Source organism: Marinifilum flexuosum (genome assembly GCF_003610555.1).
Classification (GTDB): Bacteria; Bacteroidota; Bacteroidia; order Bacteroidales; family Marinifilaceae; genus Marinifilum; species Marinifilum flexuosum.
The window spans coordinates 519042-576712 of sequence record NZ_RAPQ01000010.1; the positions used below are offsets into that span (position 1 = coordinate 519042).

Genomic DNA, 57671 nt, shown 5'->3' on the forward strand with positions numbered 1-57671 from the left:
CAATGTATGCAAATGCACCAACATAAATTTTATCTCCAATGGTAGCAGATTTACTCACGAAAGAAGGCTCTTCAATACCTACCTTTTGCGGTTTGCTTTGTTCATACATTTCCAACAACTGGGCCAAAGCCTGGTAAGCATCCTCTACTCGAATTAAAGTAGCTTTCACTTCTTTAGCTGCCTTAAAATCTTTGTTTACTAAAACAATAGAAGAGTTTGTTGTATAAATATGATGTTCGTACTTTGGATTTGCCAAAAAAGAAAGAGTTCCTGGTTTGCCTTCCTCAATACGAGATACATTATTTACGGCAACTGATCCGTCACCATCAACTTCACCCTGTAGAAACTCTGCAATATCTTGCGCTGTAAAATTCATTTGTTCTGGTTTTATATCAGATAACAAGCTCCTTCCTTAATAAGGAAGCTCGTTTTTTATTGAGCACACATCGTCCAATATATCTGATTAATACGAAAAAAATTTCTGCAAATCTAACAATTATTTCATGCACATGAAATTTTTTTGCTTTTCAGACCACTTTGTAAATTCAATTTTATTTGATTATCTGGCAATTACGAATCCCAAATTAAACATTACGAAATCTTAATCTTTGGGTAACACAAATAGAACTTTTTAACCGTTTTCGAGAGTACTTCAATATTCATCATGTCCGATGCCTCTGCAATATCGCAAACCGAACCATCTTTATGAAGTATGTTGATATGATCTTCAGAAGTGTAAGCATTATTACTGATCATTCCATTAATCACAATAAAATCAAGCGCATGTTCAGAACAACCAAAATATTCTTTAATTCCTGATCTTACCATATGAATATACTCTGGAGAGAAAGGCGTTTTCTGAATTTCGATTTTAAACAATTGTCGATCACGTATACATTTACACAAATAGGCAAGAACCTTATCTGAATGATTCGACCAAACCTTTATTGATACCATGATATCATCATCATCCAGGGCTGCAAAAATATCCAAAGCATTTTTTCCTTCGAGCAAAGGGGCTTCACTTTCAAAATCATTAATTCCTATTTTATTATAGAGGAAATATCGCAATGCTGGTGTTGCAAATAATTCCTCCCCACGCTCAGCTAAATATTTTGCACGCTTTAATATATACACCAACATCTCTTCAGCAGCAATCACTGTTTTGTGCAAATAAACCTGCCAATACATCAATCTACGAGCTATTAAAAATTTCTCAATAGAATAAATTCCCTTCTCCTCTACTACCAAATTATCATTTCGAACATCTAGCATTTTAATGATTCTCGCCGATCCAACAACTCCCTCGGTAACTCCAGAGAAAAAACTATCTCTCCTCAAATAGTCCAAACGATCCATATCAAGCTGACTAGAAACCAACTGGTTTAAAAACCTTTTAGGATACTCATTTTTGAAAATTTGAATTGCCGTATCCAATTCTCCTTCGAACTGCTTATTCAAACGACTCATAAACAGTTCTGAAAGCTTTTCATGAGTTATGCCATTTACTATACTGTATTCTAATGCATGCGAAAAAGGACCATGACCTATATCGTGCAATAGAATGGCTGCATGAACGGCTTCAGCTTCCTCTTCTGTAATTTCGTTGCCCTTTGATCGCAATACCTCAATGGCCATCCCCATTAAATGGGTAGCGCCCAAAGCATGCTGAAAACGATTTTGAAAAGCTCCAGGAAAAACCAAATAAGTCAACCCCAATTGTTTAATTCTTCTAAGTCGCTGAAAATAGTGATGCTCTACCAATTCATGCGAAATCCCACTGGGTATATGAATAAAACCATGTACTGGATCGTTTACAATCTTTTTCTTGGGAGTAAATTGTTCTGACATAAACAGATGGATATTGGTTGTAAACAAATGTATAAAAACCCATTATAAAAGCCTACACATGAGAAATTCAATAATTAGTTTTCTTTTCTGATACATTACTTACAAAATCTTCACAATTTGATAATTATTTATCGGACTGTTCTTTATAGATTTTCAATCCATTGGATTTTATAATAATCAGCAATAAAATATCAAAAAAATTTTCTTTAGCAGTTAGAATACAATAATTTAGAGGAATGCCATTTGTTTTTTAAAACATTTATCTCTAATTTTGCATCGAAAAGTAAGAATAACGTGTACTTTAGGGGGCAGGAAGTCCCCTATTTTATTGACATTAACCGATATATGATTGATAAAAAAATTGTACTTGAAATTGTTGAGAAAGAAATTGCCGACACAGATTTGTTTGTTGTGGAGGTTACTGTTTCTACAAGTAACGCAATTTCAATAATGATTGATAGTATGGAAGGTGTTCCAATTAGCACCTGTATTGAGTTAAGTCGTGCAATCGAAAAGAACTTTGACCGCGATGTTGAAGACTTTGAACTTCAGGTAGCTTCAGCAGGAATTGGTCAACCCTTTCAAGTAATTCAACAATACCATAAAAACATTGGGAAAGAAGTTGAAGTACTTACCACCGAAGGTGTAAAATACAAAGGAAATTTAATCACCGTAGGTGAAAACGAGATAGAAATTGAAGTTGAAGAGAAAGTAAAAGTTGAAGGTAAAAAGAAAAAACAAATTGTTGTTAATACCTACAGTTTTGCTTTTGATCAAATTAAATCAACAAAAGATATCATTACTTTTTAACAAGTAAACAGCTGAATAACATGAATCTTATTGAGACTTTTTCAGAATTTAAAGAATTGAAAAACATCGATCGTGCTACCATGATGAGTGTTTTGGAAGATGTATTTAGAAATCTTCTTTTAAAGAACTATGGTACCGATGAAAATTTCGATATTATTATCAACCCAGACAAAGGTGACCTTGAAATCTGGAGAAACCGTGAAGTAGTTGAGGATGGAGAAGTAGAAGATTCAAATCTTCAGATTTCTCTTTCGGAAGCTAAGAAGATTGATGAAGATTATGAACTTGGCGAAGAGGTTACCGACGAGGTGAAATTCCTTGATTTTGGAAGACGTTCTATTTTAACATTGCGTCAGAACCTTTCAGCAAGAATTTTAGAATTAGAGAAAGATAATATCTTTAATAATTATAAGGACAGAATTGGTGAAATTGTAACTGGTGAGGTTTACCAAATCTGGAAAAAGGAAATTTTAATTTTGGATGACGAAGGAAATGAATTGATCCTTCCTAAAACAGAACAGATTCCTTCTGACTACTTCCGTAAGGGAGAGTCGATCAGAGCTGTTGTAATTCGTGTAGAAGTGAAAAACAACAGTCCTCTAATTATTATTTCGAGAACTTCTCCAGTATTCCTTGAAAGATTATTTGAGCTTGAGGTTCCTGAAATTTTTGATGGATTAATTACCATCAAGAAAATTGTTCGCATACCTGGTGAAAGAGCAAAAGTTGCTGTTGAATCGTATGACGAAAGAATTGATCCGGTTGGAGCATGTGTTGGTATGAAAGGTTCGAGAATTCACGGTATTGTTCGTGAGTTGAAAAACGAAAATATTGACGTGATCAACTTCACTGCCAATAAGCAATTATATATCACAAGAGCTCTTAACCCTGCAAAAATATCTTCTATCCAAATTAACGAAGAAGATGCTCGCGCAGATGTTTATCTGAATCCAGAAGAAGTATCACTGGCAATTGGTAAAGGCGGTTTAAATATTAAGCTTGCTAGTCAATTAACAGGATACGAAATTGATGTATATCGTGAGAAAACAGAGGAAGAAGCTGAGGAAGATGTAAATCTTTCAGAATTTACTGACGAAATCGAAGCTTGGGTTATCGATGAGTTAAAGAAAATTGGTTGCGATACTGCAAGAAGCGTATTGGAACTATCAGCTGAAGAACTAGAAAAAAGAACTGATCTTGAAATAGAGACTATTAACGAAATTTTAGATATTTTTAGATCCGAATTTGAATAGTCAGATTTTTAAGGACAGTTCCTCACAAATTATTGAAAACGGCACATTTTAACAGTTAACTTCAAAATATGGCAAAAGTCAATAAAAATAAAAGACTTAGTAAACTAGCAAGAGAATTCAATGTTGGTATATCTACTATTGTCGATTTTCTGAATAAAAAAGGTATTGAGATTGATTCTAATCCGAATACCAAAGTTTCAGATGACGCTTATGATATTCTGGCAAAAGAGTATAGCTCTGATCTGAACCTTAAGAAAGAATCAGAGAAAGTAAATTTGAAAAGTACCCGAGAAAAGAAAGAAACTGTTTCTATCGATCCGAAATCGGAAGAAGGTACAAAAGAAGCAACTGTTGAAAAAACTGAAGAAGAAGCTCCGGCAAAAAATCCTGTTAAAGTTGTAGGGAAAATCGATTTAGATGCATTAAAGCCTAAAGCGAAACAGGAAAAGCCAGAAAAAACAGAAGATAAAGCTCCTTCGAAACCTGAAGAGAAACCTGCCAAAGCAGAAACTCCTAAGGTTGAGGAAAAACCTCAGACCGTTAAAAAAGAAGTAACTGAAAAACCATCAGAGCCGGCTACGCCTGCTAAAGATGCTCAAACTGTTAAAATGGAAAGCCCTAAAAAAGAGGAAGCAGCTCAAACCGAAAAACAAGAAAATAAGGAAGAGCTTAAAGTAGTAGGGAAAATTGATTTAGATTCTTTAAATCAGAAAACAAGACCTGCTAAAAAGACAAAAGCGGAGAAAGAAGTGGAGAGAAGAGAAAAGCAAAAGTCAGCTCCTCAACAAAAGCAACCTGCTAAAGAACAATCTGCTGAGCTACAAGCTCAAGGAAAACCAGTAGAAAAAGAAGAAATTTTTAAATCTTCTACTCAGAAACTTTCTGGTCCTACTGTAATTGGAAAAATTGAATTGCCTGTAGAGAAAAAGTCTACCAATAAAGACAAACAAGGTAACCAACAACGTAAAAAACGCAAAAGAATTAAAAAGGATAGCGAAAAAGTTAATGTTGGTAATCAGCAAGGCGGTCAACAAGGAAGACAGCAAGGTGGTCAGCAAGGAAAACAACAAGGTGGTCAGCAAGGCCGACAACAAGGAAAACAGCAGGGAGCTCAAGCTAACAAGTTCAAAAAACTGAAGAAGAAAAAAGCAGTTAAGAAGGAAGTTAGCGAAGAAGATGTACAAAAGCAAATTAAAGATACACTTGCAAGATTAACTTCGAAAGGTGGTAAGTCGAAAGGTTCGAAGCACCGTCGTGAAAAGAGAGAACAAGCAAGTGCTAAACAAGCTGAATTAGCTGAACAGGCTGCAGCAGAAAAGAATGTGTTGAAGTTGACCGAGTTCGTTACTGTAAACGAATTGGCAACAATGATGGAGGTTCCTGTAACCAATATTATTGCAACTTGTATGGGACTTGGTTTATTCGTATCCATCAACCAGCGTCTGGATGCTGAAACCATTGCCATTGTTGCTGAAGAATTCAATTACAAAGCTGAATTTGTAAGTGTTGAACTTCAAGAATCTATTGAAGAAGAAGAAGACAAAGAGGAAGACTTGGTTGAACGCCCACCAATTGTAACGGTAATGGGTCACGTTGACCATGGTAAAACTTCTCTTTTGGACTACATTCGTCATGCAAACGTAATTGCCGGTGAGGCCGGAGGTATTACCCAGCACATTGGTGCATACAATGTAGCACTAGACGATGGAAGAAAGATTACTTTCCTTGATACACCAGGTCACGAAGCCTTTACAGCGATGCGTGCACGTGGTGCTCAGGTAACCGACATAGCAATTATTATTGTTGCTGCTGATGATAACGTGATGCCACAGACAATTGAGGCAATCAACCATGCAAGTGCAGCAGGAGTACCAATTGTATTTGCAATCAACAAAATTGATAAGCCGGGAGCTGATCCTGAAAGAATCAAAGGTGAATTGGCTAACATGAACTACTTGGTTGAAGACTGGGGTGGTAAGTACCAATGTCAGGAAATTTCGGCTAAGAATGGTATCAATATCGAAGACTTATTGGAAAAAGTATTGCTTGAGGCTGAAATGTTAGAAGCAAAAGCAAATCCAAATAAACGTGCGATTGGTTCGGTTATCGAATCATCATTAGATAAAGGTCGTGGTTACGTAACTACTCTTTTGGTACAAGCTGGTACTTTGAAAGTTGGTGATGTATTATTGGCAGGTAGTTATACAGGTCACGTAAAAGCGATGTTTAATGAACGTGGAAACAAGATTGAAGCTGTTGGACCATCAGAGCCAGCATTGATTCTTGGTTTGAATGGTGCTCCACAAGCAGGTGACAACTTTAACGTTATGGAGAGCGAAAGAGAGGCTCGTAACATTGCTAACAAGCGTGAGCAGTTACAGCGTGAGCAAGGACTTCGTACTCAGAAACACATTACTCTTGATGAGATTGGTCGTCGTATTGCGATCGGAAACTTCCAGGAATTGAACGTGATTGTGAAAGGTGATGTGGATGGATCTATCGAAGCACTATCTGACTCATTGATCAAGCTATCTACTGAAGAAATTCAGGTGAATGTAATTCACAAAGCTGTTGGTCAGATTTCCGAATCAGATGTAATGTTAGCAACAGCATCTAACGCAATTATCGTAGGTTTCCAGGTACGTCCTTCAGTTGGAGCACGTAGATTGGCTGAGAAAGAAGAAATCGATATCCGTCTGTACTCAATTATCTACGATGCAATCGAAGAATTGAAATCAGCAATGGAAGGTATGCTTTCTCCAGAAATCAAGGAAGAGATTGTGGCGACTGTTGAGGTTCTTGAGACATTCAAAATCTCTAAGGTTGGTACCATTGCCGGATGTCTTGTTCGTGAAGGTAAGATCAAGCGTAGCTCTAAGATCCGCCTGATTCGCGACGGTATTGTAATCTACACTGGAGAACTTGGTTCGTTGAAACGTTTTAAAGACGATGCGAAAGAAGTTGTGAAAGGATACGAATGTGGTCTAAATATCGAAAAGTACAACGATATCAAAGTTGGCGATATGGTAGAAGCATTCGAAGAAGTAGAGGTTAAGAAGAAATTGTAAGAAACAATTCCTATCATATAGAAAAGCAGTCCAAATTGGACTGCTTTTTTTATTTGTTATAACTCCCCAATTAATGATTTTAGGAACATCTAATTCTAAGGAAAATTGAATTTGAAATAACTCACTATAAAAATAATTAAAAATTCGTGCAGCGTTTTTAATTACTTATGTATTCTATAGGTAAATTGCATAAACTTATCATATCCTCAATATTGGTAAGATCATAAATACGCACGAATGAAGAAACTTTTTCTAAAAAATAAGAAGTCCATATTCAATAAGATCTACGAGAATCATTCTCAACAGTTGTTTTTATTGATTCTTCGCTATGTTGTATCTCAATTCGATGCTGAAGAAGTCTTGCAAAGAGGATTTATAAAGATTTACGAGGCTTTAGATGATTTTACCTATGAAAATGATAAAGCCAGTTTAGGGTGGTTAAAACGCATCATGATCAATGAAAGTCTTCTCTTTTTAAGAGAACAAAAACGTTTGACCTTATCTGATAACATTTCTTTTATTGAAAATTCATCCAATCATTCGCCTGAAGTGGAAAATAAACTTGGTATGGACGATTGCTTAAATCTCGTAAGAAATTTACCCGATGGATACCGTACCGTATTCAATCTTTATGTTATTGAAGGATATGCACACAAAGAAATTGCAGATATTCTTCACATTAGTGAAAGTGCCTCACGATCGCAACTCACCAGGGCACGAAACATTTTAAAAACACAACTAAAATCATTGAATTATGCAACCGAACTCGTTGGATAGCATTATTAAAAATAATTTGGAAAACCAGTCGGAATTGCCCTCAAATGTACATTTCGACAAGGAGAGACTACGTTCTTCAATCGATAAACGAATCAATCAGCAATCGAGAGAGCACAAGTGGCAAATTATAGCAGCACTGCTTATATTATTACTTGGATCTTCATTATTCCTGCATTACCAGCAATACAGCATTATAACAAAGCAAAAACAAAATATAGGTAATCAAGAGCAGTTAATTTCCTCGCTACACAGCGAAAATGAGAATATTAAAAGTGAAAATTATTTACTGATCGATTCCATTTCAAAATCGAATATTGCCCAAATGGAAAAGCCAAAACAGATAGCTTTACCGCAACTTCCAATGATAGTTATCAATCAGCCTATTGTATTTCAAAATAAGGTTGAAGACAAACTATACATACAAATTGTCGAACGAATAAAAATAAAGGAAACAGATAGCGAGATTCCGGAACTCGACCTGCCTGTTTACTATGAAAGTGATCGTTTGGCAAGCAATACAAATAAACAATCTAACAGCAAATCATTTGCAAGAAAGATTGTCAAACTCTTTAAAAATTAAAGTCATGAAAAAAATATTAATTCTACTTATTCTAATCGTATTAATCATTCCTTCTGCTCAATCACAAGGAAAGTGGTTTAATGCTCCAAAAAATTATCAATATGGATTTTCAAACAAAAGAGATACTCTTTACATCGATTATGGTAATGGAAAGAAAATTGAATTCAGCTATTCCTGGCACAATATTTTTGGTTCCATAGATAATGACTTTTCCTCCAAACACTTTTGGAATCCTTTAAATCTGGAATTAAAAATCCTGAAGGAGAAGATTAAAGAAATTCCTTTAAAAGAGGATAAAAAATACCATATAACACTTCACTCACAGAGACCTAATCTATATTCTGCTGAATTTTTTGAAGCGATAAAACTTAACAATCAAGAAGCAAAAGAATCAGGTCTGTCGAAAGAAAAAAGAGATAGCTTATTACATGTTACTTTTAAAAACTATTACAAAGGTAAAATCAAGAAAAAACATAAACTTACGGTTAATGAAAGAAAAACCTCGGAAGAGAATCGAGAGTATTTAATTGTGCAAAACAAACTCTACAACAAAGCACAATGGCAACATATCATAGAAATTAAAGAATTGCTTTGGAGTGTAAAGCTTTACATAACCGATCTTGACGAACTTAAAGAATTCGATATTAACGAAATTCAAACGTTTATGGCAAGTGAGAAAGACAGATTCCTAAAAAGAAGATATTACCAGTACTTTTCAAAGTTACATTATAAGAAAGAAAATGGTGAATTTAGATATGAGCGAACTCTTGGAGAAAAAAGAGAGAAAAGACCACTATTCCTAAAACTAGGTTTTGATGCAGGCTTTGGTAGTTCTGTAATTAAAAGTAAATTATCAGCAGACATAAGTGCAGGCATCAATCTCTACTTTAATGAAAATTTACAGTATGCTGCCAAACTAGGCATAAGAACTCAAGCCAAATCATTTGGAATTGATAATAAAATCCGAAACAATGTTTTTATTGATGCTTTAATGGATATTAATATTGCTGAAAGCTTTAAAAAAGCACAGTGGATCGGTGCTGGATTTGGTTACTTGGTAAAACGAGAAGGAAATATTTATGGAAAAGATACGGCCAGGGCATTTTTTAAGTATGGTTTCACAAATGGAATTGCCATCCAGCCCGAATTCAACTTCTCCTTTCATGATGAAAAATTTCTTTTAGGAATTGGTGTTTCCTTCAACTTCTAATACACAAACAAAAACCCTCACACAAGGTAGTGCGAGGGTTTCTCTATATTTTCAGAATACTATTATAGTAATTCTTTATAAGCTTCAGCAGAAAGTAATTCTTCTAACTCAGCAGTATCAGCCAATTTGATTTTGATAATCCAACCTTCACCATAAGGATCAGAATTGATCAAATCTGGAGCATCTTCCAACTTCTCGTTGAATTCTAATACTTCACCACCAACTGGCATAAACATGTCAGATACAGTTTTAACGGCTTCGATAGTTCCGAATACTTCTTCCTTATCTAATTCTTCGCCTTCAGTTTCTACTTCAACAAAAACGATGTCTCCTAGTTCTCCCTGAGCGAAATCAGTAACACCAATAAAAGCTTCTTCGCCTTCTACACGTACCCACTCGTGATCTTTAGTGTACTTCAAATTTTCTGGTACATTCATGATAGTATGTTGTTTTAAAAGAGGTTTATAAACTGCTCCAAATTTACAGTTTTTTTTCAATAATTAAATATTAGTAATTGAGTAAATCAACTATTGAATGTATGATCTTTATCACATTCTAGATCAATATCATACAATAAACCTATTGAATATTAATAGTTCATGAAAAATATTCTTGTTTCAACCTGCTCTTAAACACTTTATTAATTCGCTAATGTAAATCTTATACTTGCCCCAAACTCTGTGGTTGTAGTTGGATAAGAAAGTGATACGTAAGGTGTATTTACAATTCTATCGTAATACAAACGCAGGTTGAATCTGTTACTCAAAACATAATCTGCACTAAACTTTAAGGTAACCACCTTTTGGCCAGAAGTTAGCTGATCTACTTCATCAACAATTTTTCGAATAATGGTACTGTTCTTTCTTACTGATAAATCTGCTCTTAAATTCAAATCTGAATTGTATTTTTTCTGGCGAGAACCAGATCCAATTATCATTCCGAAATTATCAAATCGATATCCCATACCAAAAATCATTTCGTTCGAAGCTACTTCGGTTAACTGAGTATTGGACAGGCTCAATATTAGGTTACGTGTACGTTTAATTTCAAAACTTGTAGAAAAATTATTTTTCCAAATCATATCAACATTAATCAATGGATTAAACTGCTCATTAATCGAAATTGAATTCACATCGTACAAATTGTAAAAATTACCCGTAATCTTATTTATTTCAAGAAATCCATCTTCATCTACTTCGGCAGATAAATTTGTTGTGTAGGAACCAACGTCATAAGTTGAAGTATATGCGTGACTCAAGTTTATGGATTTGAAATAACGTCGAATAAATGGAATTTTTGACAAGCCTTCGAATGAAACTCTCCAATTTGGTTTCATTTTAGCAATTCCAGGGAACAATTTATTGAAGCCACTTCCTACATTACCATATGCTTTAAGAAAAGCTGGAATCAACACTTCCTGTGAAGTTGAAGTAAATCCGTTGTAATATCCTGTTCCTTTATCACCATCCATAATCTCTTCGTCCTCATATGATGCACCATAACGTTGTTGCGCTAACCTTAAAGATTCAGATTTGCGATTTTCCAGGAACTTGTTGAAATACTCCGACGAATAATCTCCAGTATTACCTATGGTAAAAAATGCCGATTTTAAACTTAAGAAACTCATGCTAAAGTTTCCTGACTTTACAAGATTTTCATTACTAAACCTATCATTATCTTTGTCATAGATGTAATACTCACTTCTATTTCTTGAATAATTTCTATTTGCAGTAAGATCAATTTTCAATCCTTTAAAAGGTTCAATTGTACTACGAATTGAAAAATTCTGAGTATGACTCATTACATATGGATCATTCATTGTAGGATCAGTTGTAATCCAACCTTTATCAGCAGCTCTACGCGCAAAGTTTTTATCTTGCTGACCAGTTAAAAAACCAAATCCAGGAGCTTTTGTTCCATTGAATGATTCCCCACCAAAATAGTTTGTCTGTGGTAAATATCCAGGTAAAGTTGTCGAGTTAATTTCAGAATAATTAACACTTATATTTCTCACGCTCATTAATGTTCTCAGAAAGTTTTCTCCAATAACCGCAAACACGTTATCTTTCTCGGTAACTTTACCGGTAACGCGTACCCTAACATCTTTAACAGTTCGAGAAGCTGTTATTTTAGCTCGATTTCCGGTAACAGGTTTAACCTTAATTTTCACCTCTTTTCCTAACTTATCGTAGGCTCTAATGGTAATATCCTCAGTCATTAATTTGTGATAAATGGAAACAGGTACTCCTGCTTTCAATTCATCAACTTTACCGTCATAATTTACCTTCTTGTATGATTTGGTTTTCTTTTTATACTTACGGTTCGAATTGTATTTGCGATTGATCTTCTTTAAAATGCCAACTTTATTATACAAACTTGTCATTTTTAATTGACCATTCAACTGAATATTATTCGAATTTCGAATGGTGTTACCCAACTCAATTGTATCGGCAGTAATTGCTCCTGCATTCCAATCATACGCACCTGAATAACGTGCATTAAGCGAAGTCCAGTTAAACAACGGAATTTTATTAATCGGAACGGTATAAGTCACATTAAACTTATGGTGGTATTTAATATTTCGTCCACCATCCATTAAATTATTCCAAATCGAATCTTTCCAAATTTCATAAGCATCACGATCTCTATGCTTATCAACAATACCATCTGGTTCATCGATACGTGAAGTATTTGTTGCAGAAAAATCGAATTTTAAGCCTTTCGTTAGGTTGTATTTCAAATCGTAATATCTGTACCAAATAAAATCTTTATCGTATGATGGGTCGATTTTTAATCCTGGTTCTTCAATATTTCGTTTTTCTATTTCATGATAGTAACGTTGAATATCCGAACGGAAAGACAATTGTGTTGGCAAATAATAGAAATTGAAATCCTTTAATAACCTAAACATAGGCTTTTGAAAAGCTTTTACCTTTTTGAATGGCTGTACAATTTTCGGGCGCTCGGTATAATTATAGCTAAGTACACCACGATAATTTTTCTCCAAATCAAGAGTCGTATTTACATCTCTCGAATAAGTTTCATTATACGAATAAGTCATTGATAAATTTGAAACATCAAGCAGTTTTGCTTTTCCTTCCTGCTTCTCGATTCGAACATTGGTAAGGTTGAAACTTTTTCGTTTGGTATATTCTTGTGCCCTATGTTTAATCTCTTCTCTTTCTTCTTTATTCTCTGCATTTTCCAAAGCTATATCCAAAGGAATATCAGGATCCAAAGGATCATACTCAGGTGTAACAGTTTCTTCTGAAATTGCATAGTACATCGGAATTCTCACTCCTGATTTTTCAGGGAAGAATTTTCCTAACTCCAAACTTGCAGAAAAATCATATTGGAAAATATCATCTTTATAGCGCTCATTAACACCATCTTCTATACCTCCAAAACCTGAAGTAATCTGACTTCCAGACCATGTTACCGTACCCAAGTCTGCCAATTTTGTTGTTACTCTTAAATTTGCAGCCCAACCTCCATCTTCATCAAAATCAGACAAACGTAATTCATTCATCCAAACTTCGACTGATTTTGGCTGATTGTCATCACTACCAGTAATATCTTCAAGTGGATTTTTAATCCCAATCATTATGGTTCTCACATTGGCAAGATTCGGATTACCTTTTATTCTAACCCTATGTCCTTCTTTTACAGGATTATTACCACTGGATAAATCATTTACAGCAGCATCATAAACAGTAAGGTAGTCAACACTTGATCCAACAGATCTCATAGCATCATTACGCAATTGTTTAATGGTTTGGAATAATCTTAGTTTAAAATCAAATCTATTCTCATCTGGCCAAACTGCTAACCTATCATTTTCATTATCTCCATTATACACACCTGGAGCGGTTAATTTCAAAGGAATTTCATATTCATAGTAGTTATCCTGATAATCTGATCCCAATCGAATAAAAGCTGTAACTTCATTATTCCTTATAGGCAAACCACTAATTTCTTCGGCATGAACATCCATTTTAAGCTTTCCATACTTACGAATGTCCATACTAAGCGTTTTGTAAGCTCCTTTTCCTTTTCCATTTTCAAGGTCAGTAACTTTTAATAAGATGGCTTGCTCATTCAATTGTATTAATTGTGGATTACTAGGATCTACAACTCTATCGATTCCTGGAGGAAGTACATAATTTACTGGCTCTTTTGAGGCATTCTCTTCAATATTAATTGCGGTAATATCAAAGTTTGCATCCGAAATGACTGCATCATCTTTATCCTCATTTAAAGCTTGCTCATACTTTCTCCAATCATCACGAACTAAATCCAAAGTAGCAAAACGCATAATTACATCCTCTTCGAATCCTTTAAGAAACATTCTCATGAATCGAATGGAAGTAAAATCCGAAATGCTTCCATACTGATCTTCAAACTCATTAACTGGAATTTTGAATTGATACCAATCAACTGTTCCTTGAGTGCCATTTGCCAAATCGACAGTACTGGTAATTTTATCGGTAATAAAATTCTTTCCAACTTCCATTCCTGTTGGTTCAAGATGTACACGATACTGATAATAAGCTTCTGTTTCACTTAAAGTTTGATCATTATTTATGTCTTCAACATTTGGTAATGTTGTTGCTGAAGTTGGATAAGGTTCAGTTGACAATTCAGAAGTTGGTGAATTTCCTTCTGGCCCATTATATCTCTTGTATCTTTCCAAGATACCAACTTCATCGGCATCATAGTCACTACCTCTAAAATAGTGGTAATCATCTCCTGAAGGGTCGTTTATAGCATTTACATAGGCACCTGACCCAACTCCTAAGTTGGCAGATAATTCAATTTGCTGAATATACTCATCAAAAAAACTAATTTCTTCTTCAGAGTTAAGCCCATCCAGGCCAACATCCTGATACTTCCTAGCATTCGTATTATTATCAAATGCAATTACTTGTGATTGAATTTTAGGAACACGTCCCCAAACTGTATTATCCACCAAAGAAAGATCTTCACTAGTAGGTAAACCATTCTCGAATGATTTTCTTGAATCTCTAAGAATATCCTCTGAAACATTACCCAAATTAAAAAATAATTCTCCTCCTTTATGATTCTTATCATATACAAATGGATCCATCATCCAGAATTCGATGTATGCAATATTTGCCGCTTCGAAATCGTTGGTTTCTATTCTTCTCATGATCCCTCCCCAACGTGTTTCCGGAGCTTCTAATGTTCCATCAGGATTCATCCCTTGTGAAACACCTGCCTGTCCATCTACATCATAATTATAGGGTCCCTTCTCGTCAGGATAATATGCAAGGTTTAAAACCGAAATATTCGTTGGAACACCTGATGCTCTTTCTTTATTAGGCCAAATTTCTTCCTCAAAAATCTCACGTACAAAGTGGTTTGACTGTTGTTCCTTATCTGCTTTAATATGCCCTGGAGTTGCCGAATTATTACGCAAGAATAATGGATCAATTACATACCATGCCAATTTTGCACGATTAAAACCATATGCCAAATCACCACTCAAGTTTCCCTCAGGAAATAGCACATCATTATTTTGAGGAGTACTTGCCAATACCCAAGAACTCAAACTCTTCATATCAATAGAAGTCTGGGTTCCTTCAAAATCATCGATATAAGCAGTACCTGAACCTCCAATTGATTTATTGTGTCCTGGTCTTAGTTGTGCAAATTCACCTTCAACCGATATTTTAGAAGGCTCTTTTGTCTCAATAAATGGCAATTTATCAACCATTCTGGTTAAGAACATCGATTCTGTCTCATAACTTCCATTTAACCCCCAAATGGTATTCGATATTGGCTCATCACCAATATTCACCTTCTGAGTTAATGGCTGTTCGGACAAGTGCATCACCGTGGCTCCAAGATTAAAATTATCATTAACCTGATAGTCCATCTGAACACCTAGAAGGGTTTTGGTTTGAATATTAAACAGTGAATTGTTTTCTGATTCTATACTAATAGGTGTGTTTGACTCCAATAAACTTTGGTTGATAATTTTTACACGACCTAAGGTATAATCAACTGTATAATCAATATTTTCGACCAGTTCTCTTCCTCCTGCCTTAACCCTTACCGATCCTGGTTGAACATTTAAAGCATTCAAAGAAATTTCTGAGCTTGAGGATGATTTGTAACTCCCTTTTAAAGAGTATTTATTCTTCTCAGCAATTTGTTGAGCTTCATTCTGTGTTTTCTCATATAGTTCCTCGAAGACATACTTATTTGCAATAGCATCATTCCCTATTTTCCCTCTTAAATAAGATCCAAATGGTTCTATAATCGGGAAGATAACTCTACCATTATTACTGTAGATAGTGATACCATTAATAAAATCAAACATCCCATCTGAACCTGGGTCTAATTGAGAATTCAACCTATCCAAATTCATAACTTTCAGTAATATCTCGTTTTTGATATCTCCTTCTGGCAGATAATTAACTTTTGTTCCTGCCTGATCGTTCTGATACATGATGTTCAAAACGAAATCTTCCTGATTTACCTGATAAGCTCCGATGTTATAAATATTCTTCATCATCAACTCCCAGGTTGGCAGTTTAGGACTAAGGCTAGTCCCTTTCAAAAGTTTCATTACCAAAGATTGTGGTGCACTAACACCATCTGAAGTAAATTCACCAACACGATAAACTTGGCCACGATTAGTATATTCATAAGCAACCGCCAATACTTCATCGGCATTCAGAGCTTGGTTTAGCGAAATGTATCCCAACTTCTCATTAACAGTATATTCAGAAGGCGAAAGTTTACGAGCATTTTCGACTTTTTCATAGTCTTTACCACTCGTAAAACCAGGTGCTAAAAGCCCAAGAGTTTCTGTTACTCTATTAACATCTCTAATATCAGAGTATACCTCAGTCATTTGCTGATAAACATCATTTAAATCATTATCTGGCAAAACCCCTGTCCCTGTCTGCGAAAAGAGTGTATTACTGATATTTGTAGCATTTTCACCAATATCTACAAAAGCGACTACATTTCTTGAATCCTGAAAATTAGAAGTTTTATTGGTAACCCAAACTTCAACTTTATTAATCGCTACTGCCGAGTTGATAACTGGCAAATTCTCTAATGCTTTATCATAGGTATCGTAAAAATACTTCGATAAGAAAAAGTGACGGTTCGCTTCGTATTGATCAACAGAGATCTCAAACTCATTTTTTTGCGCACCATTTTCCAAATTAACAACAGCGGTTTCTCCTTTTTGCTGAGAAAAAACAGATGTAACGCCTAATTTCCCAAATTGCATTTGAGTTTTTACACCAAACAGATTCTGACCTCCAGTAATCAAAGTATTAGAAATTGGCATAGAAACATTACCTGCCTCCACTTTCTTGATAATCTCATCTTCATCTCCTGTATATTCAAGACGCATCTGGTTTTCGAAATCAAAAGTAGCCTCAGTGTTGTAATTCACATCCATCTTCAACTTTTCTCCAACTGTACCTGTAACGTTCATTTGGATTTTTTCATCAAAGTCAAAACTAGTTGTCTTCCTTAAATTTTCAGGTAAAGTTGGATTTTCAACATTGGTAGTACTAATTCCAAATGTTAATTCTGCAGATCCTTGAGGTTTTATTTTTATCGTATTGCTTCCAAAAATCTTATCTATAAACTGACCCCCAAAATTCATATCAGGAACCAATTCATTATTCCCTCCAGCTCCATCGTTTCTACTTCTTTGCATCCAATAATCTCGAATGGAATTTTCCGCAACATATTGCTCATATTCCTCGGCTGTCATGGTAATTGCACGGCGATAGTTCATATCACCAATGGTTTTTACCAATATGTAATTATCAGTTGCAGGATCGTACTTAATAGAAGTTTTAATATTACTCGGATCCTTCAAATACAGCGGAGATTGCTGTTGCGAACCATATTCCAGGTTATCATTTTCATCATTAAATGGATAACGAAGAGAATCATTCTTTGCGTTTGGATTATCCTTATTAAAAGGTGATCTTGAATTTATAATCCTATTATTTTCATTTCCTGAACGAAGGATTGTGTCTTGCTGTTGAAATGCACCAAATTCCGAATCAACCTGATAAGCATATGCATTAACCGGTTGACTACTCTTTATTACAAAACAAAATATTACTAAACAGAGACTTAGAGTATATTTTAATAGTTTTTTCAATTAAGTTAGATTTCCTTAGGTTAGTAAAGCAAATACGTTTTTAGTTTACAATTGTTTCAGAGCTAATTTTATTAAATCCTCAACATTTGATGTTGGATTAGCAGTATAAATTTTATCAACTACTTTATAAGCTGCATTCTTTGCAAAACCCAACATCACTAAAGCAGATAACGCTTCTTCTTTGTTGGTATTGTCTTGCGGAAGTGAAATTTCTAATATCTCCGATTCTTTTCCTAGCTTATCCTTTAATTCAATTATAATTCGTTGTGCAGATTTTGCTCCAATACCTTTTACTCCTTGTAAAGTTTTGGCATTATTCGACAAGATTGCCGTTTGAATTTCGGCCGGGCTTAAAGAAGAAATCATTACTCTGGCAGTATTTACACCAACTCCTGACACAGAAATTAAATGACGGAAAATTTCTCTTTCTCTGGTATCTATAAAACCGTATAACATATGAGCATCTTCACGAACCACTTGATGAAGGTACAATTGAACAGTTTTTTGTCCTGATAACTGACTGTATGTGTTTAATGAAATATGAATAAAATATCCAATGCCATTATTTTCTATAATAGCTGATGTTGGTGTTAAATCGGCGAGTTCACCTTTAATGTACTCAAACATAAATTAAGAATTAGATTATTCTGGGAATTTAAGGATTTTAAAATATGCAAAATTATGCAATTTTAATAATGAAAGATAGGCTTTTAACAAAAAAAGAAAGAGCGATTAACATTTAACCGCTCTTATTATAATTTTGTTAATTCTTTTATTGCACGTTTTTCACATTCTCAGCAGGCTTAAGAGGATCTTTACTTATCTGCTTATACATGCGTCTGTTTTTATGAATATCCAACGCCAAATACAATGCTTCGCGGAAAGAAATTTCCGAAGCAACATTAGTTCCAGCAATTGAATAAGCTGTTCCGTGAGCTGGCGAAGTTCTTACTCCTGAAAGCCCCGCCGTAAAGTTAACGCCTGAATCGAAAGCTAATGCTTTAAATGGAGCTAATCCCTGATCATGATACATCGCTAAAATCGCATCAAATTTTGTATAGTCATCCGAGCCAAAAAAGCCATCAGCAGGAAATGGTCCCAAAGCCATAATTCCATTTTCTCTTGCCGAATCAAGAGCAGGAATAATAATCTCTTGCTCTTCTGTACCAATCAAACCATTATCACCTGCATGAGGATTAAGGCTTAGAACAGCAATTTTTGGTTTTTGAATTCCAAAATCTTTTAATAATGATGCATTTAAAATCTCAAGCTTTTCAACAATTGCCTCTTTGGTGATTTTTTCAGGAACTTTTGAAATTGGCACATGACCAGCAACCACACCAACTCTAAGTTTATCACTAAGTAATAACATTAATGATTTTCCAGATTCCAACTTCGCTTCCAAATATTCCGTATGACCAGGAAATTCAAAATCTTTCGACTGAATGTTCTTTTTATTTATTGGTGCAGTAATTAGAACATCAATTGCTCCTTTTTTCAAATCCGCAACAGCGGATTCTAATGCTTGAAAGGCAGAAGTACCAGCAGCATTTGTTGATTTTCCAAGCTCTACTTTAATATTCTCGTCAACACAATTAATGATATTTGCACGCTTAGGGTGTGCTTCATGTGCTTCTTTAATATTATTCAAGCTAAAATTATCGATATTTAGTGCTTTACGATGATAAGCTGCAACTTTTGGAGAGCCATAAATAATAGGAGTACAAAGTTCAAACAATCTATTATCCATTAAAGTTTTAATGATTACTTCATAACCAATTCCATTAATATCACCGTGAGTTATTCCGACCTTTATTTTGGTATTCTTCATGAGTTTAAAGTATTTGGTTTGATATGTGTTACTTGTCAAACTCAAGTTAATCACACCTCAAACAGTATTAGAACTTAATCAGTTCACAAGTGCAAGATATTGTATTCCAAATAAAAACTTAGCTTGCGACTACAAAAATAGAAAGAATCCCTTAATCCTAACTATCTTTTTAATGATTCCTTATGATTGGTAATTTTTTATAAAATCGTACAACAAACGAACACCAACACCAGTGCCGCCTTTTCCTCGGTAATTATCAGTTGCGCCAAGGAAAGCAGGTCCTGCAATATCGATATGAACCCAAGGATAGTCTGTAAAGTGTTCAAGAAATTTCCCGGCAGTTATAGCTCCTCCATCACGACCACCAATATTTTTCAAATCTGCAATATCTGATTTTATTAACTCTCCGTATTCTTCCCAAAATGGAAACTCTACCACTCTTTCATAAGTCTTGTTTCCTGAATTTTTAAGTTGTTCCATTTTATCCGCACTTTCTTCATTCCCCATGGCTACAACACCATACTTGCCAATTGCAACCGCAGCAGCTCCTGTTAAAGTTGCCAAATCTACTACAAATTCAGGCTCATATTTTTTTGCATAGCTTAATGCATCAGCAAGAATTAATCTTCCTTCGGCATCGGTATTTAATACCTCTACATTTAGTCCATTATACATTTGAATAATATCTCCCGGAGCATAGGCATTTCCTCCAGGACGATTGTCTGTAGCAGGAATTAAACCAATTACATGAACAGGAAGTTTTGCTTTTGCAATTGCATACAATGCCCCTGCAACGGATGCAGCTCCTCCCATATCAGATTTCATTAAATCCATACTGTCCTTGGTTGGCTTTAAACTCAAACCACCTGTATCGTAAACAATGCCTTTACCAACAAAGACAATGGGATTTGTATTCTTTGCATCTTCAGGCTTCCACTCTAAAATCGAAAAAGTTGGTTCATCAATACTTCCCTTATTTACAGCCAAAAGACCTCCCATTTTCAAGCTTTGAATTTTAGTCTTTTCAAAAACTTCCACACTAAAGCCTGATTCATCAGCCATTCTCTTGATCTCCTCGCTTAACTTTTGCGCAGTTAGATAACTTAATGGTTCATTTACCAGATTACGTGCATGTTTTACCGCTTCGCATACTGATTGTAACTCTTCAATGTCTTTTTCATCCAACACATCGCTCTGAACATGAACTTTACTAAGACTATGTTTTACTTTTTTAGTTTCCCTTAAATATCTTATAAACTGATAGTTGCTTAGAGACAACCCTTCAAGAATTGGTAAAGTCAATTCTTTGCTCATAGAAAAATCAACAACTGCAAGTTCTGAGATTTTACTTTCTTGAACTTTTGAATGAAGAGAATTACCAAGCTTTCTCATCTTCTCATAATCCTTGTATTCAAGTTCTTCTTTAGAGTTTACATGAACGAAAACTTTTCGGGTATATTGATTTATTTCAATAAGCGAAGATTCATTCTCTACTTGCTCAATAAGATATTGAATTTCGTTTTCGGCAAGAGGAAGATTTTTGTAGTTTTTAATGCTTGTCAAGTAAAATACATTCTTTGTTTCTACTGAAATATTCGGTGTAAGTAAATCTATATTCATGTATTAATTTTTAAGTTGAAATGGGTTTTGTGTGAAAACCAATTTTGAAGTTAAGTAAAAATACTAAAAATCTTTTCTTTGCTTCAAATCTGTCCAAAAGAAAAACCGTAGCTCTGCAGCTACGGTTTCTTTTTATAATTTATCCGGATTCTCTTTAAAGTAATTTCTTATCAGAACTTTTTTCAGTTCCCGAAGAATCACCAATTCGGCAAGAAGATCTGATTTTGGCACATCAGGATATTGCGCCTCGGCTTGCATAACTTGCTTTTCACTCAAATCAATCTGATAAAGCAATAAAACTAAGCGGTGGTAATCTCGATCCAAGAGCCAAATTAAATGTTCTTTCAATTGAGAAAACAATTCCTCATACGCATAATCCACTTCGCCCGAAAATTGCACCTCTAAACCAAATTGAGCGAAATCTTTCTCAATTTGTGCAGCAACTTGTCGAATTATTTCTTCGCGATTACGATATGGTTCGATGCTTAAATTTTTATAATCGGGCAAATTCATTTCTTACTTAGTGGTATTATCGTATGAATACATGATTGCTTCCAACTCACGCAACATTTCACGTTTATTATTATTAGGATAATAAACGTAAGAGTCCATACAGATTACTCTATTATTCTTTTCATCAAGAAAGGTCACACTTACAAATGGACCACCCATGAAGTCGTTCTCTACTTGCCAAAGTCCACGAGTTTCATAGGCATAGTTTCCTCCAAAATCAAATTGTCTGGAAAGAATCGGATACGACATTTCAGTTGCCATATAACTTCCCTTTGAAGGTCCAGGAACATATTTTTTCAATAAATTATTTCTTCTTTTAATAATCTGATCTTTTGAGAACATATCTTCTGAAAGGTAGTCATATGAGTAGATAAACATTCCCTGGCTGGTTGTTGGTGTTTCATTGCTTACCCAAAGAAAATCAGGCTCATCTTTATTGATTTTATATCCAGATGGAAACGAAAGTGTAAATTGATATTTTGATTTTACTTTCTCGAAGATTTCCTGAACTACATTTCTTCTAAATGTTTTGATTTTTCTATTTCTCTCTCCCAATAGGAAATAAGCAACAATTTTATTTCTATTCTCTTGCAATAATTCAATCATTGCTTTATTGTTTTTTGCTTCAATCTTCATGAATGACTGAGTCTTGGCATAAAGTTCATCCTTAACAGCAAGATTGCTTTTTTTCACTTTAGCAGAAACTCTAAGATCCAAGATACTACGATGAGTTTTAAACATACTGCTAAAAGCATTGTGGTTGATATGAATAACATCCAAAACAGACTCATCTTGTGGCAATCCCAACTGGGTGTCATTAAGAATTGATTTTAGTGTATCCCCCACTGCACTTTCCCACAATGCATCGTTTATCAAAACCAAAACCTCACCAGACCCTCCAGTTACAACTGGTCTTAATCCTTTTGTTGTCTTTTTACAAGACACTGCACTTACTATAATAAGCGCACAAAGAAGTGTTATATTTATTATTTTTTTCATAATTAGATGTTTATTTGGAATTCATTTATTATTCGTATTGGACTATTTTTAATACCATACCAGGTTCAACAACATTAGATTGATTTATGTTATTTACCTCAACCAGATCTTTAACAGACTCTACTTTAAACCTATTGGCAATTGATTGCAAACTATCACCTTCTTGGACCTCATAAAGTAGAAATTTGCTCTGTTTCAACAATGGATCTCTTTGGGGCTTTTGAGCAATCTCTTCCGATGGTTTTACCCAAATTTTTAATCGTTGCCCAATGTAGATATCATGATTCTTCATATTATTCCACTCCATAATATTATGCGTGGTACAAGAATAGTTCATAGCTATTTTATGAAAATACTCTCCAGCTTTAACAACATGATAAATCATATATTTCCCTTTGGTAGAAGAAAGTTCCTTTTGCAATTCAAGGTACTTCTTAGGTTGATCCTTCATTGCATAAATTTCTTCCTCATTGTCGATAAATAAGCCAATTTTTTCAACAGGTAGAACCAATTGAGCTGGCAATTCGCCTGCAGGAATTATATCTCGTTTGTAAATAGGGTTTAATTTTTTAATCTCTTCTATTGGTACATCAATTATTGCTGCAACATGTTTAAACAATACACTTTTCTTTATATTCACAGGTGATACCCTAAAGTAAGGATATTGATTTGGCGCAGCCACTATATTGTGCTCACTGCTATAATTTAAAATATAATTTGCAGCGATAAAAATTGGCACATAGTTTCTGGTTTGCTGTGGCAAATATGGTGATATTTCCCAAAAATCAGTTTTACCACCAGAACGCTGAATTGCCTCACGCACAACACCAGGTCCTCCATTATAAGCAGCTATTGCCAATTGCCAGTCCCCAAAAATACGATGCAAATACTGCAAATATCTGCAAGCTGCTTCGGTTGATTTCTCTGGATCCATTCTCTCATCAACATAGGAAGTAACCTTTAAATCAAACATTTTACATGAATTATACATAAACTGCCATAGGCCCATTGCTCCCGATCTGGATCTTGCTTTAGGATCCAAAGCAGATTCTATTACCGAAAGATACTTTAGTTCCAATGGCAAATTATATTTGTCCAAACACTCTTCGAAAATTGGAAAATACAATTCCGAACGTTCAATTATTTTTCCAGTTTTCTCACGATGACGCACTGCATATGCTTCAATAAAGCGACGAACCACTGGTTTATAATCCAACTGTATTGGTGTGAGATCATTTAAACGCTTCATTCTTTCTGCATATATCTCGTCCGAAAAAACAGGAATATAATTCGCATCTAATATTTCATTCTCTGGAAGTTCTTCTTTCAATATCTCATCAGTAAAATACATTAATCGTTGGTTAACTTCTTCTGCATTTTCTGGCTTTTCTTTTTGCAGAATGCTAAATAAAGATTGAGCAGAGACAGCAGAACTGCCTAAAAGAGAGATTAACAAAAGAAGTATGAAATTCTTCATGCAAACTAGTGGTTTAGGTTTAGGGATTTCTAAATTCGAATTGAAAATAATTAATTTACAACTAGCATCCAAATGATTTTACAAGTTTTAAACTAATTTTTTAGTTGATGTGGTTTCAAAAAATAGAGTCATCAAAAAAGGCAGGTAAAATACCTGCCTCTCATTTATTTTTCTAACGACTCTTTATCCTTGTTGTTTTTATCCTGGTCTTGATCTGTAGCCTTTTTAAACTCCTTCATTCCTTGACCTAATCCTTTCATTAATTCAGGAATTTTTTTGCCACCAAAAAGAAGTAAGATTACAAATACAATTATTACGATTTGCCAGGGACCAATCATTCCCGCTATTACAAAAAGATTCATATCAGTTGAGTTTTAGTATTTACAGTGCTAATATAGTATTTTTAATGCAATAATTACCAATTGGATACCCATTTCACCACATCATTGGCATTTGCAAAAATAAGCAAGCCAAAAAGTAAAACCATTCCTGTAACCTGTGCATACTCCATAAACTTATCGCCGGGCTTTCTTCCTGTAATTATTTCATACATCAAGAATAACACATGACCACCATCCAATGCTGGAATTGGTAGGATATTCATAATAGCCAAAATAATAGAAAGAAACGCTGTTAACTCCCAGAAAGCATGCCAATCCCAAACCGATGGGAAAATACTTCCAATGGTACCAAATCCTCCAATTGACTTGTATCCCTTGATATCTTTATCGAAGATTAAACCAAACTGTTTTAGGTAATCATTCAACTTTTTAAATCCTTTTCCAATACCAGCAGGAACAGCTTGTGCAAATGTATATTCTACAGCCTCATACCTAAATCCGCTAAGATCTAACAAAGGTTGAAAACCGATTAAGCCTTCATCGGTTGTAGTTAATTTTAAATTTAATTCCTGATTGTTTCTTGAAATTAAAAGATTAATCTCTTGTCCTGCCTGAGTAGCTAAATACTCTTTGTATTCATCAAAATAAGTAAAATTCACTCCATTCACACTTACAATCTCATCATCTTTTTGTAAGCCTACCAACTTAGCTGGTGAATCTTTAGCTACTTTACCTACTTTCATAGGGTGAAATGGATAACGAAGACTAATTGTTGGGTCGACACCAAACTTTTTACTACTTCGTTCAATTAATGCTGGAATATATGATGTTGGAATAGTAACGTCCATATTTACTCCATCTCGAATCACTTGAATTGATGAAGGTCGATTTAGAATAATCTCTGGCATGATTTGAGAAAATCTCTCTACTTTTTGATTATCCAAAGCAACAATAATATCTCCATCCTTTAAACCAATACTTTCCGACAAAGAATCACAAACAATACCATACTTTGCATTTTCAGCTGGCAAATACTGTTCTCCCCATGCAAATAAAACAGCTGTGTAGATAACAAATGCCAAGATGAAGTTTACCAATACCCCACCAATCATGATAAGCAAACGCTGCCATGCTGGCTTTGATCTAAATTCGTATGGTTTTGGAGGCATTGCCATTTGTTCCTTATCCATCGATTCATCAATCATCCCAGAAATTTTCACATATCCACCAAGAGGAATCCAGCCAATACCATATTCTGTTTCTCCTTTTTTAAATTTAAAAAGAGAAAATCCAGGATTAAAGAACATATAAAATTTCTCAACCCTTGTTTTGAACAATTTTGCAAATACAAAGTGTCCTAACTCATGTAAAACCACAAGAATAGACAAACTCAATAAAAACTGTCCTATTTTAACCAATACATCCATTCAAATATTTATTTGTAACAAGTAATAAATCAGGAGTAAATAACTCTCATTACACCATACTATTTTTCTACCTGCTAATTGTTAATTACTAATTGTTAATTGTAAAAGGCTGCCTAAGATAATTATTTTTTACAACATGGCTTCTGCCAATCTTCTCGCTTCTGAATCAGATAAAACATAGTCTTCATAGCTCGGTTTCTGAATAAAACTTACTTTATTCATAACTTCTTCAATGATATCACTCATTTGCAAGAACCCAACTTGATCTTTAAGAAAAGCGTCAACTACAATTTCGTTTGCAGCATTAATTACACATGGCAAATTACCACCTTTATTCATTGCTTCGTATGCAAGAGTCAAATTTTTAAAGTTCTCAGAATCGGCAGGAGCAAAATTCAATTCAGGATAATCTAAAAAATTAAAACGAGGAAAATCTGTTTTTAATCTCTTTGGGTAAGTAAGAGCAAACTGAATTGGCAGTTTCATATCAGGCAAACCCATTTGTGCTTTCATCGATCCATCCTGAAACTGAACAATGGAATGAACGATTGACTGATGATGTACAATCACATCAACCTGATCGGGACGTAGATCAAACAACCATTTTGCTTCAATTGCTTCAAAACCTTTATTCATCATACTTGCCGAATCAATGGTAATTTTTGCTCCCATATCCCAATTCGGATGCTTCAAGGCTTGCTTGGCGGTAACATTCTCAAGGAATTTTTTATCTTTTCCTCTAAACGGACCTCCCGAAGCTGTCAGGTATATTTTCTCAATTGGATTATCGAACTCACCCAATAAACACTGAAAAATTGCTGAGTGCTCCGAATCAACAGGGTAAATACTTACACCATACTCCAATGCTAATTTCTGTATGATATCACCAGCAACCACCAATGTTTCCTTGTTTGCCAAAGCAATATTTTTTCTGGCTTTAATGGCATTTATTGTAGGCAACAACCCCGAATATCCAACCATTGCTGTAACTACAACATCAATGGCCCCCATTTGAACAACTTGGGCAATGGCTTCGTGACCAGCATAAACCTTTATTGGCTCATCTTTTAAAGCTTCAACAAGTTGAGGATATTTCTCTTCTTTGGCTATAACAACAACATCAGGCTTAAATTTCTTTGCCTGTTCTATTAGTAATTCTACTTGATTGTTTGCAGTTAAAACATCTACAACAAATTCTTCGGGATTTGCTTCTACCACTTCCAATGTTTGGGTTCCAATGGAACCCGTCGATCCCAGAATAGCAATATGCTTACTCATTAATAATTAGAGTTTTGTTTTTAAAATTTTATATAGTCTTCGGGGTTTAAAGGCCGTCCGTTATGCCACAGTTCAAAGTGCAAATGCGGACCAGAAGTTAACTCTCCAGAATTTCCCAACAATGCTATTGCTTCTCCTGCTTTTACATGCTCTCCTGCTTTTTTCAAAAGCTCGGAATTGTGCTTATACACCGATAGTAAATTATTCGAATGTTGAATTTGAATCACGTATCCTGTATTCAAAGTCCACTCCGAAAAAATAACTGTTCCATCTAAAACAGAAGATATACGTTCATTTACACCTCCTACAATATCAGTACCATAATGTTGAGACTTACTATCAAAATGATTTGAGATCATTCCCTTTATAGGTGAAAAGAAATGTGTGTTTGACAATCCCCTTGATTTTGGAGCATCTTCAAGAGTTAAGTTGTATTTTTCATCTTCCTCATGATCCAAACGGAACAAGGAATCGGATTCTGTTCTTGTAAAACTCAAATTTTTATATTTTGGATCAACAATAGAATCGGAAGCACTTTGAACCACATTATCAAAATCATTTCCTTCCACTATATTTCGAACCCCTTGAAAAAAACGATCTCGTTTCTCCAATTCAAGAATCAATGAATCTACCAGAATGTCATTATTCTCAATATTTCTTCTCATTTCTCCATCTGGATAGCCAGGAATGTACTCTCGTAAAGGCGTAAAAGCAATCAATAAGGTTACTAAAACGATTAACAGAACCGAAAATAGTCCTGTTACGGTAAATACATTTAATCGTGATAGTCGAATAGACAATACTTCATCAAACGTGGCTTCGTTGGATATTGTTAGTCTGTATTTATTCTTTAATTTTTCAATTAAAGGCTTTTTCTCATTTAAACTACTCATACTGATAGTATCTGAAAAGATTTACGCAAAGGTAACAGAAATCAACGAAATTGTATGTTTTTTAAATCAGAAGGAATAAAAAAAGGCTTAGGAAAAATCCTAAGCCTTAAACTAAGTAGCGGGGGCCAGACTCGAACTGACGACCTTTGGGTTATGAGCCCAACGAGCTACCAACTGCTCCACCCCGCAATATATTTTTTAGAAATTATCTGTCTTAATCATTTGCCTTTCGGCGAAAAAATAAGCTTTGACTAAATCAAAGCTCAACCTTAGTAGCGGGGGCCAGACTCGAACTGACGACCTTTGGGTTATGAGCCCAACGAGCTACCAACTGCTCCACCCCGCAATATATCTTAAGACTTATCTCTTTCGTTTTGCGGTTGCAAAGATAAGAGCCTTTTATTCCAAAACAAAATTTAAGTGCTTTTTTTTTTAATAATTCCAATAAAAACAACACTTTCAGAAGCTTTTCACCCTGTTAATCAGATTCATATGCATTAAAAAAAATTAATCATTCTGAACCACTTCTTTTATATCAAGGAAAGCTTCCTCCAATAAACTCATTTTCTGAAATAAAAATTGATAATACTCCTCCCAGTTCTCCTTTTTATACACCGAAGCTCCTCCCAACTGAAAATAGACAACGCTTACCTCTTTAAAGCCTTCAATAAAATAATTCTTATCCCAAATCAGTTCATTACCGCAAGTATCTTCAACAACTGGTCGATACTTCATGAATTTATCATACACAGAATAACGCTTATCATCAAGCTTACTATCAATTTGTAGCATTACAAATGCGCCATCTTCGTTTAAATCAAATTTTAATTGTGCTTCTTTGATTTGTGTTCCTTTCAAAACCCAAGAAGTCATTTTTCGACCTTGCTTTTTCGAGTATCGTTTAAAACCATCCCAAAATTGAATCCTAAACTCTCTCTTTTCTTCTTTCGTGTACATTCAAAAATCTATTTTACTGCAAAACTAATAGTTCTTTCTCACACTATAAGAAACTATCAATTAATTTGTAGCAATTTTCAGAATAAAAAATAATCTTATCTTTAACTACTCTAAATTAGTTTGAATTTAATGAGATTATACGATATATATTTTCCCTTTATTACTCTATTTGTATTGATTTCTTGTAGCTTGCATGGATATTCCCAACAGGAAACTATGCCAGATAGTCTAATAGTTTCTTCCTATGTTGAAGGTCCTCATATCAGACAAACTTCAAGTAATCGAGTTGATGTTTTTTACATTCAACATGATAGTATTAAAAACAAAACCAAGAAAATATCACGATCTCTTCGATACAAAAACGACACCTTAACATTTAAAGGTTTTGCAGGCTCCGATACATTAACATATATCATACCTCAGAAAATCAGACCTCGATCAGGAATATTTGAGAAAGCAGATAAGATAATTGTTCTGGGTGATATTCATGGAGAATTGGAGGCGTTGACTAATATTCTTCGCTATAACAATGTAATTGATGAAAAGAATCGCTGGACATTTGGCGATGGACATATTGTTTTCACTGGCGACGTATTCGATCGAGGGAATAAGGTAACTGAATGTCTATGGCTAATATTCCAACTTGAAATACAAGCTAAAAAAGCTGGTGGACGAGTAAATTATATTATAGGCAATCACGAAATGATGGCTTTATTATTTGATGACAGATACGTAGATAAAAAGTACAAACATGCAGCGCGATATTTAAAATATCATTATTCACATTTTTTTGGTAAACACACCGTTCTTGGAAATTGGTTACGCTCTAAAAATACGCTCATGAGAATAGGTGATCAGCTTTTTGTTCACGGAGGAATATCTCCTCAATTTCTGGAGAAAAAGATGAAAATTGACGATGTGAACATGAAAATGCGATATCACTTAAACAATTATACTCAACTTAAAGATACTACATTAGTCGATTTATTCTTATATTCATATAGTCCTTTGTGGTATAGAGGATATCTGTCGAGAACTCCTAGTTACGACCGAATTTCTCTTGCCGAAGTAATTAAGACTCTAGATTTTTATGAATCAATGGTAATAATTTTTGGTCATACTCCTGTGGCACGAGTTTATCCTTTTTATTCTTTTAAACTCATTGCTATGGATGTTCCTATTGGAGATCCAAACTTCATTGACCAAGCCTTACTAATTGAGAATCAAAAATATTATCGGATATTTGCACACAAAGAAAAAGAACGATTACGTTAAAGCAGACAAACAATGGAACTACTCACTAGTCTAATAAATACTGTAGATGTACCAAGCACTGTTATCCTTTCCAATAACATGGTTGAACTTTTGCTTAGGTTTGTATTAAACATGGTTGTAACCATTTTTGTTGTCAACTATGTATATTTTAGGGCAACAGGAAAAAGAACTTACGTTTTTACTTATATCATGATAAGTACAACGGTATTTTTCCTTTGTTTCTTACTAGGAAATATTGACTTACAACTTGGTTTTGCTCTCGGTCTTTTTGCAATTTTTGGTATTATTCGTTACCGTACCGATACTATTCCGATACGGGAAATGACTTACCTATTTTTGGTAATTACAATCTCCATTATCAATGCTTTAGCCAGAAGAGATGTTAGTTTGGGAGAAATAATTATTACCAATGTAGCATTCATGTTTACTACCTATATCATGGAAAGAGTTTGGATGCGCAGACACATGGCACGTAGAACCATAATTTATGATCGAATGGATTTGATCCATCCCGACAAACATGATTTATTAAGACAAGATATAAAAGAGAGAACCGGACTGGTAATCAATAGATTTAAAATTGGCCAGATAGACTTAGCTAAAAACAGCATCAGATTAACTATTTTTTATAAAGATGTGGTAGGTAACAACATCTTAACCGACGCAGAATTAAGCGATAAAGGCATGGAATAAATAGAAACACCAACCAACAAACCCACTATATATATGAATTCGAAAATCCGATATATCGTGTTTTCATTTCTACTAATACTCCTTAGTAGTATAAACTCACTTGGCCTATCCCAAAATATACAGGATAGTGTTAGCTTATTCAAAGCGCCTAATCTTTTTGAATCCGACACCTTAATAAAATTATCCATTACCACCAATTTAAGAACCTTGGTAAGAGATATAGGTGAGAAAAATAAATATCACAAAGCAAGGTTATCTTACCATCTAGGAGATTCAATTGTTACCATGAGTGTACAATTAAAAACCAGAGGTAATTTCAGAAAAGATAGAAGCATTTGCCCTTTTCCTCCAATTCGAATTAAATTTAATAAAGCTGAATCAAGTTACTCCCTTTTCCACAGACAAGGAAAACTTAAAATGGTTACTCATTGTCAAAACAAAAACGAAAGGTATCAGCAAATGCTCCTTCAGGAATACCTGATATATAAAGCATACAATCTGTTTTCTCCAGAAAGTTTCAATGTGCGCCTTGCCGAGATAACATACAAAGACAGCAAAAATCAAATGGGTCCATTGAAAAAATATGCCTTTTTCATCGAAGATTTTGAAGATATGGCTGGCAGAAATGGTAAGATACCAAGGTATGAGAAAAAAATTCATCAGGACCACACTCTTATTGGTAAAGTAACCAAGTTGGCCGTATTTCAATACTTGGTTGGCAATACCGACTGGGGAGTTCCAACCCTTCACAATATTAAATTGATTGCCAAAACACCAACTTCCAGACCTGTACCGGTTCCTTATGATTTTGATTGGGCAAGTTTGGTAAATGCTCCTTATGCTGTGCCAAACCCGAAGTTAAATATTAAGTCCATCCATGATCGATTATATCGTGGATACAAAAGAACAGCCAAAGATTTGGAGTATATTTTTAGGGAGTTCAGAATGAAAAAAGCAGCTCTTTATGAAATATATACGAGTTGCCCTTACCTGAATGACAAAGAGAAAGAGCGTGTATTAAATTATTTCGATGAATTTTATGAAATTATCGATAATCCTAAAGCAGTTAAAAGGGAGTTCATTGATAATGCACGTACCATTAAATACAAGAAATAATTTAACTGACTTATTAAATCGTATTTGAACTATATTTGTCGAAATTTTAATTTTCAACAAGTATGCTTGCCTCATTTTTACATGATAAAACAATTGAAGCCGGATGCGACGAAGCTGGCCGTGGTTGTCTTGCGGGTCCTGTTTTTGCAGCCGCTGTAATTCTTCCTACTAATTTCAGTAATGAAATATTGAATGATTCGAAGAAATTATCAGAAAAGAAACGATATCTTTTGAGAGAAACCATTGAAAAGGAAGCTATTGCATGGGCAGTTGGAATTGTTGATCATGAAGAAATTGACCAAATCAACATTCTTAATGCTTCTTTTCTTGCAATGCACCGAGCTGTTGATCAATTAAAAACCAAACCGGAACACCTTCTGATTGATGGGAACCGATTTAATCCATACAAGGATATCAAACATACTTGTGTAATAAAAGGAGATGGAAAATACGCATCAATCGCTGCAGCTTCAATACTTGCAAAAACTTACCGTGACGATTTCATGATGAAAATTCACAACCAATTCCCGAATTACGATTGGAACAGCAACAAGGGATATCCTACAAAAAAACACAGAATTGCAATTCGCGAACACGGAATTAGCCCATTTCATCGTAAAAGTTTTGGTTTACTTCCTGATCAAATGGAATTAAAATTCTAACAAACAATTCATTAACAGGTGATTATAAATCTATTTTAACGAGAAAATCAATGCGTTCATCTAATTTTCTCAATACCCTTTTATAATATATATCTGATTTTCTGACAAATACATAAAGACACCTTATTGGGATATTCTATTGAATCTGTAAAATATATAGAATAATACTAACTTTGCTTGTCAACAAAATAATTCGACACAACAAACACTCCAAGTTCTGTCTCACTGTCAACAACTTGGAGTACACTTAAAATTATTCAACTAAAATGAGAAATTTGAAATCATTAGTATTGGGATTAAGTCTTTTGCTTTGCTTCTCTACTGTAAGAGCAGACGAAGGAATGTGGCTTTTATCTCTTTTAAAGAAGAACACTGCAGAAATGCAGGAAAAAGGCTTTAAGCTTACAGCTGAGGATATCTATAAAGTAAACGAATCTTGTTTAAAAGATGCGATTGTTGGTTTAGGAAGCGAAGGAAGACCATTCCGTCACTTCTGTACTGGTGAGATTATTTCTGACCAAGGTTTATTCTTAACAAACCACCATTGTGGATTTGGTGTAATTCAGTCGCACTCAACTCCTGAACATGATTATTTATCAGATGGCTTCTGGGCTTACGATAAAAAAGAAGAGTTAACCAATCCTGGAATCACTGCTTCTATATTGGTAAGAATGGAAGATGTAACCAAAGCTGTTTTAAAAAGAGTAAAAGACGATATGTCGGAAGAAGATCGTTACAAAGCGATTGAAGAAGCAGCAACAGCAATTGAGAAAAAAGCTGAAGAAGATACTCACCTAAGAGCTAATGTTAGAAGCATGTTCAATGGCAACCAATACTTTGTTTTCATTTATGAAATTTACAAAGATGTTCGTTTGGTAGGTGCTCCTCCACAATCAATGGGTAAATTTGGTGGTGATACTGATAACTGGATGTGGCCTCGTCATACTGCTGACTTCTCATTGTTCCGTATTTATACTGGTGCTGATGGAAAACCAGCAGCTTACTCAGAAAACAATGTACCATTGAAACCTAAGCATCATTTACCAATCTCTGTTAAAGGAGTTGAAGAAGGTGACTTCGCTATGATTATGGGATTCCCTGGAACTACAAATCGTTACCTAACTTCATATGGTTTGGAAGAAACCATGAAGATTACCAACAAGAATCGTTACGATATCCGTACAGTAAAATTGGATATCATGATGAATGATATGTTGAAAGATCCTAAGGTAAGAATTCAGTATGCTTCAAAACACGCAGGTAGTGCAAACTATTGGAAATACTCAAACGAGCAAAATAAAGCTTTGAAGAAGTTGAACACTATCGGTCACAAACAACAAATTGAAAAAGATTTTCTGGAGTGGGCTAACGAAAAACCAAAACGTGCTGCTAAGTATGGTGAAGCACTTAACATGATCAAAAAAGCTTATGCTGATAGAAAAGATGCAGCTTACCAAGCTTCTTACATTGGTGAAGCATTGGCTAGAGGTGCCGAAGCTCCAGGATTTGCAGCGAAAGCAAGCAAATTACTAAAACTTCTAAAAGCAGAAACTCAGGATGCTGAAGCTATTGAAAAAACCATTGCTGCAATGAAAGCTTCAGGGAAGAGATTCTATAAAGATTATAATGCACCTACTGATCAGAAATTAATGGCTGGTTTATTTGCATTCTATGCAGGTCATATCACAATGGAAAACCGTCCTGCTATTTTCGAAACTATCGAAAAAGAGTACAACAGCGATTTCAACAAATTTGCTGAAAACGTATATGCTAATTCAGTATTCGCAACTGAAGCTAAATTCAACAAATTCCTTGAAGCTCCTGAAGCAGAAGTATTGGAAAATGATTTCTTGTACAGAACGGGTTCATCGATCCAAGATGCCTACTACGCAGCTTACAAAGCAGCAAGTAAAGGTTCTGAAGAATTGAACCAAGGAAGACGTTTGTTTGTTGATGGTTTACTACAAATCAACAAGAAAAAATTAATGGCTCCAGATGCAAACTCAACACTTCGTTTAACTTACGGTAATGTTGGTGGTTATGAGCCAAGAGATGGTGCGTACTACTACCACTACACTACTTTGAAAGGTGTAATGGAGAAAGAAGATCCAACAAGCCACGAATTCCAGGTTCCTGCAAAACTGAAAGAGCTTTATGAAGCTAAAGATTATGGAATGTATGCTGATAAGAACGGTAACCTACCTACTTGTTTCCTAACGAACAACGACATTACAGGTGGTAACTCAGGTTCTCCGGTAATTAACGGAAATGGTGAATTAATTGGTACTGCTTTCGATGGTAACTCAGAAGCTATGTCAGGTGATATCGACTTCGAAGAAAACCTTCAAAGATGTATCAACCTTGATGTTCGTTACACGCTATTTATCATCGATAAATTTGCTGGTGCTAAAAACATCATCGACGAATTGACTATTGTGAAGTAATTAACCACTCACAAAATAATATCAAAGGATGCTCGAATTTTTGGGCATCCTTTTTTTTATGAAAGTCTGGAACGGTCGAAAAGTCAAAGAGTACAGAAAAAGCACCAAGAGAAATTAAGGTGTATTACAGCGTGGTATTCGGTTTGCTTAATCCATTCAATTCCTGTAATTTCAATGAAAAACAATCCACTATGGCCAACACCTACACTCAATGCTACTTCCATTTAGTTTTTGCAGTTACTAATCGTGATGCCTTGATTCAAAAAAAATGGAAAGGACAACTTGAAAAATACATTACAGGAATCATCCAGGATGAAGGGATAAATTACTTGCCATAAATGCAATGCCAGATCACATTCATATTTTCATAGGTTATAATTTAAATCAACTTATCCCCAATCTTGTAGAACAAATCAAAACCTCATCCAATAAGTGGATCAAGGATAATCGCCTAAGTAAATTTCAATTCAGTTGGCAAAAAGGATATGGGTGTTTCACTCATTCCAATTCTCAAATCGATTCTGTTGTGAAATACATTCTGAATCAAGAACAACATCATAAAAAAATACATTCAAGGAGGAATATTTAAAGATATTGAACCAAAATGATATCAAATATGATGAAAAATATTTATTTGATTTTTGGGAAAATATTTTTAGTGATTAAAGCCGCGGTGCGCTGCACCTTAAATTACCAATCGTTCCAAATAACTACAAATACTGCGCGGCGCTGCCGCTTTATTAACAACTCCAAATATATTACAGATTGAGGTGCAGAACACCGCAGTATTTGTAGTCACCAAGTTATAATATAAAATAAGGTGCAGCGCACCGCAGCCTTATCAAACCAATCCCCCTCCAAATTTTTCTCTATTCCAATCATTTCCTCGTAATTAAATCACTCTGCACTCTTTGTGAGCAAAAATCTTCGCGCCCTTTGCGAGAAAAATCCTACTTTTGATCTAGAAAACCTAAACAATACAAGATGTCAGCAAAAATTACAATGTTTACCGATGGTGCAGCTAGTGGAAATCCAGGTCCGGGAGGATACGGAGTTGTTTTAATATCGGGAAAACATCGTAAGGATTTAAACCAGGGATACAAACTTACCACCAACAACCGAATGGAATTGTTGGCTGTAATTGTTGGACTAGAAACCCTAAAAAATCCGGGTTGTGACGTTACCATATATTCCGACTCAAAATATGTTATCGACTCTGTAGAGAAAAAATGGGTATTTGGCTGGGTAAAAAAACGTTTCAAAGGAAAGAAAAATGCTGATTTATGGATGCGTTTTCTTGAAATATACAAGAAGCACAATGTGAAATTTGTTTGGGTAAAAGGGCATGCTAACATACCAGGCAACGAACGAGCCGATGAACTAGCTGTTATGGCCTCGCAAGCTCCCAACTTACTTGATGACACTGGTTATCAACCTGAATAAATTAATGTTCTAGGCTAACACTTTTATGATTTAAATTTCAAGTCTACTGAGCCATGATCCAAGGCCGTTGAATTGAAATACAAGTCCACTGAATCGCACTACATGTCTACTGAATTAAGGTGCAAGTCTACCGAATTAAGATGCAAGCCTACCGAATCGCAGTACAACCTTATCAAATCAATAAACAAAGCTAATGAGCCACAACTCAAGCCTATTGAATTAAAATGCAAGCCTATTAAAGCGCAATACATTTCTATCTATTCAAAATACATAAATATTGAATCAGAATACCTCTTTAATGAATCAAGTTGCAGGCATAGTGAATTAAACTACATCTCTTATGAATGGAAATTTAAATCTACTGAATCGCTCTGTATATCCCCTGAATTAAAATATATGCTTACTGAGTTGAACGATGCCTCTTATGAATTAAAAACGACGTACTCCTAAGCAAAAACGATCCTTACTGAATTACTCTCCCTCTTTTACCCCAAAGAATTTTTCCAAAGCCTTTTTACTATCTCCACTAGATATTAAAATCAGGTAGTTATTGATTTGTACATTGGTCCCTTTAACAGGATTTTTAATGATTTTACCATCTTGCACCAAACCAATCAGAATGGCATTAAAATCTACCTTCAGCTTCAGGAAAGCATCCATATAATCTGCCCCAGCAAACTGGCATTCTTCGGTAATCAGGTATTGTTGAATATCCGAATCCTCATCGGAAACACTGGTGGCAATTAAATCTTCGGTATATGTGGCAACATGTGGCTCGAACAGATAGGAAGCAACCAATTTAGAAGCTACCTCGTTTTGTGCAATCACATGATCGATTCCTGCATTTAGGAAAGTTTCTTTCAAACTAGGATTGGCACAACGGACAACCACATTCGCCATTGGATATTGCTTCTTCAGGTTGATCACAAAAACCAAAGTCTCAGAGTCGCTCTCGAAATTCACAAACACGCGCTTCGATTGTGATACATTCACTTTTTGGTAAGCCTCAATATTCGAATAATCAGCAAAAAGAGAAAAAACATCTTTCGATGAATATAAATCAGCAATTAAATCCAAATCAGTTTTTGAATTGGTAACGAAAGCCACTTTCTGCCCTGCATGAATAATTTGATTTGCCACCTTTTGTGCAAATTCATTCCAACCAATAATCACATAATGATTCTCGAAATCGGTTCCCCAAAAACCACTTTTTTTCTTTTCCATATACTGATTAAATCTTACCGTTATTTCACCAATTAAAAATCCCAATATTCCTAAACTACCCACAATTACAAGCAAACCGATAATCTTACCCGGCAGCGTAACAGGATAAAAATCTCCATATCCCACCGTGGTTAGCGTAACAATTGCGTACCAAAATGCATCGCCAATGGTCTTAATGTTCGAATCGGGCGATTGACTTTCAAACCACTGAATAGACAAAATTGCCGACACATAAACCAGAAATGCCGCCAGATATATTAGTTTTTTGCGCATAATTTATTCAAGATCAGAGGTAATTTAGACTTCTTATTACTAATTGTTCATTATTAATTACTAATTGACATCTGGCTTACAAATTTCTATCCCTTCACCATTCCAATTCACTTGCAAATCGCTCTCTTCAACCAGTTTCTTAAAATGCTCCGATTTGCCCTGATTACAAGAACTCAACTCTACATAGGTATATCCCTTATCTGGGAATGTATGAATGGCCAAATGCGATTCAGCCAACATCCATAGGGCAGTATAACCCTGTACGGGAAAATGATGATCAGAACAATTCAAGATCACAAAATCCACCTTTTCCAGGTAGTTCTGAAACCTCACCTTCAATTGCATTGGATCACATTCGGTAACCCAAAACCTAAGGTTGTGTATTTTTGCTGCTAATAATTTAGTTTCCATTGATTATTTCGTTTACTGAATTATTCATTGTTAATTATTAATTACCAATTGCTAATACAGATCCCAATTACCTTTCAAATAATACTTATAAAGTACTGGCTCGTGAATTCTATTGACCAGAACCGTATCCTTTTCCCATGGATAATAATCCTTTCCAAAAGATGTGATCAAAGTCATGGCTTCATTGTTGATCCAACGAGTTGGCACTTCAAATTCTAGCTTTCTTAAATTCTTTTTTACATCCCCGTTGGCTTGTTTTACACCCAAACTCCAGCCCCATTCGCCAAGTGTAATCACCTGGTTGTGCATTGGAACCGTTTCGAATCCTGCACTTTTCATGGTTTCCACAATGCAAGAAAAAGCACGTGTTGCAAAATATGGACTTCCTGCTTGCGTTACAATAACACCGCCTGGTCGCATGTGTCGATAACATTGCTTGTAAAATTCATAGGAATACAATCGCCCTAACTCTACCGAACGAGGGTCGGGAAGATCAATAATTACCACATCATAGTAATCTTCATTCTCTTGCAAAAAAGTAAAACCATCGGCATTATTTACATTCACCTTCTTGTGATGAAGCGAATTCTCATTCAGTTTGGTTAATATCGGATGTGTCTTTCCAAGTTTAGTCATGGCTGGATCCAAATCAACCAAGGTAATCTTTTCTACTTTTGGATACTTTAAAATCTCTCGAACTGCGCAACCATCACCACCGCCCAATACCAGAACATTTACCGGATTTGGATGTAAACTCATTGCAGGATGCACCAAGGGTTCATGATACATTACCTCATCGCGAGTACACAATTGCTGGTTCCCATTCAGGTACAACCAGTAATCGTTTTTCCATTGGGTAATTACGATACGTTGATATTTGGTCTGTTCAGCATATACAACTTTATCATCATACTTTAGCTGTTCTCCATAACTGATCACTCGATCTGCAATGGCTGTTCCTGATGTAAGAAATACCAAAACAACAACACCTATTCCCGATAAGCTTCTTCGTTCATTGATTTTAAAAAGATCCCATAAGAAGATCATCACAACAATGGAAACCGTGAAATTTACAAAACCAAGAATGAATGGCGTATAAATCAAACCAAAGAAAGGCAGACCAATAAAAGCGAAAAATATTCCACCTAGCAAACTGCCATAATAGTCATTCTCAAGAATATTTGAAATGTTGAATCGTAATTTCTCGTACTCATCATTGATTCGAATTACCAAAGGAATTTCCATTCCAATTAGCAAACCAACCAATACGGCCAATGAATAAATCATTATTCCAATGGCTTGCGTATACGCTGATGCCGTATAAACCAGTAATGGTGCAAAAGAAACTAAAATTGACAATGAAAACTCAAGCAGCAAGAACACTTTCAATAAGTTTTGTTCGAAAATCTTACTGAAACGAGCACCAAGTCCCATTGAAAACAACATCAATGAAATGGTCATCACCCATTGTAATGTTGAATCACCCAGAAAATAGGTTGCCAGTGTAGATAGAATATACTCTGCTACTACACCAGAAAATCCGGTAGCAAAAATTGCTGCCTTTAATAATGTTGATTTACTCTTAAACACAAAGATTAAATTACGAATGACGAATTAGGAATTACGAGTTGAAAATCAAACTCAGGCCTAATACATATCATTCTTGTTTCTTACTAATTCGTAATTGTTAATTTGGAATTCGTAATTATTACAAGCACCATGTAATCAATACCGATCCGCCAATATATGCGAAAGCCTCTACCAAAGCAGCTCCTACATTTGGACGCTCCTGGTTGATAATTTCATCCGTTAATTTTTCTCCTGGAAGAAGAATTTTATCAGTAATTAAACGCATTACCGGAAGAAGAATTAAACCTACCACCAATTCGAAACCTGTCTCGGTAAAGGAAGGAAGCCATCCTTCAAAGTCACCTACCAATCCAAAACGAATCAGGTTACCAATGGCAATAATTGCTCCTGCAAAACCAATCCCTACAGCAACATTATCTTTTTCGATATGCTCATGAATATTGTAAGGAGTGATCCAATTGTAGAAACGTGTAGTAAGAATTAAGGCCAACTGACCAAATGCCCAAAACACCACTGCAGTTAGAATTCCGAACAACATATCGCCACTTTCGCCTGAAACAGCACCAAAAATGATTAAACCTGATGCAACTGAAACAGCACCTTCAATAATTCCTGTTCCTGCATTTTGATCTTCAATAATCTCCTTACGGATAGAAAAATTACGAAGCATTAAATAATCCGAAAGAAAGATAGAACAGTTTAAAAGAACGATTGCCAACAATCCATAAACTGCAATATCAATAATGTCGTTTACCAACCCATTTGAAGGACCAACAATGGCGCTGCCAATAGCCAATAACAAACCAACATAGTAACCAACATGTGCAATGGCAAAAGCAAAGTTGTCTTTCTTAACCAACTCTTCCTTTACCTTAAATGAAGGATGAAGCAGCTGATATACAAATTTTCCAATCAGGAAAATGGCAAATGCCACAGCGATATAAACCACAGCATCGTAAATGATATAAGAAATTTCTGATAATGAAATCATATTTTTAAATCTATGAGTTATACACCAATATTATTTACCAAATCCACCACTGCGCGAGCGTGTAGAACGACTTGACTTGTATCTTGAAGAACTTCTGCTTGTTCTCTTATTTACAGTACTTGAAGATTTTGAACGAGTAGAGCTAAATCTGCCAGACTGACTAGACGAGCGACTTACCTTACTTCTTACGCGATCTTTAAATGTATTAGGTTTGCTTGCCCAAGTGCTACTCTTTCCTGATGTTGAGGATGTATAACTTTTGGTACCATAAACAGGACTTCCTCCTCGTGGTCCATAATATCCTCTTGATCCACCATAATAACCACCTCGGTTGTAATCGTCCCAATATGATCTACGGTAAGTCATCATATTAAACATCGACGACATAAAAGCATATTGTCCATAGAATGCCCAGAAAGAAGAACCTCCACGATTTTCCCATCGTCCGTACTTTTCATTTCCCACATAATGATTATAACCTGCTGGAACAGCTTGCTTAGTTAGCTTGCCATCCTTTTTTGAGGCAATTTCCATTCCCATATCATTAATGTGCTGCGAGAAAAATGGCTCACTAACTTCTCTCCATCCGGTTTTCTTCTCAAGAATAGTATCTGGTTTTTCTATCAATACCTGATACTGATGTCTGTAATCTTTTCCCGATTCACTTGCATCCATATCGAAAAGAATGATGGAAAAGTTTTGCTCTCCATTCAATTCTTTAATCAACTCATCAACCGGTGATTTTTGCCATGTTTTTGATACTTGAGAGCTTGATGTTCCCTGACGAGATGTGGACGAATCGCAACTTCCACATGTTTTCACAATAAAAAACAATACGATGATCCCAAGTACAACTTTTGCTGTGCTATTCATTTTAACTTCGTTTTAAATTACGAATTACGAATGATCAATTACAAATTGAATTTCTTCTTCGTAATTCCTAATTGTTAATTCGTAATTTCTTTTGGTAAGATATTAGAGATTTCGAACTCTTTTATTCGCTTTCCGGCAGATGCTTCGAATTCCTGTTCATCCCATTGTTCTATGCAAACAATGTATTCACCCGTTTCATCTTCGTAATCCCATGAGATAAACTCAACCCATTCGTCACCTTTGGCTACATCATTATAGAAACCAGGTGATTCTTTGTCCATGAAATACTTTCTACCATCGTATTCAAATGATGCAGGAGCTTTCTGATTGCCCAGCAATGACTCATGAACATCTGCTCCTAATTGACGAGTTTTTATTTTTTCGGAAACAGATAAATACAGCTCATCATCGTCTTCAACGGATAAAAATCGGGTTTTTGTTCCGTTAAAAATCTTAAACTCCTGGGTGAAGAAATTATCTCCCCAATCGTATTCAAAACAAGCCTGTACTTCCCAACTTTCAAGATCGTATTCAAAAACAAAACCAACATCCAGGTCGGTTACCCGGATGTTGGTGCTGTCGTACGAAGGCTGCTTTTTTCTTTTAAAAAAATCGGCTAATCCCATTTTTAATTTCGTTCAATTTGTAAAACAGCTATTCCTTATTCTTCATCTTAGCCTTTAACTCTTCCAAGGCATTCGAAGCTTTAACGTTAGTTTCATTTAAAGTTGCATCAATCTCATCATCCAAACTTCTGTTTTCAACAGAAATTTCTCCGTAAGCTTCAGCCATTGCTTCTTGCTGAGCAACTTTGTCTTTCATTTTTTCCAACATAGAAACCGTCCCCGAACTGTCAATTCCAGAAAGTTGTTTGTTGATTTTTTGAGTTGCTGAACTTACACGAGCACGAGCCTTTAAAGTACGTAATTCATTCTCATAGCGAGTAATCGTTGATTTCAACTTCTTCACATTGGCATCAAGCTGACTGATGTTTTGATCGAATCGAGTCACCTCTTCCTGGGCGCGAGCGGCATTTGCAACTGCCTCTTCTTTTCTTGCCAATGCCTCTGTTGCCAAACGTTCTGCTTCTGCAACATCTAAATCACCCTTTTCAGCCTTTTGCAACAGAAGAATCGCCTTTTGCTCATAATTCTGTCCCATCGACTTTTGTTCGTTCAATTCTCTCTTACTTCTAATCGCCAAAGCCTTAACTTCAGCCAAAGCTTGTAAGCTTTTATCCAAATCCTTTTTAAGATCTCTGATCCCTTGTTCGGTCATCTTAATAGGGTCCTCTAATTTATCTATAGCGGCGTGAGCTTCTGCTTTACCCACATTAAATAGTCTGCTAAAAATTCCCATTTTATTTTAATGTTTTATCGTTTACAATTTTGAAAATGAAATAATCTCTTCCGAGTATTCACTCAGCAATAATTCCAATGAATTTAAAGTTGCTTCCAATTCATTTTGATCCAGATTTTCCAGCTGAAGCGTATCGCGGAACAACACCTTAGTTCCAGTTTCATCTAGAGTAAAAGCACCATGTACAATTTCCCTGTTCTTCATTAATAATGATTTAAAAATATCATCCTTATCACCACTAATTTCGAAAAGTAATCCTTCAATAATCAGAATCGGATCTTCACAATCAACAACCAGATTTGCAATTCCTCCTTCAGGATTTTCAACTACAAATAGTTCTTCTGCTAAATCTTCTTGTACAATGTTGTATTCTAAGTTCAATAGGTAATCTTTTACCTTGTTAAAGTATGTGCTCATTTTTTTATCAGTTTTAAAATTGAATTAATTAAAATTAGAACAATTTATTGGCTCTGAGAAAAATCCAGAATGATATTTAAAACTTCTGAATTAAAATTTATCATCTATGGCCACTAAATGATAAAATGGTTCTCATTTTTTCTGTTTGAGTTTGAAATTACAAAATAGAATGCGTTCAATCTCTATTTAATCGGGAGAATATTCAAAAAAATCGATAAATGGGAGTTTTTACATGTTTTCCTTTTTTGAAGTGATAAATCATTCCTAAAAAAGAAAAGTCCACCTTATGGGTGAACTTTATTCTGATTATTAAGTTGCTCTATTTTAACTTAAACTCTCTTTAATTGCCTTTGATCTTTCTTTTGCGGTTTAAGTCCAAACACAACTCTCATGAAATTAAACGGACGAATTAATAATAAATAAATACCAATACTTGTAGCAAAAGAAGCTACGGTGAGATAAAGAGCTTTAGCAACAATGTTCATCTCAATATCCTTAATGTAGAATCCAAACAATAAAATAATTGGCTGATGTAGCAAATAAAAAGGATAAATGGCCTCGTTTGCATGTTTGCGAAATGGGGAATTGAATCGCATGTATCTACAGAAAAACCCTAAAACTGCAATCCCAGTAGACCAAGCAAGCATGATATCCATTATGGCATGAAAATATCGGTATACTGTATCATTAACAATCAATTCGCCTCCAACTCTATAGCAAATATATACAGAGGTAGCAACCAAAATATTAAGGTATCGCTGAGAGATAACACTTTTCGTCATTTCTTTGCTGTTGGCAAATAAATATCCATAAACAAAATAGAGAAAATACATGAACATATAAGCCCAATCGTCAATAAAACCATGGGTACTATTGGGCCAAAATTGACGCAATATTAATTGAGAAATGAGAATTGGAATGACAAATAGAAGCATTCCTCCCTTTTTACATGCGATTCGATTAATAAAATTTAGAAAATTCTGAGATCGATTACTTCGCAACCATTTAATAATTGGAATCGCAATCATGGAGAGGAAAAATAGATACAAAATAAACCACAAATGATGCCAGCTCATATTTCCCTCCGGATATACACCATCGAACACATGTGTATAAAAATTCCAAAGAGAAGGATATTCGGTAAATTTTTCAAGGTAAACCTGTATGGGAACCAGGGTAAATAATCCGAAGAAGAAGGGTAACATCAATCGCTTGTTTCTTTCTTTCGCATATTCCAAAATAGATCTTTTTCCAAAAGCTAAAAAAGTTCCTGCCCCGGAAACAAAAAACAAGAGAGGCATTCGCCAACAATGAAGGAAGCCCATTAGTTCAACCAACTGTGGATATTGAACATTATTTTTTACATGCCAGTGCCAGGGATTAAAAAACATCCCAATATGGAAAAGAAATACACTTGCAATAAGTACAATTCTTAACCAATCAATCTCGTATCTTCTGTCTGATTTATCCATTTTAATTCAATTTTACAATTTGTCATTTGCTTTGAAACAAAGATCTGACAGAAGAAATAAAAATGACGAATCTGATTATAGGCAAGTCGTGTTTCCTTATCGGGAAACACATTATACATCCATTTTTAAAATTGATTTACAGTGAATTCTTAAATTGGGTAGGCGTTTGTGAAGTATACTTCTTAAATGCCTTATTGAATGAAGATTTTGAATTGTATCCCACTCTTTCTGCCAATTCTTCGATGGTGATATTTTGATTTTCATTCTGTGAAAGCAGTTCTTTTGCCTTTTCAACTCTCAACTCGGCCATCCATTCAAAGAAACTTTTTTCCAATCGTTCATTAATCACTTGCGAAACATGATGAGATACGCATCCAATCTTTTTGGAAAGGTTTGGAAGGGAGGCCATATTATTGGTAAAATATTCCTCATTTTGCATCATTTGATTCAATTGATCTAAAATTTTATCTTTTTGAGATTCATTCAATGAAGACTTGGAATATTTCTCTGGAACTTTTGCAGTATTACTTTTCTTAAAAAAAAGAGAATCATTTACAACCTTGATACTGGCCAGGTAGATGATTAAGGTAATATAAGATGCTATAAAATGGTCACCCAAATCGCGCCCCAGCGTAGCTTTGGTAACGATAAAAATGATAATCACCACAAAAAAATGGAGACATAAATTTCGCAACCATCTTAATTGTTGATTTTTCAATTTCCAAAATTGCAGACTTTTACTTTTTACCTCTTTTATGATTTCGCGAATAGAAAATCCCAAATAAACTACGAAGTGCAGCAATGTTAATTGATTTATATGCGCTCGCAATTGCAAAGGATCATCACTAAATGTTTGTACAGCTTGAATTCTTTCCCAATTGGGATGATTTACCCATACAAATGAATTGAATTTAAATTCATCGGTCTGTAAATAATAAAAAAAGGAGTAAAACACATAAAAGGCAAAAAACGCAAAGTGCCAATAATCCCTTCGCTTGAAATTGGGTTTCAAACTATATTTTATATATAAATAGCATATGGGTGCAATGGCAAAATTTAAAGGTTCGGAAAAATTATCGATGAAAATTACCCGAGTCATATAACCCGTATAATTCAACCAATGATCAAAAATCAAAAGCGAAAGACTGATTAATAAAAATCCATAAATACGATTAGATAAAAGTTTGCGATTTTCTTTATTCAGAAAAAAATAGGTTAGAAAAAGTCCTTGAAAGATCCCCAACAAGATCAGAAGTGAAAAAATATCTAAACGAAGTTCAACTGGATACATACAGATTTTAAATTTGCCATGAAGTTACTCTATTATTAATAATTATCGAAAGTTTTACTTCGATCAAAACATATTGTCACAATCTATAAACTCATCGAAAAAGAATAACACTGTGCATTGTCTGTGAATAACAATCACTTACATGATAATATAAATTAAAGATGCGAAAATCTTTAAATTTATGAGAAATCACCTTTTTATTCTATGCAGATATTTATATATTTAGGTTCATCTAAAAATTAAACATTTGTATTATTATTAACCGACTTGCCTAAATCTGTTCAAAATCAAGCAAAACAATACCAGCAGAACTTTTGCAGGTCATTCCAAGCCTAACAAAAAATTTTATAGAATGAAGATTCACGAATATCAAGCAAAAGAAATCTTACGATCGTTTGGTGTTCCTGTTCCGGAAAGCAAAATCGCATTCTCGGTAAAGGAAGCTGAAGAGGCCGCAGCCGAAATTGGCTTGCCGGTAGTTGTTAAAGCTCAAATTCATGCCGGTGGTAGAGGAAAAGGTGGTGGAGTTAAATTTGCTCCAACCGCACAGGATGTTACTCGCTATGCGAACGACATTTTAGGAATGACTCTTGTCACTCACCAAACTGGTCCGGAAGGAAAACTGGTAAAAAAAGTTTTAATTGAAGCTGCTTCAAATATCGATCGCGAATTGTACGCAGGTATCGTTATGGACCGTGCCACTTCGGCTGTTACCTTTATGGTATCAACAGAAGGTGGAATGGAAATTGAAAAAGTAGCCGAAGAAACCCCTGAGAAAATTGTAAAAGTAGTAGTTGATACTGCTGTTGGTCTTCAGCCATTTCAAGCCAGACAAATGGCATTTGCACTAAATTTAACTGGTGATGCCTTTAAAAATGGAGTGAAGTTTTTAATGGCCCTTTACAAAGCCTATATGGGAACCGATGCATCTATTTTTGAGATCAATCCATTGGTTGTAACCAAGGAAGGGGCTGTAATTGCACTTGATGCCAAAGCAAATTTCGATGAAAATGCATTATATCGTCACAAAGACATTGTTGCACTTCGTGATTTGGACGAAGAAGAACCTCTAGAAATTGAAGCTGGAAGATCTGGTTTGAACTATATTAAACTAGAAGGTAATATTGGTTGTATGGTAAACGGTGCTGGTTTGGCAATGGGAACCATGGACATCATTAAACTTACTGGTGGAGAACCTGCCAATTTCCTTGATGTTGGAGGTGGTGCATCTGCAGAAACTGTAGAGAAAGGCTTTAGAATTATTCTTTCGGATAAAAATGTAAAAGCAGTGCTTATTAATATTTTTGGTGGAATTGTTCGTTGCGATCGTGTAGCCAAAGGTGTTATTGAAGCCATTAATAATATTGACACCAAAGTACCAATTGTGGTTCGCTTACAAGGAACCAATGCCGAAGAAGGTAAGAAACTTTTGGAGGAATCAGGAATGAATATTATTGCAGCTACTGAATTAAAAGATGCAGCTGAAAAAGTAGTAGGAACTCTTAAAACAATTGAAGCGTAATGAGTGTATTAGTAGATAAAAATACAAAACTAGTGGTTCAGGGAATCACTGGTTCCGAAGGTGCGTTCCACACCCAACAAATGATTGAATATGGAACTAATGTAGTTGCTGGTGTTACTCCTGGCAAAGGAGGCCAGTTATTTATGGATAAAATTCCAATTTACAACACCATGAAAGGTGCTGTTGAAAAAACCGGAGCCAATGCCTCTGTTATTTTCGTTCCACCTCCATTTGCAGGCGATGCAATTATGGAAGCGGCTGAAGCTGGTGTTGAGTTGGTAATTTGTATTACTGAAGGAATTCCAACTTTTGATATGCTTAAGGTTCATGAGTTCCTTAAAAAATATCCCAAAACAACTTTGGTAGGTCCTAACTGTCCTGGTGTAATTACTCCTGGCGAAGCAAAAATCGGTATCATGCCTGGATTTATTCATAAACCTGGTACCATTGGTATTGTTTCTCGTTCGGGTACATTAACCTACGAAGCTGTGCACCAATTAGGCGAAGCAGGATTTGGACAATCAACAGCAATTGGTATTGGTGGTGATCCAATTATTGGAACCAAGCATATCGATGCAGTTAAATTGCTAAACGAAGATCCTAAAACAGAAGCCATTGTTTTAATTGGTGAAATTGGTGGTTCTGATGAAGAAACAGCAGCAGCTTACATTGCAGAGAACGTTGACAAACCAGTTGTTGCCTTTATTGCTGGACAAACTGCTCCTCCAGGTAAGAGAATGGGACATGCCGGAGCAATTATTGCGGGTGGGAAAGGTACTGCCGAAGAAAAAATGAAAGCTCTTGCTGCTGCAGGAATTCACGTAGTAAAATCTCCTGCTGAAATTGGCAAGAAAATGAAAGAAGTATTAGGTTAAATTCCTATAAATATTTATAAAGCCGATTCTCAACTGAATCGGCTTTTTTTATAATTCAAATAATTGTAAATATTCCCACAAATAAAAAAGCCTATTCCTTCTTGCACCAACCAATTCTTTTACCAATCCAAGCTTCTCTAATTCTTTTATGAGCAAGTTGGCTGATTGAAAGCTTAATCTCAATTTCTCTTTAATATCATTTACCGATAAAAATGGTTTGGAATAGAATTCTGTAATCAATTGCTTGGCAGATTGATGCCTCTTCTTTCCCATATGCTCCTCAATCAACTTCTCATTTCTTTCAACCATTGCGTTGATATTGCCCAATATCTCCTTACTATATCGAGCTGATTCTTTAATTCCAGTTAAGAAAAAACGAATCCATTGTTCTATATCATTTTTCGATCGAATTAAATTTAATCGATGATAATATTCCAGCCTATTGCGCTCAAAAAACACCGACAAACAAAAAACAGGCTTATGAACAAAGTTCAACTCCATCATTTCGAAAAGAATTAGGGTTCGCGCAGTTCTTCCATTACCATCGAGAAATGGGAGAATATTTTCGAATTGATATAATGAAATTGCCATTTTGATTAACAATGGAAGCTCCAAATTGTCGTTACGCCAAAACTTTTTTGCATCGTTTATCAAAATTTTTAGCTCATGCTTATTGGGTGGAGAATATTTAAATCCAACATCGAACTTGTTGTCTTTCGAATTTACAAAAGGACGAATTTTCCCACCAAAATCTTCCAGTTGAGGTAAATCGGAACATAGTATTCTATGAGCTTCTTTAATTAATCTAACCGATAGAGGAAAACGTTTCAATTCCTTCACTCCCCATTTTATTGCTTCGATATGATTGGTTATTTCCTTCTGCTCATAAATGCGTTTGAAACTTTTAGAGTTTTCTGGTACAAAAGCTTGTGGCAAGCTACATTTACTCCCTTCAATCATATTAGAGGCAACTGCCTCCTGTGCTACAAATAAAGGAATATATCGATTTATGTTTGGAAAAAATTTAGAGAATGCATTCAACTCCCCCAATTCCAACATCGCTCTCTCTAACAGAATATTAATCTGCTTATCTTTCCATTCAAAGGAACGGTTAATTAAAGAAGGAGTTACGCTTCGGTAACCTTCTTTAAAGCTCTGATAAGTATAATTTCCAGTTGTTTTTTTATTCAAGTTTCTAGTCATATAATTGAATAAAGGTATCTTATTCAGGATAAAAGTATTAAAATTTAATAAAAGACCATTCAAAATTATTCACTCCTTTTTCTTATCGATAGATCTAAATATTTGCATGATTTTGATTACCTGATATTTACACACCCTAACATTCTGATCTTAATTGTTTTACTCTTGCAAGACAAAGTTTTTAATTTATATTCAGACCGAAATTTTAAAACATCAACTTATGATTAAAAGAATTTGTTTAGCCATAGCCATTATTGCAATGGCATACAACGTAAAAGCGGAAGGTTTTGCAGTGAATCTTCAAGGTGTCAAACAAACTGGTATGGGACATGTTGGTACTGCATTAAACTTTGATGCAAGTAGTATGCAATGGAACCCAGGTGCACTTGCAACTTTAGATAGCAAATACAGTTTCTCTTTAGGTGGATTTGGAACACTAACAAAGGCAGAGTACACAGGATTAAATGGTACAGAATCAACTGATAACCCAACAAATACGCCCTTCTATTTTTATGGATCAATGAAAGTAAGCGATAAGTTTGCTGTTGGTCTTGGGGTATATACTCCATTTGGAAATACTATGGATTGGGGAGAAACATGGTCTGGAAGATATTTAATTCAGGATATCAGTATGAAGAGTATTTACATCCAACCAACAATTTCTTATAAAGTTAACGATTGGTTAAGCGTTGGTGCCGGCTTAAATATTGTTTATGGTGATGTTGAACTAAACAAAGCTATTCCTGTTTTTCACCCAGTGAATGGTAGCTTCTTAGGGGATGGTAAGGTTAATATTTCTGGAAATAATATTCAGTATGGATATAATTTAGGAGTTTTCCTTCAACCAAATGATAAACTTAACATTGGAATCTCATACAGGTCTCAAATTGATGTTAAGCTTGAATACAGCGATGCAGATGCAAACTTTTCACTGCTTGCAGACGCTTTACCAGATGGTGGAGTTGCTGCAGAATTACCTTTACCATCAAGCCTTAACTTAGGTGTTGCTTATCAGATTAACGAAAAATGGTTGGTATCAGCCGATGTTAATTTTATTAAGTGGAGTGAATATGAATCTTTGGATTTTGATTTTGAAAACCCAGCCGTTCCAGATTCTCAGAGTAAAAGAGATTGGGATAATACCATGACCTGGAGATTTGGAACAAGATATACTGCTAGCGAGAAACTAGACCTTTATGCCGGTTTATATTTTGACAAAACACCTACTAATACAATGTTCTATTCTCCAGAAACTCCTGGAGCAGATAAGGTAGGTGTATCATTAGGTTTCTCGTATAAACTTACCGATAAGCTTAGCCTTGATGCAACCGTACTTTACAATGAAGGAGAAAAGGTTACTGCAGCAGAAACCAATCCAACTTCGCAAGCCATTTATCAAAACCCGCAAGGATTTACAGGAGAGTACAAGTATAGAGCCTGGTTACCAGGTGTTGGAATTACATACAATTTTTAATTCCATATCCATAATAAAATAAAAAAGCCTGATCGTTGATCAGGCTTTTTTATTTACTGTACTGAATCAGCTAACTCACTCCCAGCTTTTCCACCTTTAACACTTTGTTGCTCATTAACTGTCAATTGAAAATCTTTTAAATTTTTCATTTTTGTATATTATTTTAATTAAACCATTTATAAATATATAAAAAATTTTTATTCTCTATCTTTTATTTCATATTTTCGCCATACTCAGCATAAAACAAAATTTATGAAACTTTTATTCTTTTCTTTAAGCTTAATTATCTCATTACAATCTTACTCACTAAGTTTTCTTGATCAGAAGTCAGAGCAAAATAAATTCAAAGTTGATTCCTTATTAAGTAGAGCAAAAAATTTAAGAGATTCATCATTTGATGCTAGCACTAAAGTTGGAAGGGAAGCTATAGAACTGGCTAAAAAAACAGAAGAGACAGATATTATTGCCTTTGCACATAAATCTCAGGGAATTACATTTTTTTATCAAGGTTTATTTGATTCTGCATTCGTACACTACAATACGGCAAAAGAAGAATTCAAATCAATTAATGATAGCTTAAATATTGCCAGATTAAATTCCAATATTGGTATTATTTATCGAAGAACAAATAAATATGATAAAGCGCTTGAACAATATTTAAAAGCTCTGGAATTATATGAAGCTTTAAAATACCCTAAAGGAATAGCTGCAGCGTATACTAATATCGGTGGTGTATACCAAACACTAGAAGATTCTAATAAAGCTCTTAAGTATTATCTTAAAGCTAAGGAGATTTATAAACATTTAAACGAAACACAACGTTTTTCAAGAGTACTAACAAACATTGGTGTCTTAAAGTTTGAGCAAGGTAATTACACAGAATCCTTAGAATATCAATTAGAGGCATTAAAATTAAATGATAAGCAAGGTATGCAACAGCACAAAGCTATAATTCAACTAAATATTGGCCAAACTTATCAAGCCTTAAAACAACCTTTAAATGCGCTAGAATATTACAACTATTGTGAAGACATTAGACTCCAACTCAATGATTATTGGGGATTGGGTAAATTATTTGTTTTAAAAGCAATGGTTCTTGAAGAGTTAGATCACAATAAAAGTGCTAACGATTATTTCCTAAAGGCAGAAAAGATATGTGAAAAACAAAATTTATCGGAAGATTTAAAGGAGGCGTGTTATCGATATTCTAATTTTTTAGAAAACAATAATAGACCCAAAGAAGCTATAAGGTATTTAAAAAAGTATAATCATATAAACGATTCATTATATGAAGTAAATCAATCTGACTATCTAGCTGAATTAACTTCTAAATTTGAATCTGAGCAAAAAGAAAAAGAATTGGAACTTCTTCATCAGCGGACGCAAATACAGAAACTTGAATTGGGGCAGAAAAATGCTTGGATAATAGTTTTACTAGTAGTGATGATTCTTGGTGTTGTAGCAGTTTTAGTTTCACTAAGAATTAATCGATTACGAGCTGATCACAAAATCATGGATTTGCGTCAGAAAGTATTACTAACGCAAATGAATCCGCACTTTTTATTCAACTCCTTAACGGCAATTCAAAGTTTTATTTTAGACGAAAAGAATGATGATGCTAACAATTACCTTTCTAGATTAGCCAGTTTGGTCCGTGGAATTTTAGAGAACTCCAGGGAAGAATTCGTCTCCTTGCGAACAGAGATACAAACATTAGAAGATTATATTGGATTGCAGAAACTAAGATTCGAAAATGACATTGCTTATCATTTCGAAATTGATGCTACTCTAAATCAAGATGAAGTAATGGTTCCTCCAATGCTGGCACAACCATTTATCGAAAATGCACTCATTCATGGAAAATTGAGAAATAATCCTGAAGCATGCATAAACGTGAAAGTAACTAAAAAAGATGGTGAACAATCTATAAAGTTCGACATTATTGACAATGGAATTGGAATAGAAGAAGCTAAAATACAATCCATTCAAACACATCATAAATCATTGGCTACTTCTATCGCTTTAGATAGAGTGAAAATCTACAATTTTAAATCATCAAAAAAGATGAATTTTGAAATTGTAGATTTGAAAAGTATTAACAAAAACAAATCAGGAACCAAGGTAAGCTATAGTATTCCAATACTTACCCCATCGAAGTAGAAGTAATTCGGAGATAAGAGAATTCCATTTTCGATAAGAATTTTTCAGTTTCCTTCATGTTTCTTGTAAAACCAAGAAGGTAACCACCACCTCCTGAACCACATAATTTCAAACAGAATTTATTAGAGTCCAGGCCTGTTTTCCACAATGTCCTATAAGCATATGGAATCTTATTCGTAAAGTTTTGATATTGAAATGATGAAAGACTTTGTATGGATTCAAAAAAGCTGTCAATATCATTATTGCAAAAAGAATTGATACAGTTTTGGCTTACTGGTATCAGTTGTTCAACAATTTTAGTTCTAAAATCAATTGATTCACATTGTAATAGAAAATCATTTACCAAAGGGGCTGTATCGCCCTTTTGTTGGGTATCAATTAAAAAAACTGTAGCATTTTTGAGAAACTTATCCAGCTGCAAATTAACAAGATCAAGCTTATCATTTCCTGAAACCAATATTGGTTTATTCACATATGAAATCAATGGATCTAAGCCAGAACTTTTACCATGAAATCCTGATTCAAGCATGGATAAACTTTGCTTTAAATCTGTTAAGTTAGCTTCATTGCATTCCTTCATATTCCCATACCGCTTGTAAATTGCGGCACACAATGCACCAGAACTTCCCACACCATAACTTATTGGAATTGAAGAATCAAAAAATAAACCTGACTTAAGATCATTTTCCAAATCCGATAAGTTCAAAATAGAATCGAAAACATCAGAATTGGAAAGAAGGTATCTGAAATACTTCTTTAGCTCTGAATTCGACTTTTTCTCTGTTTCAGATTTATTTGAACTCATGAAAGCAAAATTGGCCTTAAACATTTTGAAAGGTATGCTTAACGCCATAGAACCCAACAACACCGAATATTCTCCAAACAGAAGAAGTTTCCCATGAAACAATTCACACTCTTTATTCACCACCGGAAATATTTATTTGTTTGGGACCGAAGCCTGTTTCATCCTTAAGATATCTCCCATCTTCAAGCAATTCCTTTAATTGTTTATTTACAAAAGCATCAACTTTTACACTGTCTTTTTTAGGAAACATCAAGTGAATATTCGGACCAGCATCCAAAGTAAACCCTACAGGAATTTTGGTTTCATTTCTGAATTCACGAATTAATTCAATTGCTTCCAAAGTATTAGGTTTCATCAAGGTAAATGAAGGTGTAGAATTCATCATTAAACCATGCAAACTTAATGCTTCATTTTCAATAACTTCTATAAAATCATCCAAATCGCCACTACGCAAAATGCCAAGCATTCGCTCAAAGTTTGAATTGGCCTGATCATATCTGGCTTGAGCAAATGGATGATTCTTCATCAATCCATGTCCTGCAGTACTTGAAACTTTTTTCTTTTTAGAACTTACCAATAAAATATAATCCTGGTAATCTTTAAATATTGGATGAATGTATTTTGAAAAAGGAGTTGCATAATCATCAGAGGCTTTCGAGAATGCACTGCTCTTGCCCCATGTTGCATAGGATTCATAAATCGATCGTGAAGCACTACCCGATCCCAAACGAGCAAGAAAACTCGCTTTTTGCAAAAATTCATCCCGCTCCAATTTCTTTCCTGTAATCAATTCTTCCATACTACAAATGCACAAAGCAAGAGCACTCATAGCCGACGCAGAGCTGGCAATTCCTGTAGAATGAGGAAAAGTATTTTCTGATGTGATAGAATACGAGTACTGGCTTAAAAGTAGTAATTCCTCATTTAATCCTTCAAAAAGAGTTTCAATTCTTTTGGCAAAATCAAGATTTTCTTTTCCTTCAAATTCAAAATTTATCCACTTCTCTTTTCTTTCCGAAAATGACAATTGAGTTCTACTTACCGCATTCTTCAAAGTCATGCTTACGGATGGATTACAAGGGTACTGTCTGCCCATTTTTCCCCAATATTTTATCAAGGCAATATTCGAAGGGCTCTCCCAAGCCACAATTCCTTTCTTCATTCGCTTATCAATTGTTAACTCAAGATAATATCATCCCAAGCAAATATTGTAGTTAATCCTTTCTCATAAAAATAGCGGTACACTTCTCGCTTTCCTAAATCTGATCGAACCAAAATAAAGTCTCCACCCCATGCTCCTAATGACTTAATACTTCCTTCAAAATCAGGAAATTTTTTTGTCTTTACAGGATCTATATGAAGTACTTCTGCAATAAACCTTTCATGTTCAGAAATTAAAGCATCAAATTCCATGGAATTTTCACTTTGTAACAACTTTTTACTCAGCAGTGATATGCTTTCAACCTGCGTTTTTGTTACTGGATTACCATTCAAATATTTCTTTACACTTTCTTCGCTATTCTGCTTGTTTCCCAAGTATACAAAGAAAAGCTGATCTGAAAAATCAGGTTCAAACCTTATCGGATATATCATAGGATGGGATTCATTTCTACGAAATAAAATGGGCAAACAATAATTTGCACAAGCTATATCATATCCAGATCCATTTGACACCAACTCATGTAGTTCATAAGGATTCACATCTGCCCATTGAGCAATATTATTTATCAAACTTGAACTACTTCCTAATCCCCAATTTCTATCAAAATTGATTTCCGTTTTAACCTTTAATGATAGATTTGGCAAGAAATCGGGATTTAATTTTTTTGCCTGATTCAATATAAAACATACAAAATCCTTCTCAGAAGTTCCCTTATTTTCAGCTATTAAAATATCCTTTTCAGAGATTGAGAATTGCAACCAGGGTTGAGCTCTATCTAATGCGATCCAATCCAATAGAGTTGTATCCGATTCATAAATTTCCATCAATTGACCAAAACGAAGAGGTATAGCCAACGACAAAGCGCCATGCAGTACCAAATACTCTCCGGTAATTAGAAATTTAGCATTTGAATAATATTTTTTCAATGGAGTCAAACTAACGCAACTTGGTTCTAATTGATTTGATAAATGATTCTACTTCGCTATAAGATACTGTTTTGTGCGCAAAATACTCCAAAGCTTGTTTCTTTTCCTCATAATCGGCTTTAAGCGCATTTAAAAGATTTGATAAGTGCATTTTCATATGGCCATATTGTATCCCTGTCGTAACCAAGGATCTTAAAGCGCCAAAATTATTCGCCAATCCAGCCGTAGCTGTAATCATCATTAACTCTTTCGCAGATGGTTTTCCAAGTAATTCCAAACCAAATTTAGCTAAAGGATGTAAATTGGTAAGTCCACCAACCGTTCCTAAAGAAAGGGGTATCGTTAGTTTGTATTTAAATCGATTATTTGATACCGAAGCATGAGTAAGGCTTTTGTATTTACCTGATTTAGCTGCCCAAACATGACCGTTAGCTTCAATTGCTCGGAAATCATTCCCTGTTGCCAATGCTACAGCATCAATCCCATTAAATATTCCTTTATTGTGCGTTGCAGCTCTAAAAACATCTACTTCGGCAATTTTTGAAGCTTTTGAAAATTTCTCTGCAAACTCTTTACCACTCATTCCCGGCTCAATATTATCGAGCTCTCGTACATCGCACTCCACCCAACTTTCAACAAGACAATCTGGAGTGTAATTGGATAAAATAGACATGATAATTTCACATTCACGCTCATTATCTTCTAGATCCTGATAATATTTAAAGAACTTCTTCATAGTTTGAGCCATCTGCTCCAGGCAAGAATTTATAAAGTTCGCTCCCATAGAATCTACAGTATCAAAATCAACATGCAATTGGTAATAATCCTCCATCTCATGCGATAAATCTACCAATCGTATATTTTGAATACCACCACCTCGCTGGCGCATATTTCGCGTCAACTCCTTGGTTGTCCGATAAAGTTCATATTTCAACTCAGGTAATAAATCTAACAGTCTTAC

At 34.8% G+C, this 57671-nt stretch carries 48 protein-coding genes and 2 tRNA genes (2 of these 50 cut by a window edge); 18 read left to right on the forward strand and 32 right to left on the reverse strand.

Going from position 1 to position 57671, the window contains the following annotated elements; all coding sequences use genetic code 11:
- Together lpxD and BXY64_RS15430 are read right to left on the reverse strand one after the other, a co-directional pair.
- Positions 1-376 carry the beginning of a UDP-3-O-(3-hydroxymyristoyl)glucosamine N-acyltransferase gene (gene lpxD / locus BXY64_RS15425; RefSeq protein ID WP_120240875.1) on the reverse strand. 665 nt of this gene lie to the left of the window's left edge, so the window shows 376 of its 1041 coding nt (coding positions 1-376); its start codon is at positions 374-376; its stop codon lies off the left edge, out of view.
- Positions 377-591: 215 nt separating this feature from the next.
- On the reverse strand, positions 592-1851 hold the full coding sequence (locus BXY64_RS15430; RefSeq protein ID WP_120240876.1) for an HD domain-containing protein: 1260 nt from the start codon (positions 1849-1851) through the stop codon (positions 592-594).
- 345 nt (positions 1852-2196) lie between these two features.
- Between BXY64_RS15430 and rimP the strand changes: the two genes are divergently transcribed.
- The 6 genes from rimP (at position 2197) to BXY64_RS15460 (ending at position 9549) form a co-directional block, all read left to right on the forward strand.
- A complete protein-coding gene (rimP, locus tag BXY64_RS15435; RefSeq protein ID WP_120240877.1) occupies positions 2197-2661 on the forward strand; it encodes a ribosome assembly cofactor RimP in 465 nt (154 codons plus the stop codon).
- 20 nt (positions 2662-2681) lie between these two features.
- On the forward strand, positions 2682-3914 hold the full coding sequence (nusA, locus tag BXY64_RS15440; RefSeq protein WP_211334512.1) for a transcription termination factor NusA: 1233 nt from the start codon (positions 2682-2684) through the stop codon (positions 3912-3914).
- 68 nt (positions 3915-3982) lie between these two features.
- A complete protein-coding gene (gene infB, locus BXY64_RS15445) occupies positions 3983-6982 on the forward strand; it encodes a translation initiation factor IF-2 (protein ID WP_120240879.1) in 3000 nt (999 codons plus the stop codon).
- A 237-nt stretch (positions 6983-7219) separates the two neighbouring features.
- A complete protein-coding gene (locus BXY64_RS15450) occupies positions 7220-7759 on the forward strand; it encodes an RNA polymerase sigma factor (protein WP_120240880.1) in 540 nt (179 codons plus the stop codon).
- Positions 7737-8339, forward strand: a complete 603-nt coding sequence (locus tag BXY64_RS15455) for a hypothetical protein (RefSeq protein WP_120240881.1) — start codon at positions 7737-7739, stop codon at positions 8337-8339. The genes BXY64_RS15450 and BXY64_RS15455 overlap by 23 nt, the downstream gene beginning before the upstream one ends.
- A gap of 4 nt (positions 8340-8343) precedes the next feature.
- Positions 8344-9549, forward strand: a complete 1206-nt coding sequence (locus BXY64_RS15460; protein ID WP_120240882.1) for a hypothetical protein — start codon at positions 8344-8346, stop codon at positions 9547-9549.
- 62 nt (positions 9550-9611) lie between these two features.
- Here BXY64_RS15460 and gcvH read toward each other — a convergent pair whose 3' ends face one another.
- The 15 genes from gcvH to BXY64_RS15535 form a co-directional block, all read right to left on the reverse strand.
- Entirely contained in the window at positions 9612-9986 is a 375-nt protein-coding gene (gene gcvH / locus BXY64_RS15465; protein WP_120240883.1) for a glycine cleavage system protein GcvH, read from the reverse strand.
- Positions 9987-10189: 203 nt separating this feature from the next.
- Complete coding sequence (gene sov, locus BXY64_RS15470) at positions 10190-17713, reverse strand: T9SS outer membrane translocon Sov/SprA (RefSeq protein WP_120240884.1); 7524 nt, start codon at positions 17711-17713, stop codon at positions 10190-10192.
- A 45-nt stretch (positions 17714-17758) separates the two neighbouring features.
- Complete coding sequence (gene ruvA, locus BXY64_RS15475; protein WP_120240885.1) at positions 17759-18340, reverse strand: Holliday junction branch migration protein RuvA; 582 nt, start codon at positions 18338-18340, stop codon at positions 17759-17761.
- Between the two features lie 145 nt (positions 18341-18485).
- Positions 18486-19544 carry a 4-hydroxythreonine-4-phosphate dehydrogenase PdxA gene (pdxA, locus tag BXY64_RS15480; RefSeq protein WP_120240886.1) on the reverse strand — a complete coding sequence of 353 codons (1059 nt, stop codon included), beginning with the start codon at positions 19542-19544 and terminating at the stop codon, positions 18486-18488.
- A 180-nt stretch (positions 19545-19724) separates the two neighbouring features.
- Positions 19725-21164 carry a leucyl aminopeptidase family protein gene (locus BXY64_RS15485; protein ID WP_120240887.1) on the reverse strand — a complete coding sequence of 480 codons (1440 nt, stop codon included), beginning with the start codon at positions 21162-21164 and terminating at the stop codon, positions 19725-19727.
- Between the two features lie 132 nt (positions 21165-21296).
- On the reverse strand, positions 21297-21677 hold the full coding sequence (locus BXY64_RS15490) for a hypothetical protein (protein WP_120240888.1): 381 nt from the start codon (positions 21675-21677) through the stop codon (positions 21297-21299).
- A 3-nt stretch (positions 21678-21680) separates the two neighbouring features.
- Positions 21681-22676, reverse strand: coding sequence for a DUF4837 family protein (locus BXY64_RS15495; RefSeq protein WP_120240889.1), 996 nt, complete (start codon positions 22674-22676; stop codon positions 21681-21683).
- Positions 22677-22704: 28 nt separating this feature from the next.
- Positions 22705-24153, reverse strand: a complete 1449-nt coding sequence (locus BXY64_RS15500) for a lytic transglycosylase domain-containing protein (protein WP_120240890.1) — start codon at positions 24151-24153, stop codon at positions 22705-22707.
- A gap of 164 nt (positions 24154-24317) precedes the next feature.
- Entirely contained in the window at positions 24318-24515 is a 198-nt protein-coding gene (locus BXY64_RS15505) for a Sec-independent protein translocase subunit TatA/TatB (RefSeq protein WP_120240891.1), read from the reverse strand.
- A 53-nt stretch (positions 24516-24568) separates the two neighbouring features.
- Complete coding sequence (gene rseP / locus BXY64_RS15510; protein WP_120240892.1) at positions 24569-25921, reverse strand: RIP metalloprotease RseP; 1353 nt, start codon at positions 25919-25921, stop codon at positions 24569-24571.
- A gap of 129 nt (positions 25922-26050) precedes the next feature.
- Positions 26051-27199 (reverse strand): 1-deoxy-D-xylulose-5-phosphate reductoisomerase, encoded by a 1149-nt coding sequence (locus tag BXY64_RS15515; protein WP_120240893.1) that lies wholly within the window; start codon positions 27197-27199, stop codon positions 26051-26053.
- A 20-nt stretch (positions 27200-27219) separates the two neighbouring features.
- Positions 27220-28092, reverse strand: coding sequence for a M23 family metallopeptidase (locus BXY64_RS15520; protein WP_120240894.1), 873 nt, complete (start codon positions 28090-28092; stop codon positions 27220-27222).
- Between the two features lie 116 nt (positions 28093-28208).
- Positions 28209-28281 (reverse strand) — tRNA-Met (locus BXY64_RS15525).
- 84 nt (positions 28282-28365) lie between these two features.
- A tRNA-Met gene (locus tag BXY64_RS15530) sits at positions 28366-28438 on the reverse strand.
- A gap of 161 nt (positions 28439-28599) precedes the next feature.
- Positions 28600-29049: a DUF4268 domain-containing protein gene (locus tag BXY64_RS15535; RefSeq protein WP_120240895.1), complete on the reverse strand. Its 450-nt coding sequence runs from the start codon at positions 29047-29049 to the stop codon at positions 28600-28602.
- A gap of 216 nt (positions 29050-29265) precedes the next feature.
- Between BXY64_RS15535 and BXY64_RS15540 the strand changes: the two genes are divergently transcribed.
- The 8 genes from BXY64_RS15540 to rnhA all read left to right on the forward strand — a co-directional run bounded on the left by BXY64_RS15540 (position 29266) and on the right by rnhA (position 36682).
- Positions 29266-30324 carry a metallophosphoesterase gene (locus BXY64_RS15540; protein ID WP_170150681.1) on the forward strand — a complete coding sequence of 353 codons (1059 nt, stop codon included), beginning with the start codon at positions 29266-29268 and terminating at the stop codon, positions 30322-30324.
- A 12-nt stretch (positions 30325-30336) separates the two neighbouring features.
- Positions 30337-31017, forward strand: coding sequence for a DUF4956 domain-containing protein (locus BXY64_RS15545; protein ID WP_120240897.1), 681 nt, complete (start codon positions 30337-30339; stop codon positions 31015-31017).
- Positions 31018-31050: 33 nt separating this feature from the next.
- Positions 31051-32133, forward strand: coding sequence for a hypothetical protein (locus tag BXY64_RS15550; RefSeq protein ID WP_147376011.1), 1083 nt, complete (start codon positions 31051-31053; stop codon positions 32131-32133).
- Between the two features lie 62 nt (positions 32134-32195).
- The gene (locus tag BXY64_RS15555) at positions 32196-32795 is read left to right on the forward strand and encodes a ribonuclease HII (protein ID WP_120240899.1); all 600 of its coding nucleotides are present in this window, start codon (positions 32196-32198) and stop codon (positions 32793-32795) included.
- Positions 32796-33061: 266 nt separating this feature from the next.
- Positions 33062-35239, forward strand: a complete 2178-nt coding sequence (locus tag BXY64_RS15560; RefSeq protein WP_170150682.1) for a S46 family peptidase — start codon at positions 33062-33064, stop codon at positions 35237-35239.
- Positions 35240-35430: 191 nt separating this feature from the next.
- Positions 35431-35577: a transposase gene (locus BXY64_RS21470; protein WP_211334513.1), complete on the forward strand. Its 147-nt coding sequence runs from the start codon at positions 35431-35433 to the stop codon at positions 35575-35577.
- A 5-nt stretch (positions 35578-35582) separates the two neighbouring features.
- Positions 35583-35828, forward strand: coding sequence for a transposase (locus tag BXY64_RS21720; protein ID WP_211334514.1), 246 nt, complete (start codon positions 35583-35585; stop codon positions 35826-35828).
- Positions 35829-36223: 395 nt separating this feature from the next.
- On the forward strand, positions 36224-36682 hold the full coding sequence (gene rnhA / locus BXY64_RS15570; protein ID WP_120240900.1) for a ribonuclease HI: 459 nt from the start codon (positions 36224-36226) through the stop codon (positions 36680-36682).
- Between the two features lie 471 nt (positions 36683-37153).
- On the opposite strand, the gene BXY64_RS15575 is transcribed toward rnhA, so the two are convergent.
- The 10 genes from BXY64_RS15575 to BXY64_RS21480 form a co-directional block, all read right to left on the reverse strand.
- Positions 37154-38179, reverse strand: coding sequence for a potassium channel family protein (locus tag BXY64_RS15575; protein ID WP_120240901.1), 1026 nt, complete (start codon positions 38177-38179; stop codon positions 37154-37156).
- A 60-nt stretch (positions 38180-38239) separates the two neighbouring features.
- On the reverse strand, positions 38240-38590 hold the full coding sequence (locus BXY64_RS15580) for an S-adenosylmethionine decarboxylase (RefSeq protein WP_120240902.1): 351 nt from the start codon (positions 38588-38590) through the stop codon (positions 38240-38242).
- A gap of 51 nt (positions 38591-38641) precedes the next feature.
- On the reverse strand, positions 38642-40180 hold the full coding sequence (locus BXY64_RS15585; protein ID WP_211334515.1) for a polyamine aminopropyltransferase: 1539 nt from the start codon (positions 40178-40180) through the stop codon (positions 38642-38644).
- Positions 40181-40298: 118 nt separating this feature from the next.
- Complete coding sequence (locus BXY64_RS15590) at positions 40299-41171, reverse strand: DUF350 domain-containing protein (protein WP_120240904.1); 873 nt, start codon at positions 41169-41171, stop codon at positions 40299-40301.
- 30 nt (positions 41172-41201) lie between these two features.
- Positions 41202-42044: a hypothetical protein gene (locus BXY64_RS15595; protein ID WP_120240905.1), complete on the reverse strand. Its 843-nt coding sequence runs from the start codon at positions 42042-42044 to the stop codon at positions 41202-41204.
- A gap of 74 nt (positions 42045-42118) precedes the next feature.
- Complete coding sequence (locus tag BXY64_RS15600; protein WP_120240906.1) at positions 42119-42670, reverse strand: DUF4178 domain-containing protein; 552 nt, start codon at positions 42668-42670, stop codon at positions 42119-42121.
- Positions 42671-42698: 28 nt separating this feature from the next.
- The gene (locus BXY64_RS15605; RefSeq protein ID WP_110362140.1) at positions 42699-43403 is read right to left on the reverse strand and encodes a PspA/IM30 family protein; all 705 of its coding nucleotides are present in this window, start codon (positions 43401-43403) and stop codon (positions 42699-42701) included.
- Between the two features lie 21 nt (positions 43404-43424).
- A complete protein-coding gene (locus BXY64_RS15610) occupies positions 43425-43820 on the reverse strand; it encodes a molecular chaperone Tir (protein ID WP_120240907.1) in 396 nt (131 codons plus the stop codon).
- Positions 43821-44149: 329 nt separating this feature from the next.
- On the reverse strand, positions 44150-45292 hold the full coding sequence (locus BXY64_RS15615; RefSeq protein WP_120240908.1) for an acyltransferase family protein: 1143 nt from the start codon (positions 45290-45292) through the stop codon (positions 44150-44152).
- A 136-nt stretch (positions 45293-45428) separates the two neighbouring features.
- On the reverse strand, positions 45429-46583 hold the full coding sequence (locus tag BXY64_RS21480; protein ID WP_120240909.1) for a helix-turn-helix domain-containing protein: 1155 nt from the start codon (positions 46581-46583) through the stop codon (positions 45429-45431).
- 352 nt (positions 46584-46935) lie between these two features.
- Between BXY64_RS21480 and sucC the strand changes: the two genes are divergently transcribed.
- The gene (gene sucC, locus BXY64_RS15625; protein ID WP_120240910.1) at positions 46936-48105 is read left to right on the forward strand and encodes an ADP-forming succinate--CoA ligase subunit beta; all 1170 of its coding nucleotides are present in this window, start codon (positions 46936-46938) and stop codon (positions 48103-48105) included.
- Positions 48105-48980 (forward strand): succinate--CoA ligase subunit alpha, encoded by an 876-nt coding sequence (gene sucD / locus BXY64_RS15630; RefSeq protein ID WP_120240911.1) that lies wholly within the window; start codon positions 48105-48107, stop codon positions 48978-48980. Before sucC ends, sucD begins: the two co-directional genes overlap by 1 nt.
- A 48-nt stretch (positions 48981-49028) precedes the next feature.
- Here sucD and BXY64_RS15635 read toward each other — a convergent pair whose 3' ends face one another.
- Positions 49029-50183, reverse strand: a complete 1155-nt coding sequence (locus BXY64_RS15635; RefSeq protein WP_120240912.1) for a Fic family protein — start codon at positions 50181-50183, stop codon at positions 49029-49031.
- A gap of 220 nt (positions 50184-50403) precedes the next feature.
- Here BXY64_RS15635 and BXY64_RS15640 point away from each other — a divergent pair, with 220 nt between their 5' ends.
- A complete protein-coding gene (locus tag BXY64_RS15640) occupies positions 50404-51657 on the forward strand; it encodes an OmpP1/FadL family transporter (protein ID WP_120240913.1) in 1254 nt (417 codons plus the stop codon).
- Between the two features lie 252 nt (positions 51658-51909).
- Complete coding sequence (locus tag BXY64_RS15645; protein ID WP_120240914.1) at positions 51910-53817, forward strand: tetratricopeptide repeat-containing sensor histidine kinase; 1908 nt, start codon at positions 51910-51912, stop codon at positions 53815-53817.
- Here the strand turns inward: BXY64_RS15645 and BXY64_RS15650 are convergent.
- The 4 genes in view from BXY64_RS15650 to BXY64_RS15665 are tightly spaced (at most 14 nt apart) and all read right to left on the reverse strand, a layout consistent with a single transcriptional unit that may run on beyond the window.
- Complete coding sequence (locus BXY64_RS15650; RefSeq protein ID WP_120240915.1) at positions 53801-54742, reverse strand: mevalonate kinase family protein; 942 nt, start codon at positions 54740-54742, stop codon at positions 53801-53803. The two genes, BXY64_RS15645 and BXY64_RS15650, sit on opposite strands and share 17 nt — an antisense overlap.
- On the reverse strand, positions 54735-55784 hold the full coding sequence (locus BXY64_RS15655) for a diphosphomevalonate/mevalonate 3,5-bisphosphate decarboxylase family protein (RefSeq protein WP_120240916.1): 1050 nt from the start codon (positions 55782-55784) through the stop codon (positions 54735-54737). The genes BXY64_RS15650 and BXY64_RS15655 overlap by 8 nt, the downstream gene beginning before the upstream one ends.
- A gap of 14 nt (positions 55785-55798) precedes the next feature.
- Complete coding sequence (locus BXY64_RS15660) at positions 55799-56710, reverse strand: GYDIA family GHMP kinase (protein ID WP_147376012.1); 912 nt, start codon at positions 56708-56710, stop codon at positions 55799-55801.
- Between the two features lie 10 nt (positions 56711-56720).
- On the reverse strand, positions 56721-57671 hold the 3' portion of the coding sequence (locus BXY64_RS15665; protein WP_120240918.1) for a hydroxymethylglutaryl-CoA reductase, degradative. Its footprint extends 372 nt past the window's final position; 951 of the gene's 1323 nt are visible here — the last part of the coding sequence; its start codon lies beyond the right edge, outside the window; its stop codon occupies positions 56721-56723.

What these genes read in the sequence shown, in the direction of transcription:
- BXY64_RS15430 (WP_120240876.1), bottom strand. Translation starts at nt 1,851, where the DNA reads ATGTCAGAACAATTTACTCCCAAGAAAAAGATTGTAAACGATCCAGTA.
- rimP (WP_120240877.1), top strand. Translation starts at nt 2,197, where the DNA reads ATGATTGATAAAAAAATTGTACTTGAAATTGTTGAGAAAGAAATTGCC.
- nusA (WP_211334512.1), top strand. Translation starts at nt 2,682, where the DNA reads ATGAATCTTATTGAGACTTTTTCAGAATTTAAAGAATTGAAAAACATC.
- infB (WP_120240879.1), top strand. Translation starts at nt 3,983, where the DNA reads ATGGCAAAAGTCAATAAAAATAAAAGACTTAGTAAACTAGCAAGAGAA.
- BXY64_RS15450 (WP_120240880.1), top strand. Translation starts at nt 7,220, where the DNA reads ATGAAGAAACTTTTTCTAAAAAATAAGAAGTCCATATTCAATAAGATC.
- BXY64_RS15455 (WP_120240881.1), top strand. Translation starts at nt 7,737, where the DNA reads ATGCAACCGAACTCGTTGGATAGCATTATTAAAAATAATTTGGAAAAC.
- BXY64_RS15460 (WP_120240882.1), top strand. Translation starts at nt 8,344, where the DNA reads ATGAAAAAAATATTAATTCTACTTATTCTAATCGTATTAATCATTCCT.
- gcvH (WP_120240883.1), bottom strand. Translation starts at nt 9,986, where the DNA reads ATGAATGTACCAGAAAATTTGAAGTACACTAAAGATCACGAGTGGGTA.
- ruvA (WP_120240885.1), bottom strand. Translation starts at nt 18,340, where the DNA reads ATGTTTGAGTACATTAAAGGTGAACTCGCCGATTTAACACCAACATCA.
- pdxA (WP_120240886.1), bottom strand. Translation starts at nt 19,544, where the DNA reads ATGAAGAATACCAAAATAAAGGTCGGAATAACTCACGGTGATATTAAT.
- BXY64_RS15485 (WP_120240887.1), bottom strand. Translation starts at nt 21,164, where the DNA reads ATGAATATAGATTTACTTACACCGAATATTTCAGTAGAAACAAAGAAT.
- BXY64_RS15490 (WP_120240888.1), bottom strand. Translation starts at nt 21,677, where the DNA reads ATGAATTTGCCCGATTATAAAAATTTAAGCATCGAACCATATCGTAAT.
- BXY64_RS15495 (WP_120240889.1), bottom strand. Translation starts at nt 22,676, where the DNA reads ATGAAAAAAATAATAAATATAACACTTCTTTGTGCGCTTATTATAGTA.
- BXY64_RS15500 (WP_120240890.1), bottom strand. Translation starts at nt 24,153, where the DNA reads ATGAAGAATTTCATACTTCTTTTGTTAATCTCTCTTTTAGGCAGTTCT.
- BXY64_RS15505 (WP_120240891.1), bottom strand. Translation starts at nt 24,515, where the DNA reads ATGAATCTTTTTGTAATAGCGGGAATGATTGGTCCCTGGCAAATCGTA.
- rseP (WP_120240892.1), bottom strand. Translation starts at nt 25,921, where the DNA reads ATGGATGTATTGGTTAAAATAGGACAGTTTTTATTGAGTTTGTCTATT.
- BXY64_RS15515 (WP_120240893.1), bottom strand. Translation starts at nt 27,199, where the DNA reads ATGAGTAAGCATATTGCTATTCTGGGATCGACGGGTTCCATTGGAACC.
- BXY64_RS15520 (WP_120240894.1), bottom strand. Translation starts at nt 28,092, where the DNA reads ATGAGTAGTTTAAATGAGAAAAAGCCTTTAATTGAAAAATTAAAGAAT.
- BXY64_RS15535 (WP_120240895.1), bottom strand. Translation starts at nt 29,049, where the DNA reads ATGTACACGAAAGAAGAAAAGAGAGAGTTTAGGATTCAATTTTGGGAT.
- BXY64_RS15540 (WP_170150681.1), top strand. Translation starts at nt 29,266, where the DNA reads ATGCCAGATAGTCTAATAGTTTCTTCCTATGTTGAAGGTCCTCATATC.
- BXY64_RS15545 (WP_120240897.1), top strand. Translation starts at nt 30,337, where the DNA reads ATGGAACTACTCACTAGTCTAATAAATACTGTAGATGTACCAAGCACT.
- BXY64_RS15550 (WP_147376011.1), top strand. Translation starts at nt 31,051, where the DNA reads ATGAATTCGAAAATCCGATATATCGTGTTTTCATTTCTACTAATACTC.
- BXY64_RS15555 (WP_120240899.1), top strand. Translation starts at nt 32,196, where the DNA reads ATGCTTGCCTCATTTTTACATGATAAAACAATTGAAGCCGGATGCGAC.
- BXY64_RS15560 (WP_170150682.1), top strand. Translation starts at nt 33,062, where the DNA reads ATGAGAAATTTGAAATCATTAGTATTGGGATTAAGTCTTTTGCTTTGC.
- BXY64_RS21470 (WP_211334513.1), top strand. Translation starts at nt 35,431, where the DNA reads ATGGCCAACACCTACACTCAATGCTACTTCCATTTAGTTTTTGCAGTT.
- BXY64_RS21720 (WP_211334514.1), top strand. Translation starts at nt 35,583, where the DNA reads ATGCCAGATCACATTCATATTTTCATAGGTTATAATTTAAATCAACTT.
- rnhA (WP_120240900.1), top strand. Translation starts at nt 36,224, where the DNA reads ATGTCAGCAAAAATTACAATGTTTACCGATGGTGCAGCTAGTGGAAAT.
- BXY64_RS15575 (WP_120240901.1), bottom strand. Translation starts at nt 38,179, where the DNA reads ATGCGCAAAAAACTAATATATCTGGCGGCATTTCTGGTTTATGTGTCG.
- BXY64_RS15580 (WP_120240902.1), bottom strand. Translation starts at nt 38,590, where the DNA reads ATGGAAACTAAATTATTAGCAGCAAAAATACACAACCTTAGGTTTTGG.
- BXY64_RS15590 (WP_120240904.1), bottom strand. Translation starts at nt 41,171, where the DNA reads ATGATTTCATTATCAGAAATTTCTTATATCATTTACGATGCTGTGGTT.
- BXY64_RS15595 (WP_120240905.1), bottom strand. Translation starts at nt 42,044, where the DNA reads ATGAATAGCACAGCAAAAGTTGTACTTGGGATCATCGTATTGTTTTTT.
- BXY64_RS15600 (WP_120240906.1), bottom strand. Translation starts at nt 42,670, where the DNA reads ATGGGATTAGCCGATTTTTTTAAAAGAAAAAAGCAGCCTTCGTACGAC.
- BXY64_RS15605 (WP_110362140.1), bottom strand. Translation starts at nt 43,403, where the DNA reads ATGGGAATTTTTAGCAGACTATTTAATGTGGGTAAAGCAGAAGCTCAC.
- BXY64_RS15610 (WP_120240907.1), bottom strand. Translation starts at nt 43,820, where the DNA reads ATGAGCACATACTTTAACAAGGTAAAAGATTACCTATTGAACTTAGAA.
- BXY64_RS15615 (WP_120240908.1), bottom strand. Translation starts at nt 45,292, where the DNA reads ATGGATAAATCAGACAGAAGATACGAGATTGATTGGTTAAGAATTGTA.
- BXY64_RS21480 (WP_120240909.1), bottom strand. Translation starts at nt 46,583, where the DNA reads ATGTATCCAGTTGAACTTCGTTTAGATATTTTTTCACTTCTGATCTTG.
- sucC (WP_120240910.1), top strand. Translation starts at nt 46,936, where the DNA reads ATGAAGATTCACGAATATCAAGCAAAAGAAATCTTACGATCGTTTGGT.
- sucD (WP_120240911.1), top strand. Translation starts at nt 48,105, where the DNA reads ATGAGTGTATTAGTAGATAAAAATACAAAACTAGTGGTTCAGGGAATC.
- BXY64_RS15635 (WP_120240912.1), bottom strand. Translation starts at nt 50,183, where the DNA reads ATGACTAGAAACTTGAATAAAAAAACAACTGGAAATTATACTTATCAG.
- BXY64_RS15640 (WP_120240913.1), top strand. Translation starts at nt 50,404, where the DNA reads ATGATTAAAAGAATTTGTTTAGCCATAGCCATTATTGCAATGGCATAC.
- BXY64_RS15645 (WP_120240914.1), top strand. Translation starts at nt 51,910, where the DNA reads ATGAAACTTTTATTCTTTTCTTTAAGCTTAATTATCTCATTACAATCT.
- BXY64_RS15655 (WP_120240916.1), bottom strand. Translation starts at nt 55,784, where the DNA reads ATGAAGAAAGGAATTGTGGCTTGGGAGAGCCCTTCGAATATTGCCTTG.